Below are 57,671 nucleotides of genomic sequence, written 5' to 3'. Positions count from 1 at the left end.
AGAAAACAGCCTGGCCAGGGAAATTTATGGTGAAGAGACCATAATGGAACGACACAGGCACCGGTATGAATTTAACGATAAGTATAAAGAACAGATAGAAGCTGCCGGATTGAAAGCTACCGGGTACAATCCGGATACCGGACTGGTGGAAATCGTGGAATTACCAGGGCATCCGTGGTTTATAGGAGTGCAGTATCATCCGGAATATAAAAGCACCGTAGCCAGTCCGCATCCGCTTTTTGTAGCGTTTGTAAAAGCGGCGTTGAAGTACAAAAAAGAAAAAAACAGTGCCACTTTGGCATAACAATGCTATTTGGGGGTATTTTTGCATCCGTACCGGGAAGCCGGCCCGAACCTGTTGAAAGGCATTGTTTTATGAGGGCTGCTGTGTAATATTAATTTATAAAAGAGTAAATGGAAGAGAAGAAATTGGATACCAGTTCCATTATCGGTTTTGTTCTGATAGGAGCTATTTTAATCTGGGTAATGTATAACAACCGTCCTTCGGAAGAAGAGATAGAAGCCCAGAAAGCCCGGAAGGAACAGGTCCAAAAGGCGAAACAGAAAGAACAGGAAGATACGCTTGCCGACTACGGAACAGAAGCACAAAAACTTACGGACTCTACGGCACTGGCCAATTATACCAAAACTCTTGGTGCTTTCGGATATTCCGCTACCCTGCCATCTGCAAAAGACGGGGTAACGGTACTGGAAAATGACCTGGCTTACTTTGAGATCAGTAACAGAGGAGGACAGATAGTAGAGGCCAGACTGAAAGATTTTCACACTTACGATTCGGTTCCGGTCTATCTGGTAAAGGATGGTAATGCAGCCTTTAACCTTGCGTTGAGTACATCAGATAACAGGACACTGAATACAAAAGATATGTATTTTGAACCTTCCCTCTCTGCAGACGGGAAGATCCTGTCCATGAAACTGAAGGCTTCGGCCAATCAGTTCCTGGAATATCGATACGAACTGAAACCGGAAGATTACATGGTGGATTTCACCATACGTTCGCAGGGACTGAACGGGGTGCTCAACGGTACGCAGCCTGTAAAACTGGACTGGAAACTCAAGGGGATACGTCATTCTAAAAGTATTACCTATGAAAACAGGTATACCAGGCTTACCTATCAGTACAATAACGGGGATAAAATTTCCAAACTGAGCCCGGGAAGCGATGATAGCGATGTGGAGGAAAATGTGACCTGGGTATCCTTCCGGCAACATTTTTTCAGTTCCATACTCATTGCTGATAAACCTTTTGAAAAAGCAGACCTTTCTTCCAAAGATCTTGTAGAAGAGGAAAGTAAGGAAGCCAGATGGACAAAAGCATATGAAATGACTGCCGATCTGCAACTGGCCGGGGGGGAGATCAACCGGAACATGTCGTGGTATTTCGGGCCGACCGATGTTAAGATACTGAGCCAATATGAAGGGCTGAACCTGGACGACTCCATTCCTTTCGGGTGGGGGATATTCGGATGGATAAACAAATATGTTTTTACGCCGCTGTATACTTTCCTGAGTTCTTTCCTGCCTTATGGAGTGGCTATTATTGTAATGACTATCTTGGTAAGGCTGTTGCTCTCGCCGGTAACCTATAAATCCTATTTATCTCAGGCCAAAATGAAGGTGCTTCGTCCGGAAATCAGCGAAGTGAACGAGAAGTACAAGGACGATGCCATGAAAAAACAACAGGAGACGATGAAGATATACAACAAGGCCGGCGTGAGTCCGCTTAGCGGATGTATACCGGCATTGTTGCAGTTACCTATTTTTTACGCATTGTTTATGTTCTTCCCCACGGCTTTTGCACTGCGGCAGAAAAGTTTCCTCTGGGCGGACGACCTTTCGTCATACGACACCATAGCGGAACTTCCTTTCAAGATCCCTTTTTACGGAGATCACGTAAGTTTGTTCCCTATACTGGCATCCATAGCCATACTTATCTATATGATGATGACCACAGGGCAGAGCATGCAGATGCAACAGCAGCCGGGCATGCCCAACATGAAATTTATTATGTACCTGTCGCCTTTGTTCATGTTGATCTTCTTTAATAACTATGCGAGCGGATTGAGTTTATATTATTTTGTATCCAATCTCATCACCATATTCATTATGCTGGCTATTAAGCACTTTATTATAGATGAGCAGAAGATTCACGCTAAAATACAGGAGCAGAAGAAAAAGCCGAAAAAGATGAACCGTTTCCAGCGTAAGATGCAGGAAATGATGGATGAAGCGCAGGCGCAGCAAAAAGGTAAAGGGAAATAACAGTAATAGATTCCTGATTTTTAACCGGAGAGGCGCAGCATCAACTGCGTCTCTTTGTTTTTTGTAATTTTGCAGGGTAAAATAAATGCTCTGCCAAGAGAGAAAGGAGTAAAGACAGATGAAACGAGTAGTCGTAGGCCTATCCGGGGGAGTAGATTCCAGCGTGGCCGCATACCTGCTTAAAGAACAGGGATATGAGGTAATAGGCCTTTTCATGAAGAACTGGCACGATGATTCCGTGACCATTTCCAGGGAATGCGAATGGGTGGAAGACAGTAATGATGCCATGATGGTGGCGGAGAAACTGGGCATACCCTTTCAGACCGTAGACCTTAGTGCCGAATACAAAGAACGTATTGTCGATTACATGTTCGGGGAGTATGAAAGAGGACGTACGCCCAACCCGGATGTACTGTGTAACCGTGAAATAAAGTTTGATGTATTTCTGAAGATCGCTCTCGGTCTCGGGGCGGATTATGTTGCTACGGGACATTATTGCCGTAAAGATGTGATAGCCCGTGAAGAAAAGGAAACATACCGTTTACTGGCCGGAAAAGACAGTAACAAAGACCAGTCTTATTTTCTCTGCCAGCTTTCCCAGGACCAGCTTTCCAGGATATTGTTCCCTATCGGAGAACTTACCAAACCGGAAGTCCGTGAGATAGCGGCAAGGGAAGAGCTGGTCACTGCCGGGAAAAAGGACTCGCAGGGCCTCTGTTTTGTGGGAAAGGTCCGCCTGCCCGAATTTTTACAGCAAAAATTAAAGCCCAAAGACGGGGTCATCGTAGAAGTACCTGCTTCCAGTGAGAGTTATAAAAAAGAAGTACGGCACTTTGAAAATAAAGAAGAGGAGCTGGCTTACCACGCCCGTAAGGTCCGTTATGAAAAAACGGACGGTAAAGTTGTGGGGAAACACCAGGGGGCACATTATTTTACCAAAGGACAGCGGAAAGGACTTAATGTGGGGGGAACCGCAGAGCCTTTGTTTGTTATTGATACCGATGTGGAGGAAAATATCATATATACCGGACAGGGTAAAGATCACCCCGGGCTTTTCCGCAGGACACTTTTTGTTACGAATGATGAAGCACACTGGGTCCGCGAAGATCTTGCACTGCCATTGGACGGAAGCATGAAGGTGAAGGCAAGGATACGTTACAGGCAACCCCTTCAGGAAGCGACCCTTTACCGGGTAGACGGCGGATTGTATGTAGATTTCGAAACCCCGCAGAGTGCCATTACGGAAGGCCAGTTCGTCGCGTGGTACATCAATGACGAACTCGTAGGTTCCGGCGTTATATCATAATTTAAAAATACGGTGGTTTACTGTCCCGTGCCGCTACCGGTCTTATAATGCATTAGCTTTTCGTATATATGGAAAACAGGATTACGCAACTGTTCAATATAAAATACCCTGTCATACAGGCCGGGATGGTGTGGGCCAGTGGATGGAGACTGGCTTCTGCATCCAGTAATGCCGGTATCCTGGGCCTTCTCGGAGCCGGATCTATGTACCCCGAAGTATTACGGGAGCACATCAGAAAATGTAAGAAGGCCACTGATAATCCTTTCGGTGTCAATGTACCTATGTTGTATCCGGATATCGAAAAGATTATGGATATTATAGTGGAAGAAGGGGTGAAGATCGTATTTACTTCTGCAGGAAATCCCAAAACCTGGACCCCGTTTTTAAAAAATCACGGGATCACTGTTGTCCATGTAGTGAGTAGTGTAAAATTTGCCCTGAAGGCACAGGAGGCGGGAGTAGACGCCGTGGTTGCCGAAGGTTTTGAGGCCGGAGGGCATAATGGCAGGGAAGAAAGCACCACTTTTACGCTTATTCCTATGGTCCGGGAAAAGATCTCCGTTCCGCTTATAGCAGCCGGTGGTATTGCCACCGGAAGAGGAATGCTGGCCGCCATGGTGCTGGGGGCAGATGGTGTACAGATTGGCAGCCGTTTTGTTGCCAGTGAAGAGGCTTCTTCCCATGCGAATTTCAAGCAGAAGGTAGTGGAAGCCCGGGAAGGTGATACCCACCTCACCCTGAAAGAACTCGCCCCGGTAAGATTGCTGAAAAACAAGTTTTATACGGATGTGCAGGAGCTCTACAGCAGATCCCCTTCTGTGGAGGAACTGAAAGGACTTTTAGGCAGGGGCCGCGCCAAAAAAGGAATGTTTGAAGGGGACCTGGACGAAGGAGAACTGGAAATAGGGCAGGTATCAGGACTGATCCATGATATAAAATCGGTATCGGAAATAGTAGAGGATATCATACGGGAATTCCGGAAAGTCAAACAAGAACTGACCAGCACCTGAGAACAACCTGACATAAGATTTAAAAAAAAGCGATCCTCCTTAGGGTCGCTTTTTTGTTTTAGAGATATTCCGGACTTGAATATTGGTATTTTTTTAACATTCAGGATGAGTGAATATATTTTTATCCGGAGATAATCTGATTTTTTAGATATCTCATTTTTCCTTAAAGTTTTCGTGCACAAATAGGATTATGATAATTGTTTAGGCTTTTTATTGCATAAAATCTTCCGGAATCGATTGTATGGATGAAATATTTCTGTATATTTACATCATATATTCATATTGACTATAAGTAAAAGAGTGTTAAAAGCACTTCTCGTGTACGTTACTTTTTAAAACCAAATCATTTCATTATGTACTTACAAATTTTACAAAATCAGCGTAAAGTGTGGCAGGCGGTGTTTTGCTGTATACTGTTCCTTTCGGGGGGCATTATGATGTACGGGCAGAACATCACCGTGTCAGGAACGGTCTCTGATATCAATGGTCCTTTGCCCGGGGCAAGTATCATAGTACGGGGAACTTCAAACGGAACTACTACAGATTTCGACGGAAACTATTCGCTTGGCAATGTGCCCCCGGATGCCGTCCTGGAAGTTAGTTTTATCGGATATAAGAAAGCAGAAGTGGCCGTTAACAACCGCAGCACTATTAATGTTACTCTTGAAGAAGATCTGGCCCAGCTGGATGAGGTAGTTGTAGTAGGATACGGTACACAGTCCAGACGGGTTGTTACCGGGGCCATCGAGTCCATAGATGCCGAGGCCATGGCTAGCGTACCCGTCACTACATCAGAACAGGCCCTGCAGGGAAGGGCTTCCGGGGTTTCGGTGATAAACAGCGGTTCTCCCGGCCAGCCGCCGGTAGTGCGGATACGGGGACTGGGGACAATGAACAATAACGATCCCCTGTATGTGATAGACGGGGTTATCGGAGGGCGACTGGCAGATGTGGACCCCCAGGATATCGAGTCCATAGAAGTGTTGAAAGATGCATCTACCACGGCTATTTACGGATCCAAAGGATCTAACGGAGTTGTGATGATAACCACAAAAAAAGGAAGACCCGGAAAGATATCCCTTTCACTCGATAGCTATGTAGGTACCCAGTTCGTTACAAAAAAGCTCGATCTTATGAATACGAACGAGTACATTCAGTTTGCCGAAGCTTTCGGTCTTCCGCAGCGGCTTACAGATCCCCAATATGCGGATATGTTGAACAGGAACACCGACTGGCAGGATGCCATATTCCAATCAGGTCTTATGCAAAAGCACAATTTTGCCATTTCCGGAGGGAATGAGAACAGCGATTTCCGTGTATCCGGAGGGCTTATCGATCAGGAAGGTATTCTGCGCAATACCGGTTTCAAAAGGCATAATTTCAGGGCTAACAGTAATTTTACTTTCGGAAAGTTTAAAATAGGTGAAACAGCCCAGATCGTGTTCAATAACCAGAACCCGGAAAGCGACAGCGGCGGACGCTCCGTTATTCGTCATGCCATACGTATGGCACCGTATCTCCCTATATATAACCCGGATAATCCCGGGGGATTTCAGGGACCCAATTCGTCAGTGGACGGACAGGATGCGGAAAATCCGGTGAGAGTACTGGAATTACCGCAACGGCGTAACAGGTCCGTTAATATTATCGGAGGGCTGTATGCACAGTATGAGATACTGGACGGATTGGTATTCAAAACACAGGCAGGTCTCGATTACAGGACCTTTAACAATAATACCTTCGTACCTTCTTTTAATGACGACAGCATGGGAGCTACTCACACCCAGATTTTTGCTTCCATCGAAAAAAATTCGGGAACATTCAAATCCCTGATCTATACCAATAGTCTGAATTATACAGCCACTTTTGCCGAGAAACACAATCTCGAGGTACTGGTACTGGCGGAAAAACAGAAGATGAAGTCTACAAATACCAATGCCTATAGCAGGAACTATATCAGTAACGACGTCAATGAACTGACAAATACGGAGTCCAATCTCAGGTCCACTTCTTCCGAATATACACGGATAGGGTATCTGGGGCGTGTCAACTATAACTACGATGAAAAGTACATCCTTGCCGCTTCTATCCGTCGTGACGGGTCTTCCCGTTTCGGGCCGAATAACCGATGGGGGAATTTCTACTCCCTTGCGGGGGGATGGTTGATCAGTGAAGAGAACTTCTTCGATATTCCCGCCGTCAATAACCTTAAATTACGGGGAAGCTGGGGTACTACCGGAAATGATAACATAGCCGACTATGTTTATAATTTCACCATAATAGACAATTTTATTTATCCCATAAACGGTTCGGCAGGTATAGGGGCTTCCCCTTCCGGAGTGGCCAATCCCGATGTAAAATGGGAAGAGACAACAATGACCAACATAGGTATCGACCTGGGGCTGTGGGAGAATAAAGTTACCCTTTCCGCCGAATATTACAAGAACAAGAGTGATGACCTGTTAATGGACAGGCCGCTTCCTCCTTCATTCGGTACACATTCCGGGATTATTACGGAGAATGTAGGTTCTGTGGAAACCAAAGGTTTCGAATTTAATCTCGGTTATAACGATTATGATGGCGACTTTACTTGGTCAGCAAATCTCAATCTCGGGACCAACACCAATAAAGCCCTTTCTCTCGGGACTGTCGGGGAAATTACCGGTGCCAGTTTCGTGGCGGGAGTGGAAGATAACCTGACACGTGTAGCCCCGGGAGAATCATTATTCCACTTTTACGGTTTTGAGACGGACGGAATCTTTCAGAATGCGGCAGAAGTTGATGCCCATGCCACACAGGTAGGAGCCCAGCCCGGTGATATCCGGGTGGTAGATCAGAATGGTGACGGTATCATTAATGATGAAGACAGGGTGAAAATAGGGAACCCGTTTCCGGATGTTACCTTTGGTTTAAACATGAATGCGGCCTACAAAAACTTTGATTTTAATGTTTTTATCAGTGGAACGGCAGGCAATGATGTCTTTAACACGCTTCTTTTTGATACCGAAGGTATGCAGAGACTTTTTAATGCGGGTACCGGGGTATTGGACCGCTGGACGGGAGAAGGTACTTCCAACAGTATTCCGCGTGCCCAGGGAGCTACCTTGAATACAAGGGCGTCCGATCGTTTTATCGAAGACGGATCATATGCGAGGCTGAGAAATTTAACCGTAGGGTATACGTTGCCGGAGGAGGTATTCAACGGTACTTTTTCCAGGTTCAGGGTGTACCTGAGCGGACAAAACCTGATAACCCTTGCCGGCTATTCCGGTTATGACCCCGAAGTCGGTGCTTATACGGTAACCAATGAAGTTTCCAATTTTGAAGTGGGAATAGACCGCGGTAACTATCCGCAGCCTAAATCCCTTTTCCTTGGTTTACAAGTATCCTTTTAACAGAAAAAGAAAAGTATCATGGAAATTGTGAAAAAATATAAAAATTATACAGTAGTCCTCTTTTACACCGTAATCACGGTTCTGGTAGCAGCGGGGTGTAATACGGACGACCTGGAATTAAGTGATCCTAACGGGGCTAATCCGGAAACTTTCCTGGAGAGCGAAACCCAGGTAATATCGGCAGTAAATGCTATTTATGCAAATCTGCAGACCCAGGGCCTGTGGGGGCGGCATATGTTCTTTATGATGGATAACCTCTCGCATGAGAACAGCGGGAACCCGCAGTTAGAAGCAGATAAACAACAATATCTCGCTTTCAGTTTCGATGCCAGCCACGGAGCCATCCGGGCCTATTGGGAAAGTTGTTTCCGCGGTATAAACAAAGCAAATTATATAATCTCTAATGAGCAGAAGATTCAGGATATTCTGGGAATGTCCCAGGAAGCCAAAAACAAGTCTATCGGCGAAGCAAGGTTCCTCAGGGCATACTATTATTTCCTCCTGGTAACCCGGTATGGCGATGTTCCTATGATAACGGATGTCATTGTGGAAGACCAGGAAGGTTTTCCGAGGACATCCCTAGACCAGATATACGATGAGGTGATTATACCCGACCTGGAATACGCTGCAGCAAATCTTTACAGCAACTTCAGCGAAAGGCATGAGTGGGGAAGAGCCACTTACGAATCGGCTTATGCCCTTTTGGGAAAAGTACATCTGTACAGAGAAGATTATGGGCTTGCCCGTGATGCATTCAGCGAAATTATAAATGATTTCTCGCTGTCGGAAAATTTCGCAGATAACTTTCTCGAAGAGACGGAACATAATGAAGAGTCCATATTTGAAATTGAATATGACGAAAGCCTTGGAGCGGGCAACCTGTGGGATTCTGATGTTACCGGTGCCGGACAGAACGAAGCTACACTGCGCGGACAGGAATACGGATGGAACGACTGGTTTAACGTCTATCCCTCCGACGATCTCCTGGAAGAGTATGAAGACGGTGATCCCCGCTATACCGCCAGCTTTTATTTTAATGGCGACTCGTTCAATAACGGGGAAGGGGTGGTTAACATACCCCTGGAAAGAAAGGCAGCGTGGAAAAAATACCAGAATTACTACAAGCGGGCAAATGAGAATATCAATTCCAGTATTAATTTCAGGGTGATACGCTATGCCGATGTTCTGCTGATGATGGCCGAAGCCGAAAACGCCCTCGGTAATTCGGATGCAGCGATTGATTACCTGAACCAGGTGCGGGACAGGGTAGATATGCCGAATTACGGTACTCCCGAAATGGATGCCCTCTACCCCGTATCTACACCCGGAGAGGTATTTGCCGCAATAGTACATGAACGAAAAGTGGAACTGGCCGGAGAACAGGTGCGTTTCCCGGATCTTGTAAGATGGGGAATGGGTGGCCAGATACCTAATTTTGTCGTAGGGAAAAACGAGGTGTTTCCCATACCACTGGCGGAGATAGCAGCCAATAACAGCATATCCCAGGCCGATCAGAATAACGGGTATTAAATTTCAGCCCCGTTCGTACAATTGCCCTGAAAGCAGATATCTGTTGCCTTCGGGGCATTGTATTTTACAAAGAAGTGTGTTGCATGGCGTAGTTTTGGAACGAAAACTACATATTTCCATAAAAAACTTAGGTTTTGTTGATATACAAAATGAGTGCTATCATGTTTGAGAATAATAATCCTTTTTAACAAAAAACAAAATGCAACCGATTGCGAAAAAGAATATTTATGTATATTTACAACATATATTCTTTTTGACTATAAGATAGGGGGTATTTGATCACTACTACACAGAAAAGTTTTAAAAAATGAATAACAGGCATTTTTTTCTTCTGATAACACTTTTAATTCAGACGGATAAGCCGGAAGAAGAAAATATAGGGAAAAGTTATGCAATTCTGGAACAGTTATCTCCCCTGACCCTGGAAAATGCGGGAAGTGAGAACATGAAAGGAGTGTGGCTCGACAAAAAAAATACGACCGATACCCTGCATGTTGAAGGATATACATTGGTGGTAAAACACGACCATACCCTTGGATGGTCCTCCGGGGCTGAAGAAGAAGTATGGCCGGAAAGCGGAGCATTATGTATCGAAACCGCTACGGGCGAGTTTACTGTTGCCGGTACCGGGGTAGTGATCACTTTTTTCTCGGATGACAAGAGAAACCCGAAGGCGGGGATAGCAAGGATAGAGGAAGGGAGGTACGAAAACGGGGAATGGAAACCCGGCAGAAGGATGAACGGCGACCAAAGCCACCAGGGAAGACATTTACGGATTCCGGCGGACAGATACGGTATTCAAAAAGTAAAGTTGTATACCTATAAATAAACTCTGGGAAAATTCTAAAACAAACCAGCCAGTATAACCATGTATGACAATAATAACCAAAAACCGGATAAAGGCAGTAGAATGCGAGTTGTTTTTACGGTGAGCATTTACCTGCTGCTAAGCAGTCTCCTATATGCACAACCCCTTGTTTCCGGAGAAAAAGATAGTGAAAGATTTCCTCTGGTAGACGGAAAAGCTGTGCCTATCTACCTGGGAGAAGGGGAATATGCCGGTGTAGTGAGGGCAGCCGGGAATTTTGCGAAAGATGTAAGAGAAGTATCGGGAAAGTTCCTGGAAGTGATTACAGGTGAAAAGCCGTTATCTCCCTATGTTGTCCTTGCCGGAACTCTTGGAAGAAATCCCTGGATCGACAAGTTGGTCAACGAAGGGAAACTTCGGGTAAATGATATCGCGGGAAAATGGGAAACTTCCTTTATACAAGTAGTAGACCACCCTTTCGAAGGCGTAGAACAGGCGCTGGTAATTGTCGGAAGTGATAAAAGAGGGACAATTTTTGGTATCTACGAGCTCTCTGAACAAATAGGAGTGTCTCCCTGGTACTGGTGGGCCGATGTCCCGGTTAAACGCAAAGAAAAATTATACATACGGAAAGGAAGGTACAGCACAGGGACCCCCGCAGTCAGATACAGGGGGATCTTTATCAATGATGAAGCTCCGGCACTGTCCGGCTGGGCCCACGAAAAATTCGGCGGATTTAATCATAAGTTTTACGAAAATGTCTTTGAGCTCATTCTCCGGCTCAAAGGAAATTTCCTTTGGCCTGCCATGTGGGGAAGGGCTTTTTATGATGATGATCCTTTAAATGCTTCCCTGGCAGATGAATACGGTGTGGTGATCAGCACCTCGCACCATGAACCCCTGATGCGGGCCCATGTGGAATGGAGCAGGTATGGCGAGGGAGCATGGAACTACGAAACCAACAAAGAAGAACTGCGGGATTTCTGGAGGAAAGGTATAGAAAGAATGGGAAACAATGAAAGTATAGTTACCCTGGGCATGCGTGGAGACGGTGATGAGCCCATGAGTGAAGAGAATAACATAGCCCTTCTTGAAAGGATCATAAAAGACCAGCGGAATATTATCAGTGAAGTGACCGGCAAACCTGCAGAAGAAACATTGCAGGTGTGGACCCTGTACAAAGAAGTACAGGAGTATTACGATAAGGGGATGCGTGTACCGGACGATGTTACGCTTTTTTTATGTGATGATAACTGGGGTAACGTGCGAAAGCTCCCGGAACCCTATGCCCCGCCGCGTAAAGGCGGGTACGGAATGTACTATCATTTCGATTATGTGGGAGGCCCGAGGAACTATAAATGGTTAAACACCAACCCGCTTCCCAGGATATGGGAACAGATGCACCTTACATATCGTCACGGGGTAGATCGCATATGGGTAGTGAATGTAGGAGATATCAAACCCATGGAACTCCCCATCTCCTTTTTTCTCGACTATGCCTGGTCTCCTGAAAAATGGCCTGCAGACCGGATTTCCGGATATGTAGAAGAATGGAGTGCAAAACAATTCGGGACAACGTATGCACGGGAAATAGCAGAGTTACTCTCCCTCTATACCAAGTACAACGGCAGGAGGAAACCGGAACTGCTCGATGCGGATACCTACAGTCTCGTCCATTACCGGGAAGCGGAAAGAGTAGTGAAGGATTATAATGAGCTGGTTGAAAAAGCGGAAGATATTTATAACAAAATACCGGGAGAACACAGGGATGCTTTCTACCAGGTGGTACTTTTTCCGATAAAAGCCTGTGCCAACCTCAATGCGTTGTATGTAACAGTTGCCAAAAACCGTCTTTATGCCGTACAGGGCAGGGCCAGTACCAATAAAATGGCTGAAAGAGCAAGGGAATTATACCGGAAAGATGCAGAGCTCACGGCCTGTTACCACGATAGCCTTGCAGGAGGGAAATGGAACCATATGATGAGCCAGACTCACATAGGATATACCTACTGGCAGCAGCCCGAAGAACAAACCATGCCGGAGGTAATAGAGATCGAGGTGCCGGATAAAGCCGCTTTGGGAGTAGCAATAGAAGGTTCCGCAGCATGGTGGCCGCATGCCGGGGAAAAACCGGTGCTCCCGGAAATAACCCCTTATCAGACAAGTAAGAGATATATAGAGGTGTTTAACAGGGGACAGAGCTCTTTACACTACAAAATCAGCAGTCCGGCTCCCTGGTTATTGTTTTCCTCAGTCGGGGGAGAGATCAGCGAAGAAGACAGGATATGGATAGACATTGACTGGGCCAGGGTACCGGCCGGAGTTGAGGAAGTGCCCGTAACCATACGTGCGGGTGAAGATGAGGTTGTAGTTTATGCCAGGGTGAATATGTTCTCCGGAAAAGAAGTAAAAGGCTTTACAGAACAAAACGGTTACGTAGCTATGGAAGCAACGAATTTTTCGGATAAAAAGGAACTTACGGGGATTAAATACGGTATCATACCCGATCTGGGCAGGACCGGTTCGGCAGTAACGCTTTTCCCGGTTACTTTGGATAAAAACGTATTGAAGAACGAAGAACATTATCTGGAATACAAAATATACCTGGATACACCCGGTGAAATAAAGGTACACACCCTCGTTTCCCCGACCTTGAATTATGAAAATTCGCAGGAAGGGAAACGCCTTGCAGTTTCCATAGATGGCAATACTCCCGAAATTGTCCGTATGCACTCCGGGGAAGATAAGAAGTCGTGGGGAAAATGGGTGGAAAACAATATCAATGACCTGGTGAGTACACATCAGGTGGATGGGCCGGGAGAACACCTGCTTCATATACGCATGCTGGACCCGGGGATTGTTTTGCAAAAGATCATTATAGATACCGGGGGACTTCAACCTAGTTATCTGGGCCCGGAAGAAAGTAAATATATAACAGGCAACACACAGAAATAAGTCATGGAAGTGCTTTGATTATAAGAGAATGCAGTAATTAAACATAACAATATCAGTAGAAAAACACAGGTGAAATGCCCGTAACCGGTTTTCCCGAGACCAACCGGTGTAATCGGGCCATTAAACAACACTTGTATTGAACTAAGTCGAAATGATAAAAACAAACACATGAAAAACGGGTATAGAAAAAAAACAGCATCAGTATTATTCGCCGGTCTGTTATTCGCTTCCTGCGGCGAAGGAAACAAAAAGCAACAGCATGGAGAAACTTTGCAGGTTAAGGAGGAAAAAGAGGGGAAAAAAACGAAGTTCCGCAATCAGCCTCTTGTGACGGATATATATACGGCGGACCCTTCCGCACATGTTTTTGAAGAAAAATTGTACATCTACCCGTCCCATGATATTGATGCGGGGAAGGAAGAAGATGATTTCGGGGGGCATTTTGATATGCGGGATTATCACGTGTTTTCTATGGACTCCGCAGGGGGAAAGATAACAGATCATGGCGTCGCCCTGAGTGTAGAAGATGTGCCCTGGGCGGAAAGGCAATTATGGGCCCCGGATGCTGCCAGGAAAGGAGATTCCTATTACCTGTATTTTCCCGCAAAGGATAAAGAAGGGGTGTTCCGTATCGGTGTTGCGGTTTCTGATTCTCCTTCCGGACCTTTTAAAGCTGAAAACGAACCGATGAAAGGAAGCCTGAGTATTGATCCGGCCGTATTTCGGGATGATGACGGTGAATACTATATGTACATCGGAGGAATATGGGGAGGTCAATTGCAAAACTGGAGAACCGGAAAGTACGATCACGACACAAAAACTCCCTATGACAATGAACCTGCCGATGACGAACCGGCCATTGGCCCGAGAGTCGCCCGCCTGAGCAATGATATGCTGCAATTCGGGGAGGAACTGAAAGAGATCGAAATTGTGGACAAAAAGGGAGATCCTATTTTAGCCGGGGATCACGACAGGCGGTTTTTTGAGGCGGCATGGGTACACAAGTACAACGGTAAGTATTATTTCTCCTATTCTACGGGAGACACACACTTTATAGCTTATGCAACAGGAGACAGTCCATACGGACCTTTCGTGTACCAGGGGAATATCCTTAACCCGGTTGAAGGGTGGACCAATCATCATTCCATTGTGGAATTCAAAGGGCAGTGGTATATTTTTTATCACGACACCGAGTTGTCCGGAAAAACGCATCTGCGCAATATAAAGGTCAGTAAACTCAGGCACCGTGAAGACGGTACAATAGAGACTATAAATACGGTGACGGAATAGTCTTTCTGAAAACAGGGACATAAAAATACGCCCCGGTTTGTTTTGAGAACAGGCCGGGGCGTATTTGATTATAGTCATGGGACCGGTCAGATCTTATTGCTCATGGCATATACCATCCCGTGTTCCAGTCCGCGTATTTCTGCCAGTCCTTTAAGCCGGCCTATCAGGGAATACCCGGAGTAATGCTCTCTTCTTTCTTCGAGGGAAAAAAGAGCGCCGTGGTCCGGTCGCATGGGCAGGGAAATATTCCTTTTGTTCATCAGTTGGAGTATTTTGTACACAATGGTTTCCATAGGTGCATCTCCACCCAGGTGTTCGGCCTCTTTAAATACGCCGTTCCTTTCCTTTTCCACACTTCGCAGATGGAGAAAATGAATACGATCTCCGTGCTTTTCCAGGATACTTACCAGGTCGTTGTCCGGGTTGGCCCCTAAAGACCCGGTGCAGTAACACAAGCCGTTGGCATTGAGCGGAACAGCTTCCAGTATTTTATCTATGTCCTCCCCGGAACATACGATGCGCGGGAGTCCGAGTACGGAAAAGGGCGGATCGTCCGGGTGTATGGCCAGTTTCAGGTCAAGTTTTTCAGCTATCGGGGCAACTTCATTTAAAAAATAACGGAGGTTTTCCCTTAATTTACGCTCATCGATACCCTCATATTGTTTGAGCAGGTCCAGAACTTTTTGCGGGGTGAAATTCTCTTTACTGCCGGGAAGCCCCAGTAAAACCGTATTGAAAAGAGATTGTTTTTCTTCATCGGACAATTGGTTTCCATAAGCTGTGGCACTTTCCCTTTCTTCATCCGTATAGTCGTTTTCCGCGCCGGGTCTTTGCAGGAGAAAAAGATCGAAAAATACGAAAGCATCCTTCTCGAACCGGAGGGTCTTCGTACCGTCCCGGTTGACAAACATGGTATTGGTCCTTACCCAGTCCAGTACGGGCATAAAATTATAGGTGATAACCTTAAGCCCGCAGGTAGCAATATTTTTCAGGCTCTTTTTATAGTTGTCAATATACAGATCGTATTTGCCGCTTCGTCTCTTGATATCTTCATGGACGGGAAGACTTTCTATAACCGTCCATTCCAGCCCCTCGGCATGTATTGCGGAAAGTCTTTCTTTTATGGCCTCTACGGTCCATACATCCCCAACGGGAATTTCATGCAATGCAGTTACGACTCCACTGGCACCTGCCTGTTTTATCTCCTGCAGGCTAACACCGTCGTGTGGCCCGTACCATCGCATGGTTTGCTGCATTCGTATCATATATTGTAGCTTGATATTATCTGAGTGGAATCCGGATTGGTGGTAATATCCCCGGTTCGGTATCCCTTTAATTTTTCTTTATCCTGTTATTTATGTACCGGCCGGTTCTTAAAAACCTATGCTGTTTCCGCCGTCTACCGGTAATATGGTTCCCGTAGTGAATTTGGATTCGGAAGTGGCGTAATAGAAAACGGCATCGGCAATATCCGAAGGCTCGCCCAGTTTTCCCATGGGCGTGCGGGACAGCACTTTGTTTTTTCGTTCCGGGTCATTGTCCAGGGCTTTGGAAGACATTTTGGTTTTTATGAAGCCGGGGGCTACACAATTAACCCGAACACCAAATGGTGCCAGTTCTACGGCCATAGCCCTGGTCATACCCTCTATGGCGGATTTACTGGCGGAATAGGCTATTACTTTCGGTATACCGTATTGGGAGGTCATGGAACTGATGTTCACAATACTTCCCCCTCCGTTTTCCTTCATTACTTTTACAACTTCCCGGCTTACGGAAAAAACACTGAACACATTTGTGTGAATAATGGACTGAAAATCCTCATCGGTAACATCGAGAAATTCCTTTTTCATGTTAATTCCCGCATTGTTCACCAATATATCTATGGGAGAATCTTTGGCGATGTCCCTTATAAGTTCCGGAAGCCCTTCCAGGTTATTCAGGTCAAATATGACCGGTACGGCAAGTTCCCCGATCTCTTTGCAGGCCGCTTCGGTTTTTTCACGGCTTCTGCCAATGATATATGTCTTGATGCCGTTGTCGCATAATTTTTTTGCCGTAGCATAACCCAACCCGGAATTTCCCCCGGTTACAATAGCAGTTTTACTCATATTTTCCGATATTTTTTATGGTTTATCCGGCATTTCCGGTGGCTGTTTTACGTAAAAAAGGCCTTGTTTAGAGGCTTTTACAGTATTCCGGAATGCATTGGAATTGTAAAATAAACGAAAAAAAGTACCTTTTCAAAATATTTTATGCAATCGGTTGCGTTTTTATCCGGAAAAGACCGGGATATTAACAAATAAAGGCTCTGCGGTAAAAAGATGAAACAGGGTAAATCACCGTTTTTCGCATCTTTTCCGGGCAGAACCGATTTTAATATGGTTGTTTTTCTATGCCTTCTTTTTAGAGGAATCCCGGATGAGAAGTTCCGTGGGAAGTACGGTGACCTCCGGGCTATTGTTTTCATCTTCTTCCGCCGCGTGTTGCAAAATTCGTTGTGCCGAGATCTGTCCCATTTTAATAGCGGGATGGATTACGGTAGAAAGGGCGGGTTCTACTATAGAAGCTATGGGGTCGTCGTTGAAGCCGATAACCGCCAGCTCTTCCGGGATTTTTATCCCTCTTTTTTTGGCGTACATAATGGCGCTGACCGCAGCCGTGTCGTTGGCAGAGAAAATGGCATCGGGAGGTTGGGGGAGGTCCAGCAGGTTACGTGTTGCCTTTTCTCCTTCACCGAAACTCAGGGATTTGAAACTTACGATGAGGTCATTGTCTACCGGGAGGTGATGGTCCTTCAGGGCATCCAGATATCCTTTTTTCCGTTCCCGGTACACGTTCCGGTGCTGTGCTCCCGCAAAATGGGCAATACGGCTGCATCCCTGCTCTATAAGATGTTGTGTTGCCTTGTACCCTGCGGTGTAATTATCTATAATGACCTTGTGTATATCCAGTTCATCAGGAACGCGATCTACAAACACAATAGGTATCCCCTGGTCCATGAACCGGCGCAGGTGTTCCAGTTTGCGTGTTTCCATCGAAAGAGAGACAATAAGGCCGCTGATCCTGCTGTTGTATAGAGTTTCCGCATTTATGACTTCATTTTCATACTTGTCGTTGGACTGGCTTATGATAACGTTGTACCCGGCCTTTCTTGCCGTTTCTTCAATGCCGCTTATCAGTGACGAAACAAAAGGCCTGTTTATGCGGGATATCATAATGCCAATAGTCTTGCTTTTGTTATTCCTAAGGCTTGCGGCCAGGGAATTGGGACGGTATCCCATTTCTTTGGCCACTTTCTTGATTAACAGGGTGGTGTTTTTGCTGATACTTTCATGGTCGTTCAAAGCCCGCGATATAGTAGAAGGAGAATACTTAAGTTTTTTGGCTATGTCGTAAATGGTGATTTCCTTTTTCGCTTTCATGTTTGTTGTTTAATCTGTAGTGTCAACCGGTTTCCGTTTACCGGTTTTACCTGTTTTCCGGATAGGATCACCTGAAAAGAAGTGGGTTCAAAGCCATCAAATATACGGAATTACACCTAATTGTATAATAAAAACGGATAAAGCGGAAAGGGCGTGGTGTTATGTAACCGGCGAATGGTACGGCTTTGGAAATCGGGCGGGTTCCTTTTAGCACGAAGATATATTTATTTTTTTAGCGGAAAAATGTATATTTGAGCCGCAACCGGTTGCAAAAAACGATTTTGTAATAAAAAATTTGCTACATCAAAACTTATGGTTATTTTTACCATATCTTATAGTTAAATAAACTATAAGTCTTTTTTGCAGATTTACAATGCTAATAATACAATAATATACAGTAAACCCGTCTTAAATATGTATTGGATAGGATATGATGTGGGAAGTTCTTCGATAAAGGCTTCTCTCGTCGAGGCCGGGAGCGGCAGGGTGGTTGGAATAACACAACAGCCCGATAAGGAAATGCCCATAACTTCTATTGAACCGGGCTGGGGAGAGCAAAATCCGGAAATGTGGTGGGATAATTTGTGCAAGGCCACTGCAAAGCTGATAAAGCAGACCAAAACAGATCCGTTAAAGATTGCGGGGATAGGTATATCTTATCAGATGCACGGACTGGTCCTTGTAGATAAAGAATTAGAAGTTCTTCGTGATTCCATAATCTGGTGCGATAGCCGGGCGGTAGATGCAGGAAACCGGCTTCTGGAAAAAGCGGGTGAAGATAAATGCCTGGACCGGTTGTTGAATTCCCCGGGAAATTTTACCCTGTCCAAACTGAAATGGGTGAAAGAAAACGAACCGCACATATATGAAAAAATATACAAGTTCCTGCTTCCGGGAGATTATATAGCCCTGAAAATTACGGGAAAATGTACTACAACACCTTCGGGGCTTTCCGAAGGGATCACCTGGGATTTCAAAGACAATAAACCGGCCCTGTGGCTGCTCGAGGAAGCGGGAATAGACACTTCCGTGTTACCCGAAGTAGTACCCACTTTTTCCGAACAGGGAAGGCTTACCGGGCAGGCTTCGGAAGAACTGGGGTTGAAAACCGGAATCCCTTTGTTATACCGGGCAGGCGACCAGCCGAATAACGCATTGTCTCTCAATGTTTTTAATCCCGGGGAAATAGCAGCTACCGGGGGGACATCCGGGGTAGTGTATGCCATAAGCGATGTAACCCATACTACAGAAGGGACCCGCATCAATAACTTTGCACATGTCAACCATAAACCGGAGCTTCCGCGCATCGGTAAACTACTGAACATTAACGGAGCCGGGATACTGTACCGCTGGATGAAAGAACAGATATCCGGCGGAACACTTTCCTATAACGAAATGAACCAAATGGCGGCAACGGTCCCTGTCGGGGCTGCCGGGCTCCGGATATTGCCTTTCGGGAACGGTTCCGAACGGATGCTGAACAATGCAAACATAGGAGCGGGGATACAAAACCTGAACTTTAATATCCACGGACAGCACCATCTGTATCGTGCAGCCCTGGAAGGGATTGCTTTTTCCTTTGTCTACGGTATAGGAGTACTGGAGAATGACGGAGTAGAACTGACTGCCATTAAAGCCGGGGGGGATAACCTGTTCCGGTCCGGACTGTTTTCACGAACCATAGCTACATTGACAGACAGGGAGATACATATTGTAGACACCACCGGGGCCGTAGGCGCCGCACGTGCAGCGGGCTATAGTTATGGCGACTTTGATAGTTTCGGAGATACTTTCTCGGGCGATGAATATATAGCAACCCATACTCCTCTTAAAGATAAGGGGGCCTACCGGCAAGCTTATGAGAGCTGGAAAGAAGCCTTGTTAAAGGCTCAGCAACAGTTCCGGGCATGAATAGCGTAAACAGCACAAAATTACTAACACCTGACACCGAAGTATAACATAATTAATGCAAGAAAAAAATGATCACATTAGGAGAGAAAGAGTATTTTAAGGGAATAGGGCAGATAAAGTTCGAAGGAGCTTCTTCCCGGAATCCACTGGCATTCAAATACTATGATGAGAATAAACTCGTGGGGGGAAAGACCATGAAAGAACATTTCCGTTTTGCCGTAGCCTACTGGCATACCTTTACCGGAACCGGGGGAGACCCCTTCGGGATGCCCACCAAAAAATTTCCGTGGCTGGAGGCGTCGGATGTGAAACAACAGGCTAAAGATAAAATGGATGCCGCCTTTGAATTTATAACTAAACTCGGAGTACCTTACTATTGTTTTCACGATTTTGACCTGATTGAAGAAGGAAGCAGCCTGGCAGAATCCGAAAAGAGACTGCAGTTCATATCCGACTACGCACTGGAAAAGCAGAAAGCATCAGGTGTAAAGTTGCTCTGGGGTACCGCAAACTGCTTCAGTCACCCGAAGTATATGAACGGGGCGATAACCAATCCGGATTTCAATGTGCTGGCACAAGCCGGGGCCCAGGTTAAAAACGCTTTGGATATAACCATTAAGCTCGGAGGTGAAAATTACGTCTTCTGGGGGGGCAGAGAAGGGTATATGTCCCTTCTGAATACCGATATGAAGCGGGAGCAGGAACATTTTGCCACTTTTCTGCATATGGCCAGGGATTACGCCCGTAAACAAGGGTTTAAAGGTAAGTTCTTCATCGAGCCCAAACCCATGGAGCCCACCAAACATCAATACGATTTTGATGCGGCTACCGTACTCGGTTTCCTCACCAAATACGACCTGCTCGACGATTTTAAACTGAACGTGGAAGTAAACCACGCTACCCTGGCACAACACACTTTTGAGCACGAATTACAGGTTGCGGCAGATAACAATCTTCTCGGCAGCATAGACGCTAACCGCGGAGACTATCAGAACGGCTGGGATACCGATCAGTTCCCGGTAGATGTATTTGAGCTTACCCAGGCTATGCTGGTTATCCTGCAGGCCGGAGGTTTCCAGGGCGGAGGCGTTAATTTCGATGCCAAGACCAGGAGGAATTCTACGGATCTCGAAGATATCTTCTATGCACACATCGGGGGAATGGATACGTTTGCACGTGCCCTGGTTGCAGCGCAGAGAATCCTCGACGAGTCGGAATACCTGGCATTGCGCAAAGAACGCTACAGCTCTTTTGACTCGGGCGACGGTAAGGTCTTTGCCGACGGAATGACTTCTCTGGAAGAATTATACCGGTATGCCGAAGACAACCAGGATGTTAAGCAAAAAAGCGGGAAACAGGAATTATTTGAGAATCTGATCAATCAATATATTTAAGTCAGTATATCCGGTACGGGGACAAACCCACTGCCCCGTACCGGAATGACTAACCAAAAACCGGAATTATGGAACAACTGGACTGGATTGTCATAGGGATGTACTTTGTACTCCTCCTGGGTATTGCTGCCTGGGTGATGAGCAAAAAGCAAAAAGACACAAAAGATTATTTTCTGGCCGGCCGGAATGTAGGATGGTTCGTCGTCGGGGCGTCTATTTTTGCGTCCAATATAGGCTCGGAACACCTGGTGGGCCTTGCCGGGGCGGGTGCCGATAGCGGTATGCCCCTGGCGCATTACGAATTACACGCCTGGATCGTATTGCTCCTCGGTTGGGTATTTTTACCCTTTTATGCCAGGAGCGGGGTATTTACCATGCCCGAATTCCTGGAACGGAGATATAGCCCCAAAGCGAGGTGGTTTTTATCCATACTCTCCCTGGTAGGGTACATACTTACCAAGGTTTCCGTATCGATTTATGCAGGAGGGATCGTATTCCAGTCTTTGCTGGGAATAGATTTCTGGACGGGAGCCATACTTACCCTTGTCATCACCGGGGTATATACCGTTGTGGGGGGAATGAGTGCCGTGGTCTATACGGAAACTCTCCAGACTTTTATCCTTATAGGCGGAGCGCTGGCCGTAACCTTTATAGGGCTTAATCACGAAGCCATCGGAGGATGGTCCGGACTTAAGGAGATCGTCGGGAGTGAACACTTCAACATGTGGCGCCCTGCCGATGACCCGCGGTACCCGTGGACAGGAATGGTATTCGGAGGTGCCATCGTAGGGATATGGTATTGGTGCACGGACCAGTATATTGTGCAACGGGTATTGACCGCAAAAAATGTCAAAGAAGGCAGAAGAGGTGCCATATGGGGCGGGTTTTTAAAAATTCTTCCCGTTTTCCTTTTCCTGGTTCCGGGAATGGTGGCTTTTGCACTCAGCAAACAGGGAGTATTACAGTATAACGATGCCAACGAAGTACTGCCGACAATGGTAAAAACCCTGCTCCCGGCAGGAATACGGGGGCTTGTCGCTGCAGGATTACTGGCAGCACTTATGAGTTCCCTGGCTTCGGTATTTAATTCCTGCTCTACATTGTTTACCATAGACATTTACAAAAAATTAAGGCCGAATGAAAGCGAGACCAAGTTGCTCCGCATAGGAAAAATAGCAACAGGCGTTATTGTTATCCTCGGATTTGCCTGGATACCCGTAATGAAAAATGCCCCGGGAACATTATATGATTACCTGCAATCCGTTCAGTCTTATATCGCACCGCCGATTACGGCAGTGTTCCTTCTCGGGATACTTTCCAAAAGGATTAATGCAAAAGGAGCTATGGCAACCCTTTACATAGGGTTCGGGATCGGGCTTTTCCGGTTAATCCTGGATACCATAGTGACCTTTAATCCCGGATACGAATTTTCCGGTGTATTGGGCGATATCATAGCTATCCCGTTTTCTCATTTCGCTATCGTCATATTCGTGATCTCCCTTTGTATCCTCGTGGGGGTAAGCCTATCTTCGGCAAAACCTTCTGCCCAACAGGTCGAAGGGCTCGCCCTGGGCACATTGACGGCAGAGCAGAAAGCAGAAGTGAAAAACAGTTACAGCTGGGTGGATATAGTTACTTCCGTACTTATCGTAGTGATTATTACAGCGATTATGCTGTATTTTACGGGGTAATGATTTAACCTTATATAATTTATAAAAGAGGCCTATGACCTCTTTTCCGGTTGAGCCCCACGCCCGTGGGGCTCTTCTTTTATTCTATAATTTCCACCTTCATCCTTACGCTTTCATAAGGCCATTCGCGGTCGTCCGTGGGCAGGTCGCATATCTTGTCCACTACGTCCATACCCTGAATCACCCGGCCGAAGGCGGTGTAATTTCCGTCCAGGTGATACGCCCCGGGACTTTGTACCACAATGAAAAACTCGAAAGGTGAGGCCAGTTTGTGCGGGTTGTCCACCTCGTCACTGCTGGGCATGGATACCACACCACGGTGGTGCTTGAACCCTTTTCTCGTATCGGGAGGGAGAAGGTACCTCCCTATATCCGTGCGCTTTCTCGCCGTGATACGGCTATCGGAATTCCCTCCCTGGATGATGAAATTTTTCACCACCCGGTGAAAATAGGTACCGTCAAAATATCCTTTTTTGGTCAGATAAATAAAATTGGAACGGTGATAGGGAGTTTCCCGGAAAAGTTCTATGATAATATCGCCGTATTTTGTTGATATTTTTACTTTGTTCTCCTTGTGTTTTTTGTTGTATTCAAAAAAGAAGGGGATGGCATTGTCATCATTGAGAACGATGGTATCTTCCGTTTTGATATTTCGGGGGATGCTGTCTTTTTTGGGAACAGTGTCCGTCCCGGCCTCCCGGTCTGCCACAGTGTCCGCTTCATTTTGTTCCGTAGCCGGGGGGAGTTCTCCGGCAGATTTTTTAGCTTTTTCTTGGCATCCGGTTAAAAATATAAGTAGTATTATTGTAAAAAGACTCAGAGTATTGCGTAACATGAATTTTGATGAATTTTTAGAGTTAGTTCCAAAAATAAAAAATCTGCCATTACCGGGGCAGGAATCCCAGTATAAAATGGCTTCCGTTCCGGCAAAAGAATTACGTGAAGTGGATCTTTCCCTGAAAAATCCCCGGAAAGCCGGAGTTATGGCCCTGTTTTATCCCGATAACAGTTACAAAACGAATATTGTCCTGCTGTTGCGCAAGAAATACGAGGGCATACATTCTAACCAAGTAGGTTTTCCCGGGGGGAAAATGGAGAGGGAAGACGCCGATATCCGGATAACGGCCCTCAGGGAAACACAGGAGGAGGTGGGGATTCCGCCGGAAAAAATAAAGATTGTCCGGGCGCTGACAACACTGTATGTGCCGCCGAGTAATTTCCTGGTACATCCTTTTCTGGGTATATCGGAAGAAACCCCGTCATTTCTGCCCCAGGAAGAAGAAGTGGAGTTACTTATAGAGGTGCCGCTGGAGAATGTACTGGATGATAACCTGGTAGCGCGGAAAACCATTGTAACCTCGTATTCCGCAAATGCGGATGTACCGTATTTTAATTTTAATGGATATACCGTTTGGGGTGCTACTGCCGCCATGTTGAGTGAAGTAAAGGACCTTTTGGGCATGGCACTTATTTAAGTGCAGCTACTGCCCCGGGAAGAGCTAATGATATAAATTATATATTTTTGTAGGCCCGGCTGTTGTCGTGCCCTTTAAAACCTAATGACCTGTAAATGGGATTCTTCAAAAAAAATCCTTTCGGACATATTCTGTTCCTGAAAAAATGGCTGATCAGGATATTCGGTGTGCTTACGCATCGCAGGTACCGCGGATTTAATGAACTCCAGATCGAAGGATCGGAGATCATTAAAGAACTGCCGGGTACCGGTGTGTTGTTCGTATCCAATCACCAGACCTATTTTGCCGATGTCGTAGCCATGTTCCATGTATTTAACGCAAGCCTTACCCACAGGGTGGATTCCATAAAAAATGTAGGATATATCTGGAGGCCAAAGCTGAATATCTATTATGTAGCTGCGAAGGAAACCATGCGCGCCGGGCTCCTGGCCAGGATCATGGCCTATGCGGGGGCCATTACCGTAGAACGTACATGGAGAGAGAAAGGGAAGGAAATACAGCGCGGTGTAAATCCGCAGGATACGGAAAATATAGGCAAAGCACTGGAAGACGGTTGGGTAATTACCTTCCCCCAGGGAACCACAAAACCCTGGAAACCCATACGAAAAGGGACAGCACATATTATTAAACAATACAAACCTATAGTGATCCCCGTGGTTATAGATGGTTTCCGAAGGTCTTTTGACAAAAAGGGCATATGGGTGAAAAAGAAAGGGATATTACAGTCTATGGTTATAAAGGAACCGCTGGAAATAGACTACGAAAATGATAGTGTGGAGCAAATTGTGGAGCAACTGGAATATGCCATTGAGCAGCATCCGTCTTTCCTTAAAGTGATACCGGAAGAAGCACTGGAAATAGAAGAGGCCCTGAACCAAAAGCGCCGGTGGAGTTATAAAGAGGAGGATTAAGCATAGTGTGCGGACGGAATAATTGAAAAAAGAAAAAGAAATATAATGGCCGTAAGTCTGGCTGACTAACTCAATTCCGTAAAATTAAACACGAACTAACATGAAGCGAAAACTACGTGTCTCTGTGTTCCTGCTCTTCTCGGCAGGAATACTTTTTGCACAGAAAAAATCTCTTTCTACAGACGATTTCGACAATTGGAAATCTATTGAAAAAAAACAATTGTCCAATAACGGGAACTATCTCGTCTATGAATACAACGCAGGTAACGGGGACGGGGCCCTTGTTATAACCCATACCGGTACCGGTGTATCCGATACTATTACCAGGGGGGCGGATGCCCATATCAGCAGCAACAGTTCATTCGTCTCTTTCAGTATAAAACCGCCGATAGCCCTTCGAAGAAAGGCAGAAACCGCAAAGTGGAAAAAATATAAACTCCCGGTAGATTCCCTTGGCGTTTATATTTTAAAGACCGGGGAAATACGAAAATACCCGAACGTGAAGAGTTTTAGCATCCCGGCGGAAGGAGGGGACTGGCTGGCTTATAAAACTATAGCGGTATCCGCGGACAGGAAAGAAGGCGATACGGCTACAACTTCCAAAAAGAAAGAAAAAGACACGCTGCTGATTGTTCGGAACCCGTTCAAAAAGGACAGTATGGTATTTCACCATGTCAAATCCTTTGCCTGGGCCCTTAAGGAGAATAAATTATTATTGGGAACAGAAGAAAAAGACAGTACGGTGACCAGGGCAACCGTGGTATATTTTGATGCGGAGGCCCGCAGGGCCGATACCCTGTTCCATAAGGAAGGCTCGGTAGAGAAAATCACCCTCGGGCCCGTGGGAGAGAAAGTAGGGTTCCTGTATTCGCCGGACACGACCAAAATCAAGACATACAGCCTTTATACGGGGAACAAGAAAAAGATTTCCGCAATTGAAACCGGAAATATCCGTAACATCCCGGCCAACTGGGTTCCCTCACAAAACGGAAATGTATTTTTCTCGAAAAACGGGAAACGACTGTTTTTCGGGACTGCTTTCCGGGAAGATGAGAACCGGAAAGATACCCTCCTTAATAACGAGCGGTCTTCCGTGGATATCTGGTCGTGGACGGATAAACGGCTGCAACCGCAACAAAAAGTAAACCTGGCAAAAGACAGAAAGAAAAATTATCTCGCGGTATACGATTTTGATTCCGGAAAGGCGATGCAATTGTCCGACAGTACGCTGGCCGATGTCACTGTGCTGGACCATGGTGACGGAAAATATGTGCTGGCCGAAGACGGAGACTCTTACCAGAGAGCTTTGTCCTGGACAGGATTATGGGTCAGGGACTTTTATACGATAGATTTGCGAACGGGAGCAAAAAAGCTTTTGGTAAAAGAACAGGGCCACATGTGGGTTGGGCCTTCGCAGAAATATGCAGTGTATTACAACAGGAAGGACAGCATTTATTATTCCGTAAACCTTGAGAACAACGCCACCGTAGCACTTACCCAGGGGATTGATACTCCTTTTTACGACGAAAGGCACGATACCCCGAGTGAGCCTCGCCCGTATGGAGTAGCAGGCTGGTCCGAAGGCGACAAAGCTGTTTTCGTATACGATCGTTATGATATCTGGAAGCTGGACCCGGCGGGAAAAGGCAGGCCTGTAAGAGTTACCAAAAACGGCAGGGAGAACAAAACGGTATACAGGTACCTGCAACTGGACCCGGAAGAAAAGTTTATAAATACCGGGAAAGAAGTATGGTTGTCCTCTTTTGAAGAAGTGACAAAAAAAGCCGGGTATGCCCTTGCCGATATAAACCGAGAAAAAGCTCCCCGTAAGGCCCTGGAAGGAGATTATATGTTCGGAACTCCCCGAAAAGCCAAAGATGCCGATAAAGTATTTTTTACAAGGCAAAGCTTTACGGATTATCCCGATACCTGGATAACAACAACAACGTTAGATACCCCGAAGAAGCTTACCGAAGCCAATCCGCAGCAAAAAGAGTTTAAATGGGGGAGTGTTTCGCTGGTAGAATGGGAAAATTATGACAATGTGCCGCTGCAGGGCTTGCTGTACAAACCCGAAAACATGCAGCCCGGCAAAAAATATCCCATGGTGGTATACTTTTACGAACTGAGCTCGGATACATATCACAGGCATTATATTCCGGCCCCCAGCAGGTCCACGATAAACAAAACCTTTTATACCAGTAACGATTACCTGGTGTTTGTACCGGACATCGTGTATAAAGAAGGATATCCCGGGCAAAGTGCCTATGACTGTATCGTAAGCGGAGTGGAAAAACTTATAGCGGACCATCCTTATATAGATGCTTCTCATATCGCCCTTCAGGGACAAAGCTGGGGAGGGTACCAGACTGCTTACCTCATCACCAGGACCAATATGTTTGCTGCTGCCATGGCAGGGGCCCCGGTGAGTAACATGACCAGCGCCTATGGAGGCATTCGCTGGCAGACCGGTATGAGCAGGATGTTTCAGTACGAGCATACACAAAGCCGTATAGGCGGAACGCTGTGGGACAAACTGGATCTCTACATGGAAAATTCCCCCCTGTTTTATGCCGATAAGATAAACACGCCGTTGCTGATGATGCATAATGATAATGATGGCGCTGTGCCGTGGTACCAGGGGATAGAGTTTTTTGTGGCTTTACGGAGACTGGACAAACCGGTATGGATGCTTACCTATAACGGAGAACCCCATAACCTAAAGGGGAGTAGCTGGGGTAACCGCAAAGATCTTTCCATTCGTATGATGCAGTTTTTCGACCACTATCTGAAAGGTGAAAAAATACCGCAATGGATGGAAAAAGGACGCCCTGCCCTGCAAAAGGAATCTGATAAGGCGTATTAATATTCCTGAATAATGTATTATTGGATTATTGAATGCGGAGCTACTGGTTCTGTAAGCAATAGCCATTATTTTTTCGGGACCATTCCCCTTAAACTTCCAGTTGTCTGAGTTCCCTGTAGTTCCGGTTAAGGCGCCGGAGTAAAAAGCCGTAAAGAAGCAGGTAAATGCCAAGGCATATTCCTATGATAAGCACAGTGACGAGTATAACAAAGAAGATCAGAATAAGATGGTCGCTGAGCTGGGAATTCTGTTTGTAAACATCCCATCCCCCATGTCCTTTGACATAAGCCAGGATGGAAGTACTTATAGAGCTTACGGAAATGACAGCAAGGTTAAAAATAATGTAATGCTTGACTGTCTTTCTCGCTTTCAGGATAGAGTCCATGAGTCCTTTTACGGAAGAAGTAGCGGATATTTTTTTGTAATTCATGTAAAACCGGTATACAAAGAAAATGATAACCGGGTAAGTCATGTACAACAGGACATCTATGAAAACATAATTCATCTCTTCCATATAGGAAGGGGTATAAAACAGGAATATGAGCCCGAACGAGAGTTCCAGCATACTTATGATGAATATCCATTTCACATTCGAAGAGGACCTTTTCCAGATCATTTTGTAAATATCTTCATAAGATAACTTCGGGAATGAGGCCTCTTTCTTTTTCCAATCCTTTTTTAACAGCTCTAACTCATCCATAACTACGGGTTCAAAATAGTTCGTAACTTCGACTTTATCCGGTTCATTTTTACCCTGGCATTTATTTCCGTTATACCGAGGGTCTCGGATATTTCCTTGTAATTTTTATCCTCCAGGTATAGAAATATCAAGGCTTTTTCCACATCACTCAATTGTTTTATAGCATCGTACATTAATTTTAGTTGTTGTTCCTCGTCATCATTATATTCGCTTGCCTTAAGGTTAATGAGTATGTTCTCATAACTTTGTGTAGGCACTTTTCTCTTTGATTTCCGATACAGGGTAATAGCAGTGTTCAGGGCAACCCGGTACATCCAGGTGCTGAATTTTGCTTCTCCTCTGAATTTGGGATAGGCTTTCCAGAGTTGTATGGTTATTTCCTGGAACAAATCATTGTGTTCATCCGGCATGGAGGTATATAACCTGCATACCTTGTGTACTATATTTTGGTTTCTTTCCAGCTCAGTAACGAAACTATGTTCCAGTTCTTTGTCCACTAATTAAAATTGTTTTATGATTAGTAGTACATTTATAAAGATTGTTACAAAAATAGAAGGAATAATATGAATTCCGCATACCGGGGGAATACAGTAATCACAGGCGACCGGAATTGGGGAGATATAACTAACGGCCGGCACAGGCCCTCTTGCTATCGATATAAAGACAATATGTTTGGAATTACCGCCTCTTTTGCAGAAATATTAATATAGTGGTGCCCGGTATTTTTTCAGAGGTGATCTTTGATGTGAATTTAATATGAAAAACAGCATTCTCAAGAGAGGTATCACGCATTTTTAAAAATATGTTGATTCTGTAATCTTTTTGACGGAATAAATCAGCTCTCTTCAATAGTAAAAAGATAGATAACACTTACCTTTGTATTATAAATCTCAATTCTTCATAATGAATATTCCAAAGACCAGTTCTCCCAGGATAGTAATCATAGGCGGAGGTTTTGCCGGCCTTGAATTGGCAAAGCGCTTAGGAAAACAGGACGTCCAGGTGGTCATGCTTGATAAACACAATTACCACACATTTCAGCCGTTGTTGTACCAGGTAACTACCGGAGGCCTTGAGCCCGATTCCATAGCTTATCCCATCCGGAAAGTGTTGAAAAATTACCCGAATTCTTATTTCAGGCTGGCCCATGTAGAGTGTATAGAGCCGGAGAAGAAAACCATCCGAACGGATATAGGCGTTATAACGTATGATTACCTGGTTATTGCCACGGGTTCCAGGACCAATTATTTTGGGAATAACAATATAAAGGAAAACGGAATGGCCATGAAGACCATCCCACAGTCATTGAACCTTCGCAGCCTTATTCTCGAAAATTTTGAGCAGGCGCTGCTTACCAACAACCTTGACAAGCGAAATGCCCTGATGAACTTTGTCATAGTAGGGGCAGGCCCTACCGGTGTAGAACTGGCCGGTGCGCTGGCAGAGATCAAGAAAGGAATTCTGCCTAAAGATTATCCAGACCTGGATATACGACAGATGCAAATAAACCTTATCCAGGGAACGGACCGGGTCCTGGACGCCATGAGCCCGAAAGCTTCCAAAAAAGCCGAAGAATTTCTGGAAAAACTTGGGGTTAATATTTGGAAAAGTGCCTTTGTTACGGACTATGATGGCTATACGGTAGCTACCAATACCGGGCTGTCCTTTGAAACGGAAACCCTGATATGGACTGCAGGTGTGGAGGGGGCAACACTGAAAGGTGTGGACGGAAAGGAATTAATTGCCCGGGGCAATCGTATAATGGTGAACGAATTCAGCCAGGTACAGGGATATGAAGATGTTTTTGCTATCGGAGATGTGGCTTATATGCCTACCGAGAAATATCCGCAGGGACATCCCATGATGGCCCAGCCTGCGATACAGCAGGGAAAATTACTGGGAAGTAACCTGGTTAAATACATACTGGGCAAGCCCATGAAGCCTTTTCGTTATTTCGATAAAGGTTCCATGGCTACCGTGGGCAGGAATAAAGCGGTTGTGGATCTTCCGCGATGGAAATTCCAGGGTGTTTTTGCCTGGTTCGTATGGATATTTGTGCACCTCTTTGCACTGATAGGTTTTAAAAATAAAATGGTCGTATTTGTAAACTGGTTATACAACTACATCCGTTTTGACCGGGAAGCAAGGCTTATTATCCGGCCCTATAAAAAGAAGGGAAGGGAAGCGGCAATCAAGTAACCGTTATTTCCGTGTTACTGTTTCTCCGGATTCCTGGGATGGTATTTATGAACTATTTCTGCCAGTTGGGACCTGTCTACATGCATATACACTTCGGTAGTGGTAATGCTTTCATGCCCCAGCATCTGCTGAATGGCCCGGAGGTCGGCCCCGTTTTGCAGTAAATGGGTAGCAAAGGAATGCCGGAAGGTATGGGGACTGATATTTTTCTTCAGGCCGGTTGTTTCCGCCAGGCGCTTGATGATGGTAAATATCATGGCACGTGTAAGTTGTTTTCCCCTTCGGTTCAGGAATAAGATATCCTCATGTCCCTTTTGCGCCTTGATATGCACCCTTATTTCCTTCCTGTATATGTTGATGAGTTTTTGTGTTACCGGGGCTATAGGCACAAAACGCTGCTTGTCCCCTTTACCGGTGACTTTTATAAAACCTTCCTCAAAGAACAGGTCGGATATTTTTAATGCGGTCAGCTCCGATACCCGGAGACCACAGCTGTACAGCGTTTCCACCATGGCCCGGTTACGTTCCCCTTCCGGAGTGCTGAGGTCTATGGCAGCGATGAGATGGTCTATGTCTTCCTGTGAAAGAGTATCGGGTAATTTCCGGCCGATCTTTGGCGATTCTATAAGCTCCATCGGGTTGTCCTTGCGGTAATCTTCAAAGATGAGGTAATTGAAAAATCCGCGCAGTCCCGAAAGTATCCTCGCCTGGGACCGTGCATTGACATCTTTGGCTATCTCGTAGACGAATTGCTGAACGATTTCTGCCGTAATGGTGAGGGGAGATTGTTTTATATCGTGGGAGTCCAGGAAGAGGATAAGCTTCTTTACGTCCAGCGAATAGTTTTCCAGGGAGTTGGCCGACAGCCCCCTTTCGATGCGCAGGTAATGACCGTAATCTTTCAGTGCTTGTTCCCAGTTCACTTTGTAAATATAGCGGTTTTTGGAATATGGGGACATGGTTGAGGAAGTATGCGGGGCAGCACTTTAAAATTCGAACCTTCTATACCCCCCCCCAACCCCTCTTAAAAGGGGCGCTGTAACGGTTTTTAAATAAAAGATGAATAACTTTTCCCTTGAGGGGCAAGGGAGATGTAAAACTTAACGAAGTAATCAGAAACCGAAAAAACGGACTAAGCCTAACATCGGTTGCCTTTTTTTACAAAGCTATCAGTCATGAACAAAGGTCAAAACCATCGGGAGTTTGATTTAGATCTTAAATTGCAATTGGTAAGGCAGATAGAGCAAGGGGAACTTCGCGTTAGCGATGTTAACCGGCCTTTTTACCTGACTTTGGTGTTAGATGTCTATAGTCGCAAAATCAAAGGGTGGAGTCTGATTGAAAAAAAAATCTATAACTTATTGAACATTTATTGGGCGCCTTAGAAAACTAAAGGATTGTTTTCATTTGCACAATTAAACGGGATTTGTTCACTTATAGTTATTGGATAATAAATACATCAGAATTTCAATGATAATCCCAATCCGTATTATCTTCCATTATAAAGAGGCATAACAATTCCGGTTGTTTTTTCCTTGTCTTTGAAAAATGTTTTCTTAATTAATGAATCCAATAAGCAATTTTGGTACTTAAAATTCCGATCCCCGCACCTATAGCAACATCGGTAAGCCAATGCTTTTTGTTGTATATTCTAAAAAGACCTGTGCCAGCAGCGACCACATAACCGGTAGGTAATGCCATACCAAACTGATACATCCTTATATTCTTGATATAAAAATTCGGCACCCATAAAAGCCGTAGCCGTATGCCCCGAAGGAAACGAGTTTGTGGATGAGCCATCTGCCAATAAAGGATAGGCTAGGCAGTGGCTTGATTGATGGCAATTAACCAAGCTAGGGAGTGATTTTGCACATACATTTTAAGTGGTCTCGTCTAAATCAGTTCTTTACCCAACACTGCTCAAAAAATTCCAAATAAAAGTTTCCTCCAGATATTGTTTCACAGATAGGGGCTTTCGACCCAATAGTTTTTCCATTTGTAAACTGTCACTTTCCAATTCTCCCTGTCCTATAGCTGCGGAGAACCCACCAATCATTTTGGCACATCTTTTAGACATCCCTTGATCAATCACGGTATTGAGAAAAGCATCTAGACTAGGGCTTAAATAAGTGATGTTTTTACCTGTGATTTGAGAAATATACTCTGCGATTTCTGAAAATGAATAACTATCTCCAGATATACTATACGTCTTATTTTTATGCCCCGTTGAAATTAAAACCTTGGCCGCCGTTTCCGCCATTTCACTTCGTAATGCAAATCCTATTTTCCCATTACCGGCTGGCAGGTAAATACCATATTTAAAAATGTTCTCACCCAAAAATGAAGGCAATATGTCCATATATAGCCCATTTCGCAATATGGTATAATTCATCCCACTTCCTTTAATGGCATTTTCTGTTGCTAGATGTGAACTTAATATAAACTCGATAAGGGAAAAATTAACTTCTTTATGCTCTTGGCTCGTGTAAAGAATATACTTAACCCCAGATTTTACAGCCGCATTCACTACTTGAATATGCTGCTCACTACGGTTTTCCAGTTCATTACTTGAAACAAAAAGAAGTTTGTCAATACCAGAAAATGCCTTCAACATTGAATCGTAATTATTATAATCGCCGAATACAATATTTACATTCAAAGACTTTAATTTCTCTACTTTTGTATAATCCCTTACCATGGCATAAATCAACCTTTCATTCACCCCATTTTCGATCAATGATTCAATAACTGAATACCCATAATGACCAGTAGCTCCCGTCACTATTATTTTATCTTTTTTTGTCATTTGTTTATTCATTTTTTAAGTAATTTTTCTCAATGGACATTAAAATTTGTAGGTTAAACCTATTGTAGGGGTGTTTTCAATAAAGCCTGAAGAAATTCCCAACTTCTTTTTATCATCATACCGTTTGGTGAACAAATAACTCATTCCAATACCTATCGCAGCACCTGCTAGCACATCCACACCATCGTGCTTGTTTGCTTCGATTCTTGTATACCCAACATATCCTGCCAAGAGGTAGGCAGGAATACCATATTCCCAACCGTATCTCTTTTGCACAAATGCAGCACTGGCAAATGCAACAGAAGTATGGCCAGATGGAAAACTATTGTTGTTTTCTCTATTCGGCCGCTCTTTATTTATAGCTAGTTTTAAACCATACGTTAATGCAATAGTGCCAGTTAAGGCTTTGGAAAATTGATAGGTTCCTTTTTGACCATCTTTCCAAATGAATGTAGAACTCAAAGCCAAAGCTGGCATTGCACCAAGCAAAACATCTCCTGCAATCTTATGGGTCTTTTGGGATGAGGTCAGAGGCTCCACCTGCCCATACGTTAGTGACGAACTCAAAAATAAAAGCGCAACTAGAGCTTTAAAACCGTACATACTTCTTTGTACAATTGTGATGTTACTCATAAGTTTCAAGCTGAAGTATTTAGATCTGGGTAGAGAGCATTTTCAACAAGTACTATCAACTCATCGATTTCCACCTCATTGGTTTTTATGGCAACTCTACCCTCGTATCCTGTTGCTATTCAATCGTATATGGTGTAGTGTCAAATTCGCCTAGCCTAAAATATCCCAATACTTCTTCGTTGGAATCATTGACATTAGTAACGTTTCCTTTTAACTGTACCGGGGTAGTTGGAAAAGGCCCTTCTTCATCACTTCCAGATTGTTGGATCAATATGTTCAAATAGTCATAATATCGTTGTGAAATGCCATACACATTAATATCTACAGTTACTCCTGCAACATAGTTTTCATTATCGTTCTCAATAAAATTTTCGTTGCCATCTGTAAATTCATCGCTGATAACTGCAAGGGACGGCAGTGGTAAATTGGACGGAATAAATTCGCCCAAATAATAATTTTTAACATCTACGGGGTCGTCAAAAAATACTTGAAGCTGAATTTCGTCATCATCAAAATCTTCTTCAATGGTTTGCTCAATTCGATTAATAACAGGTGCTGCAATTAAGGTTTCTGTTGCTGTGTAGGAGTTGCCGTTGTAAAAGATTTCCAAAGTGTACGATGCGTTTAATTCCGGAACAAAATCGGTTGCCGTGTAACTGCCATCATTCTGGTCGGCAAACACAAATATTGACCCGTCGTTTTCTTTGGTTACTGTTACTGAAGCACCCGTAACAGGGACATCTGGATTGTTATCAAAAAAACCGGTTGATTCTCTTAGATGAATGGTTTGTATTTCTCCCAAAGTACCTTTTTGCCACTTAACGGACGCATCAACCACCAATCGTTCGCCGCCGTTTGGGACATTAACATCTATGACATCTGTACACGAGTTTAATAATCCTATTAGTATGAGGAGTACCCCTAATTTGTTAGATATATTTATATTTTTCATTGTTCTAAAATTTAAAGTTGTAGGTTACTGAAGGAACAATACCAAATATAGCAGTACGAGTGGCCTCAGTTACGCCTGTCTCTTGATTTTGACCAAAAGAAATAGAGGCTGCATTACTTCTGCTATAAGCGTTGTAAATGCCAAATACCCATTCGCCTTGCCATTTTCTATTTTTATTTTTTCGAGGTGTTAAGGTTGCAGAAAGGTCTAGTCTGTGGTAGGCCGGCAATCGGTCTGCATTCCTTTCAGAATAAGTCGCTACGGATAATCCGTTGTATATAAACTGTCCGTTAGGATAGGTAACAGGTCGTCCTGTTTGGAATACCATACTAGCCCCAAATCGCCATTTTTCGTTGAGTTTGTAACTTCCGGTAAACGAAAAGTCGTGGGTTCTGTCCCAGTTAGAGTTATACCATTTCCCGTTGTTAATGCCCAATCCGCCTGCTGCTCCGCCGGGTGTGCGCTGTTGCGATTTTGACAATGTATACGACACCCAACCTGTAAAATCGCCTTTGTTTTTTCGCAGTAAAAATTCTAATCCATATGCACGGGCCTCACCAATTAAAATTTCGGTTTCAATGGTGTTTTGTGCTACAAGTTCTGCGCCATTGATATAATCTACCCTATTATCGATTGTTTTGTAATAGGCTTCGGTTTCAATAGAAAACATATTTTCCCTGAAATTTCTGAAGTAGCCTACAGCATATTGGTCTGCAATTTGTGGTTTAATAAACTTTCCGCTAGGTGCCCAAACATCTAATGGCGTGGCTGATGTGGTGTTGGAAATTAAATGCAGGTATTGAGCCATTCGGTTATAACTTGCTTTAAAAGAAGACTTCTCGTTAAGCTGATATGAAAGTGCAAACCGAGGTTCTAAATTATTGAAGGTAGCTATGCTTTTTCCCTTACCGTAATTTGTATCGGAAATAGGGTCTGCACGCTCATAAATGCCTAATTCTTCGTTGTAAACTACTGGTAACTTATTGGTGTAATTGTTTAAGGTTTGCTCTCCTAGTCGATTGAAGTAACTAAAACGCAAGCCATATTGAGCGGTGAGCTTATCAGAAATTTTATGCTCTAAACCTGCATATACTCCAGCTTCTAAAGCAAATTTGTCATCTAATTTCTCTGGATTAACGCCCGAATTTGCATCTAAAGGGTTGAGTTTGCCTGGATTAAAGTTGTAGTAAATACCATTTACTCCAAAATCAAATTTTAATTTATCGCTTGCATAATACCCTACGTCATAGCGTATATTGTAATTGCTGATATCTGAGGTCCAATCAATTCCTTCAGTAGGAATTTCCAGGTTGTAATTATATCGACTGTATATTAAGGATACATTGGAGAATAACTTGTTATTAAAAATATGATTCCATCGTAAGTTTCCTGAGAGGTTTCCGTATGAATTGGTGAAAAGTCCTCCCAGGTTAAAGTTATCATTGCCTAAATAACCAGATAGATATAGTTTGTTCTTTCCATCAATTTCATAATTTGTTTTCAGATTCAAATCGTAAAATCCGGCTCTACTGCTTTCGTCAGCTAAGGCTAAAAATATATCTACATAAGAAGCCCTGCCAGCAATCAGAAACGAACCTTTGTCTTTAAACATTGGCCCTTCTGCCGCCAAACGACTGGAAATGGCACCAATACCGCCAGTGAGTCCAAATTCTTTACTATTTCCGTCTTTTTGACGTATATCCAGTACCGAAGAAGCTCGCCCTCCAAAACGTGCAGGAATGCCTCCTTTGTAAAGTTTAACATCCTTAATGGCATCGGCATTGAATATTGAGAAGAAACCAAACAAATGGGAAGCGTTGTAAATAATTGCTTCATCCAAAAGAATTAGGTTTTGGTCTTCTGCACCACCGCGTACATTGAAGCCCGATGCACCTTCGCCGGCGTTGGTAACACCTGGCAGTAATTGAATGGACTTGATCAAATCTACCTCACCCAAAACAACAGGTATCTGTTTGATATCCTTAGTTGAAAGTTTTGCCACACTCATTTGTGGTGTGCTAAGGTCAACTTTCTTTGATTCTTCAGCTGTGATGACTACTTCATCTAATTGAGCGGCATCCTCTTTGAGCTCAATGTCTAACCTTTGATCAGAGCTAAGGTTTATAGCCCTTTCAAAAGTTGTAAATCCTAAATAGGAAATGATTAAGGTATAATTACCTTCAGGTGCTGTGATAGAATAAAAACCATATTCGTTGGTCGTGCTTCCAATGGAAGTGCCTTTTAAAAGGACAGTTGCCCCCAAGAGTGTTTCACCATTGGCAACATCCTTGACTACACCACTAATTGTATATTTTGCATTCTGATTTTTAGCCTTGGAAAGAACTATATATTTATTCTTAATGGTATATGTAATATGAGTAGAGTGAAAAAGTAATTTCAATGTTCTATCAATGTTTTCGTCTATTACGTTGATATCAAACTTATCTTTAATGTTTAACTCATCATTATTGAATACAAAGTTGTATGGTGTCTGTCCTTCAATATTTGACATGATGGACTCCAGTGAACCCTTCTGGATATTTAAGGTTACTTTATTTTGGGAAAAACTATTGATAGCAAAGAGATGAAAGCTACTGAAAACAAAAAAAAAGAAAGATAGTTTCATTAAAAAAGATGGTTTGGATAAACTTTTTGGCCATAATATGCCTGTGAAATGTTTTGATTTCATAAATTTGATGTGTTAATTAATACTGATTTTTGCGATTAGAATTCTTTAACATTTTATAGTGGGAAAACTGGAATTTTCCCACTTTTTTTATTTTATCACCCACTCATCAGTCGCTGTAATTAGATGATAATCGAACTCTTTGGAGGTTTTAAGGATTTCTAAAATTTCCCTTATTGGTGTATTTTTATCAAATACACCAGTGAATTTTGAATTTGCTACTTCATCATTTTTAAATACCAGCTTTACTTGATATTGTACATATAGGTCATTGGCAATTTCCCTAAATGACTGATTTTCAAATTCAATTTTTCCTTCTCTCCAGGCGATTCTCCCTTCTCTTTTAACCATATCCTGCTTAAAAAACTGTTTACTATTTCTATCAAAAATCACCTTTTCATCAGGTGCCAGTAAAACCCTTTCTTTCAAATATTTATCAGAAGTAATTGCAACTTTGCCTGTAAGTAATTTTGTTTCTACAATGGAGGTATTTGAATATGATTTGACATTGAAGCTTGTTCCCAGGGCTTCTATTTTCAAGCCATCGGAAGTGGTTACAGTGAATGGATGTGCTGTATCTTTGGCCACTTCAAAAAATGCTTCTCCTTCCAAACTTATGGTGCGAGGTGTGTTGCCCTTGTAGGTGAGCAGAGTGGAAGCGTTTAACCAGACTACTGAGCCATCGGGGAGTTTAAGCTGTTTGTTTTCTCCAAAAGAAGTTTCCTCTGAAATTAATTGACTAGTGCTCTCTGAAAACTGTTGGTAGGTATATGCGGCTGTAACAATTATAGCGATCATTGCAGCATATTTTAATAGCTTATAAACTTTGGATACTGTTTTTTGTTTAGTATTTCTTGGGTAACGTAGAAAGCGATTTTTCGCATCTTCAACAGATACAGGATATTCCTTGGTATTTAGATAGATTGCGGTGATTTGGGAAAACAACTCTTTGTCGTATTCTGAAGAGTCCTTCCATAATTCTACTTTCCGAATAGTGTCTGGATCAGCAGTTTTGGAAATGTATGCCCAAAGCTCTGCTTTTGAAATATGAGATTTATCCATCATTAAGGGGTTTACTGCTTTTACTACTTATATGACGTATACCAAGTAGCGACACCCTATTTTAAATTGGATTTTCTTTATAAATAATTCTTTAAACCTTTTCGGAAAGCTATTAGGGCCGTCGAAATATGAAGCTCTACGGTCTTTATGGAAATATTTTTTTTTATGGAAATCTCTTTATAAGTCAATCCTTCATTTCTGGATAGTTGAAAAATATCTCTTGTTTTTTGTTCAAGATTCTCATAGATAATATCAATTTGTTGTAACAAATCCCATTGTGTATTAATTTCTGAGAGCATATCTGAATATAAACTATATAAATTATTATGCTTTTCTCTAGTTTGATCTTTTCGAAAATGGTCAATTATCTTATTTTTGAGTGTTACAATTAAAAACGATTCGATAGCACGATGTGATTTATCTATTTTATGGTAATGTTCCCAAAGCTTTATAAATGTTTCTTGAACAAGTTCCTCAGAAGTAAAGATGTCATTTAATAGTTTATACGCATAGTTGTATAACCTTTGATAGTGCTTATCAAACAGAATGGAGAACTGCGCCTCTTGATCTAAACTGAATGTGGGTTTTTTATTCAAGTTTTTAGAGGTGAACGCTTAGACTCCTATTTAATATTTTGAATATATAACTTGTCTTCATTCACCATCCGATTTTGTCATAATTACTAGAAATTCTTAATTGTTTCATTCAACCGGGGTAAAATTAGACTTGCCTCCATTGAGATCAGAATGAAGTAGGTTTCAAATCCGCTTTCAGTACCTGTTTGTTGCAAGAGTGATTTTAATATTCTGAATATTAGATCGTTAAATTATATTGATTGTATAGTTTTCAAAGGTTCTAAATGCGCTTCTCGCACTTAGAATGCATATTCCGCTGAAAACGGAACACCTGTCCGTTTTCAGCGGAATATGCAACTTAGAAAGCCGCCAACTGTAGAATTTGTGGCTTTTTTTTCGTTTTTAGAGGTGTGAGGATTTGTCAGTTTAAGCTTAAAAACTCTGGTAATCCAAAAAAACCGTTGCAGATTGGGCAATACTATTTGAGGCTATCGATTCCAAATAGCCCTAATAAATACTGCCATAATATCAATATTTGGCAATTGTATTTAAGGAAATAATCCGGTTTTCATCAGAAAAGTGAAGGCTTCCTTAATTTCTAAGAGGTTTTCTGAAAGCGGATTTGGAACGTAATTCTTCTATGAAGAATAAGGAGAAAAGGTCATTTCTAAACTACTGAAGGTAAGCCTTTTTAAACTCACTAGGGGTAACCCCGTATATTTTTTTAAAGGTAGTGTTGAAAGAGGACTTGGATTTGAAACCAACTTCGTTGGCAATGCCCATAATAGAATAATTCTTGAACTTGTCATCCTTGAGACATTCTACAAATTCTTCAGCCCTGTACTTGTTCATGTAGTCCTGAAAATTGGATTTTAAGTACACATTCAAGACTTCAGATAAGTACTGTCTTGGAATACCCATCTTTTGAGCTACTTGGTTAACCGTTATATTGCTATTAGTAAAAAGCTTCTCTTTATCCATGAGCCTTAAAAACTCCCTTTTATATACCTCTGCTTTGGATTTACTAAGACTTGAAGTTTTATAAGCCTTGGTATCAGCCTTTGGTAGTATAGATTTTGGTGATACAACAAGCTTAAATAAAATTATGTAGAGAAGTATTGCTGATAATCCAATAATGCCATAGGTTTCCAGGAAGGGGAAATAATCATGGTTATTTGTTATAATAAATGAAATTTCGTCTATTAAGTTCAATAAAGCATAAGGCACTATAAAAAACAGCATCCATCTTTCCTTTTTGTTTTTGATGATATCATAGATGGTATAACCTAAATAAACCAATAGCGTTACGCCTGTCAGAACTTCTCCTGTTATTAACCATATGTTCTCCACTAAGCCGTTAACGTCTTCTACGATTTGAAGCGTAATAAAAAACAAATACGGAATAAAATAAAGAAGATCTCTAAATTGAAATTTATCTTGTTTAGAATTGTGATACTTTATAAGTAAAAAGAACAGTGTAATGATTAATGGAGATTGGAAAAAATACCAATTAGCATTAGAAAAAAACAGGTTAAAATCATCATCTCCGACAATGTTCAAAAGCAATGCAATAATTGACCCTAGAAGCAGTAAGAAATTTACCCGCTTGTAACTTTCTTGTTTAACGAGCAGAACACTTAAAAGAAACAAGCCCTGAATAAGGGCGATTATTTGAATTATTTGTAACATAAATAACGGAACACTTTCTCTAAAGTGGCTAAAATAATTCAAAGAGAAACTAAAATCGATTGAATTTTTTTTAAAAATCAAAATTTAACATTCCATCACAAGCCTAATCGCCAATCCATTTTCCTGAACTATTATACACATTTTTCAGATTCATTTTTGGATTAGATAACGAAAATTTTGACGAATGATTATTCTTGGCCTTCAATATTTTTTGCAACTTGAACTTTGTTTTTTCCATCTGCAAAAGCAATAAACTCATCTTGTCTTAGTTTGAAGAATATATTTACTCTTCGCTTTGAGACTTCCTTTTCTACTCTTGAACTTACCGTTTTTATCAGTTACGGCTGCCCGATTGGTATTCTCAACCTGGACAGTAGTAGTAATCACAGGTGACCACCGGCATCAATAATTTTCCCGGCAAGTTGTTGAGCTAATAAAGAATGAAAGCTTAGAAAAGACAGTGCAATAAAAATAAAACGTATCACCATATTTTTTTGGTGCAAATTGACGAATACTGGGGGTTATGAAGTTGACTGGATTACGGTAATAATGGCACAAATCACATTTTAACCCCGAACCCCGGACTCTGAACCCTGAACTCTGAACCCCTCAATTCCCCAACTTTTCATCCGCCTTGAGGGAGCAGGAAATAAAAAGGGCGATAATAAATACGTATTTTTATCCTATGGACCAGAAACTGTATTTCATCGCTATGGTTCCCTCATCGGATATCCGTGAGCGTGTCAGGGACCTGAAAGAAGAACTGAAGGAGAGGTTCGGAGTGAAGCACGCATTGAAATCTCCTGCGCATATTACACTACAGATGCCATTTCGCAGAGATCAGGCCGAAGAAACGGCCATATCGGAGGTCCTGGAAGAATTCGCCCGGGAACAATTATCTTTCCAGGTGGATTTGTCTGGATTTGACAGCTTTCCGCCAAGGGTTATTTTTGTAAAGGTGAATAACCATGAACCGATAAAGCAGCTTTGCGAAAGCTTACGGATTGTACTGTCGGACAGACTGAAATTTACGGAGAAGGAACTATCGCATAAATTCCATCCGCATATGACCATTGCCACACGCGACCTTTCCGAGGATCTGTATGACCGGATATGGCCCGAATATGAGTCGCGTGAACTTAAAGCTTCTTTTACTGCCTCGGGCATATGCCTGTTAAAGCACAATGGCAGGTTCTGGGATATCTATAAGGAATTTGGCTTTACTCAAAAGTAAGGTTGATAAATATGGCGCGGCTGTACATATTGTTAATATTTCCTGTCCAGGGGCTTGCCGGGTTGTCGTCAGGTTTCAGTTCATCACTAAGGGCGAAAACACCGCGAATGGAAGGGGAGAATTTAAAGTAATACAGGTAAAAATCAACCCCGAACCCTATTTCATAGTAATATGCCTGCTTTTTCATCCGGAACTTGCCCTCCCGGTTATCTTCCCTGCTGCTTTCATTGCTCCCCAGGTTCATGGAAGAGGAAAACCCACCGACGATATAAGGCTTGATGTTCCCCATACGTTTGGTACCCACTTTCAGGAGTAAAGGGACATGGATATACGTGGATTTTACCTCCCGGAGGCCGTCTGCTTCATTAAAAGTGCCGTCTGTGTTATAAAACCCGGGAAAATAAAGGTCCCTCTGGGTGTAGTACAATCCGGGTTCCAGGCGGAGGTTCATATAGTCATTTATACGAAGGTCTCCTATGAGCCCTACATTGAAACCTATGGTCTTGTTCACCTGTACGTCCCTGAGATCCTGCTGTGAGTCGTACCGGTTATAATCGAATTTAAAATCGTATTGATTAACACCCAGGAAATATCCCCAGTGGAGTGGTTGTTTATCGAAATTCTCCAGGTTTATGATCGGGTTTTCGTTAAACTGGGAAAAAGCACTATAGCTGCACAGGGTCAGCGCCAGGGCACAAAGTAGAGTCTTGTTCATACGGTTAAAGTTTCCGGGTTGCTATGGTATAACATGACTTTTTATTTAGATGCTACGTATATGGTAGCTACCCCAAGCGTTTGGGGATGGTGTTTTACCTTTATAAACCCGATTTTTGCCAAAATATTGTTCAGTTTTTCTCCATGAGGGAAAACCGAGGCAGATTCGGACAGGTAAGCATAGGCGGAGCGGTCCTTGGAAAAGATCTTCCCGATAAGCGGCAGAATGTGCCTGGTGTAGAGGTTATAGCCCTGTTTATAAGGAGTTTTTGTAGGGACGGAGGTTTCGAGGATCACAAAACAACCACCCGGCCTCAGCACCCTTAAAATTTCAGCAAGGCCTTTTTCCAGGGTTTCGAAATTCCTTACGCCAAAGGCTACGGTTACGGCATCAAATGAATTATCTTCAAACGGAAGGTTTTCGCTGTCGCCAAGAACCATTTCAATGGTGTCGTCAAGTTTTTTTTCCGCAACTTTTCGTTTCCCTACTTCCAGCATGCCCGAAGATATATCCAGGCCCACGATCTTCCCGGCCCCCGTCTGTGCAAGGTTAATGGCAAGGTCTCCCGTTCCTGTCGCTATATCCAGAACAGTTTCCGGCCGGATATCTTTAACGATCTGCACTACTTTTTTTCGCCATTTTATATCAATACCGAAAGAAATAACCCTGTTCAGTCCGTCATATTTCCCGGAAATAGTATCGAACATTTTAGTAACCTGCTCCTTTTTTCCCAGTTTGGAATCTTTATAGGGGGTAACATTTTCTGACATCAAAAAAAATTTTTGACAAAGATACGATTCAAAGTTAGAAGTACGAAGTTAGAAGTACGAAGTTGGAAGTGTGGCCCGGAGTTAGGATGGATATGAAGCAGAAGCGCAATTTTTCGCCTGAAATATCATATCGGGTTGCAGGCGGAAAATAAAAAAGCCACGAATCTAACGATTGATCCGTGGCTTTTTTATAAAAATGTCAGGTCCCGGGAGTTATACCAGGGCCTCTTTTATTCTCTTCAGTGCTTCTTTGAGTTCCTCTTCGGAAGCTGCGTAGGATATACGGATGCAGTTGGGGTTTCCGAAAGCTTCGCCCGTTACGGTGGCAACATTAGCTTCTTCCAGCAGGTAGAGGGAGAAGTCGGAAGCATTTTCTATCTTTTTTCCCTTCAAGGTTTTTCCGAAGAAGGCGGAAATGTTAGGGAAAACATAGAAGGCTCCTTCGGGTACGTTAACCTGGAATCCGTCAATCTCGCTGAGAAGTTGCAGTACAAGGTCCCTTCTCTTATGGAATTCATCGATCATGTACTGTATCTTGCTTACCGGTGCTTCCAGTGCGGTAATGGTGGCTCTCTGTGCTATACAGTTGGCACCGCTGGTTATCTGTCCCTGCATTTTGTTGCAGGCACGGGCAATCCACGAAGGTGCCCCGATATACCCGATACGCCACCCGGTCATGGCGAAAGCTTTGGATACACCGTTCACGGTAACCGTCCTGTCGTACATACCCTCTATGGCTGCCATGCTTATGTGGCCACCTGCAAAATTGATGTGCTCGTATATCTCATCAGATACCACATATATCTGCGGGTGCTTTCTCAGAACTTCCGCCAGTGCCTCCAGTTCTTCCCGGCTGTACACGGAACCACTAGGGTTACATGGAGAGCTGTACCACAACATTTTGGTTTTCGGTGTAATGGCGGCTTCCAGCTGTTCCGGGGTCATTTTAAAATCGTTCTCTATGGAAGTAGGAACTTCAACCGGAACACCTTCTGCGATCTTTACGATATCGGAATAACTCACCCAGTAAGGAGCAGGAAGTATAACTTCGTCGCCCGGGTCGATCATTACCAGTGCTATATTGGCCAGCGATTGTTTTGCCCCGGTAGAAACTACGATCTGGTCGGGTTTATACGTAAGATTATTATCGCGTTTGAATTTAGTAATAATCGCATCCTTCAGATCGGCATAGCCGTCCACCGGCGAATAACTGTTGTAGTTATCGTTAATGGCCTGTATTGCGGCTTCCTTTATAAAATCGGGAGTATTGAAGTCGGGTTCCCCCAGGCTCAGTCCGATGATATCCTTTCCTTCTGCTCTGAGTTCCCGGGCTTTAGCTGCCATGGCCAGTGTCGCGGAAGTAGACATGTTCAGGATCCTTTCAGATAGCTTTTGTTCCATAAGTTGTTGTTCCATCTGTTGTATGAGTTCTTAATTGTAAATATATGCGGGTTTTTCACCCAATGCTTTCAGGTGTTTAAAATGCGAAATTATAGCTTTTCTGGTAGATTCGTACTCATAATAAGGCAAATTAAATTCCCTGGCAGTCTGTTTAACAATTTTGGCAATATTTGTGTAATGTATATGGCTGATACTGGGAAAAATATGATGTTCGACCTGGTGGTTGAGCCCCCCGGTAAACCAGTTGACGATCTTGTTCTTCGTAGAGAAGTTTGCGGTAGTAAACAACTGGTGAATGGCCCAGGTGTTTTTCATGGTACCCGTTTCGTCCGGCATCAGGGTCTCCGTATCTTCGACAATATGGGCCAGTTGAAATACGATACTCAAAATAAGTCCGGCTGTGTAATGCATGGTAAAAAAGCCGAGGAGGATCTTCCACCAGGCAATATCCAGTACAAGCATGGGGAGTACGATCCACAACGAAATGTAAATGAGTTTGCTGATAATGAGCGCACTCCACTGTTTTACAGGGCTCTGGAGCTTTCCGTAAGACAGTTTCCGTTTTAAATACCGCCGCATTTGCCGTACATCGGTGGTTATTGCCCAGTTGATGGTAAGCAGTCCGTACAGAAATATGGAATAATAGTGCTGGAACCTGTGAAACCTGCGCCATTTGGCATGTTCGGAAAACCGGATGATCCTGCCGGCATCCAGGTCCTCATCATGCCCGTGAATATTTGTATAGGTATGGTGCAGCACATTATGCTGTACCCTCCAGTTGTACACATTGCCTGCCAGGATATAGATGCTGGCCCCCATAAGGTTGTTTATCCAGGGCTTGGACGAGTAAGAACCGTGGTTGCCATCGTGCATTACATTCATTCCTACTCCTGCCATTCCAATACCTATAATCACGGTTAGTAATAACTGCAACCATTGGTTGATGTCGAGGGTAAGGATAAGGAAATAGGGAGTGAGAAAGATGGAGAACATAATAATGGTCTTCAGGTAAAGCTTCCAGTTTCCCGTTCTTTTTATGTTGTTTTCTTTAAAATAGGTATTAACCCGTTTGTTCAGTGTCCTGAAAAAATTCTGGGTATCCTTTCTTGAAAATCTAAGCGTCTCGTTTTCCATTAAAATAATCTGTGCTTAATAGTGTTCTTCGGAGCTGCCTTCTGAGAATGTTTATCATTTTCATTTTTTGATGGTGTTATCCTACATTTCATTGAAGGTATTCTCCTCTTTTAAGAATTGTCCTGACCATTCATCCCGGTTAAAAACAATCCGTTACAAAGTTTCAAAAATAACCAATTCGTCAGAGATGATGCAAATGTGTAGGCTATAAATTTTAGTTTTGCTTATTTTTGCGCAAAATACAATCCATGTCTTTCGAACTCATCCTTAAATATTTTCCCGCCCTTTCGGAAGAACAGGCGGACCGGTTTAAACAGCTGGGACCGTTATACAGCGAGTGGAATGCCAGAATAAATGTGATCTCCAGGAAGGATATCGGAGCGTTATACACCCGGCATGTATTGCATTCCCTGGGGATTGCCAGGATACAACCCTTCAATCCGGGGAGCAGGATACTGGATGTGGGTACGGGAGGAGGTTTTCCCGGTATACCGCTGGCCATACTCTTTCCGGAAACCGAATTTTACATGGTGGATGCAATCGGCAAAAAAATAAAAGTGGTACAGGCTGTTGCGGAAGCTTTGGAACTGGATAATGTAACGGCCGGGCACACCCGCGCGGAAAAGGTCAAGGAGCAGTTTGATTTTGTGGTAAGCCGTGCGGTGACCAATATGCCCGATTTCGTCAAATGGGTGAACAATAAAACTTCCCGCGAACACCGGCACGATCTTAAAAACGGCATTTTATACCTGAAGGGCGGTGATCTCAGTGAAGAATTAAAACCATTCCCGAAAGCGACGGAATACCGGCTTTCTGACTACTTCAGGGAAGATTTTTTCGACACAAAAAAGGTGGTCCATTTACCTTTGTAGACAGGGAGTGATCTGCAAACGGATTTTTCAATATCTCATGGTAGTCAGATTCCCAGCTTTTTCCGAATGCCCCGCCACCGGTGATTACGGATAAATTTTCCTTCTTCTTCCGTGACCAGGAAAGGTTTTTTTTGCCTTTTACCTTTCAAGTATCCCTGCAGGTTATGTTTCAAAACAGTTATGTTTTTCTGCCGCCATGCCGTTTTGGCCGATGCTATAAAAGTTATAAGAAAGCCATAGCGCATGGTATACATGGCCTGGCCCTGTAAGAGCCTGGCTTTTTTGGTATAAGAACCCCCGGTAGGACGGAGATGCCTTATTTTCAGGTTTGGGATGGTGTGTATTTTAAAACCGTGAAACCGGGCAAGAAGGGTATCGACAGTGTCCCATCCGATAGCCGGTTTTAACCCGCCTATTTTCTCAAAACAGGTTCTGGAATACGCTTTTACCGGGCCGCGAACGTGATTTTTGTCGGCAATGGCTTCATAGACCCACCTGTTGTCCTGCGCGATGTAAATTAGACCGCCGGCGATGCCTACGGAATTATCTTTCCGGAATACATCGGCGATGGTGGCAAAATAATCGGGGGGAAGTATAACGTCAGCATCCATTTTTACGATAAAGTCATAATTGTTGTCTAGGGTTTCCAGGCCTTTATAAAAGGCGCGTACCACTTTACCTCCCGGCAGATGCTCCGGCAATGCAGCGGTATTTGTTATCATCTTCGCCCAGGAATGCTTTGCGGTAAATTCGGAGACGATAACAGGAGTGTCGTCTGAGGAATTATCATTGACGACAATAAGCTTCTTGGGTAAAAGTGTCTGTCCCGCTATTGACCGGAGGGTGCGGTATATAAACTGAGCTTCGTTATGGGCAGGTATGACGATATAATAGTTCATTATTTATTCTCACATGACCTTCATACAACAGAACGAGCAGAAGAAATGTTGTTTGTTTTAAAAAGCTAAGGAGAGTATACTAATCACTATCTCTTCCGTTCCGCATAAACCGCATAATATCTTGGCGTGAAATAGCGCAATAAAGGGCGAAGGCCTATTTTTTTCACAGGATTGGTCCATTTTTTCCTAGCTTTTATTTCCCACCCGGCTTTTTCCAGGAGCCAGTCGAACTGCCAGTCTTCAAATTCGTGGTAATGCCTGTCCCACATATCTGTTTTGCTTCGGTAAGCGGGGGCAAACCATAACCGGAGCGGAACGGAGGCCACAAGTTTATCCGTTTTTATGGCTTTTATTACGTTATACGGTGCAACGAGATGCTCAAAAATCTCGAAGGCGGTAACTACATCATATCCTTCTCCGGTTACGGCCCTGACATCCGTGTCCAGGTCTTCCCCTTGGGTATTGGTCACCCTGAAACCCTCTTTTTCCATGACTTGTGAAAAAGGATTGGGAGTGCCGAGGTCCAGTATCCTGGCATTGGCAGGAACGTGTTCCCTGAGGAAATCCAATGTTATGTTGTACCTTTTCTGTGGAAAGTTGTTTTCGTACATATTCAGCATTTATACACGACGGCATTGATATTCATACCGGCGCCGACGCTTGCAAATATAACAACATCTCCTTTATGTATGGACTGCCGTTCGATCTCTCCTTTTTTTACCATATCCAGTAAGGTAGGAATAGTGGCTACGGAACTGTTTCCCATCTTCTGGATATTCATGGGCATGATGTCTTCGGGAACAGGTTTTTTGTAGAGCCGGAAGAAACGCTTTACAATGGCCTGGTCCATTTTTTCATTGGCCTGATGGATAAATATTTTTTTAACGTCATCTATGGATACCCCGCTTTTGTCCAGGCAGTCTTTCATAGCCTGGGGGACATGGACACAGGCAAATTCATATATCTTTCTCCCGTGCATTTTTATGTAGCGGGTGTTCGGGCAGAGACTTTTGTTAAAAGAGCTGCCGAAATACAGGTAATAGGCCTCGTCATGAGTGTAGCTGGCGGACTCAAAGGCCAGCATACCTTCGTCTTTTTCTGAAGTTTCGATGACCGTGGCCCCGGCGCCATCGGAGAATATCATGGAATCCCTGTCGTGTTTATCAATAACCCTGGACAAGGTCTCTGCCCCGATAACCAGGCATTTTTTGGCCATACCTGCTTTGATGAAAGCTTGTGCCTGTATAAGCCCCTCTACCCAACCCGGACAACCGAAAAGAAGGTCATAGGCAACGCATTTCGGGTTTTTGATCTGAAGCGAGTGTTTTACCCTGGAGGCAAGGCAGGGAACCGTATCGCCCTGGATAGAACCGTACTTTACATCACCGAAATTATGGGCAACAATAATATAATCCAGTGTTTCCGGGTCGATGCCGGAATCCTCAATAGCTTTCTCCGCTGCAAAAAAGGCGAGGTCTGAGGTATTGAGATGTTCTTTGGCATAACGCCTTTCCGCAATACCGGTTATAGCTTTGAACTTATCTATAATAACCTCATTGGGAGGATCGAGCCTTACACCATTGGCATCTAGGAATTCGCGTTCGGAAAAACCGGAATTCAGTTCTACTTCGGAGGGAATATAGCATCCCGTACCGGTGATTTTGATATTCATTATACGAACGATTTTTTCTAAAGGTAGGAAATTGCTTTTATTTTTGTTATGCGCGCATAGGAAAAAATACGATGTCCAACAGTAACAATAATTCAGAGAAAACTGTCAGGCACAGGTGAAAAATAAAAAAGGCTTTCGGGAAAATTTTCCCGAAAGCCTTGTAAATCATATATTTTATAAGTTCTATTCTGCGTCTGCATATGCTTCCATCGGGGCACAGGTACACATCAGATTACGATCGCCATAGGCATCATCTACCCGTCTGACGGAAGGCCAGAACTTGTTTTCAGCGATGTAATCGAGCGGATAAGCTGCCTCCTTTCTGGTGTATGGCAGGTGCCAATCGTCTGCTGTGAGCATCTCCAGGGTATGGGGGGCATTTTTCAGTACATTGTTTACATCCCCGGCCGTGGCTTTATCTATTTCCGTACGGATGGAGATCATGGCATCACAAAAACGGTCGAGTTCCTCCAGGTTTTCACTTTCGGTAGGTTCGATCATTAATGTGCCTGCTACCGGGAACGACACGGTAGGCGAGTGGAACCCGTAATCTATCAGACGTTTGGCTATATCGGTTACTTCAATACCGTTTTTCTTGAAAGGCCTGCAATCCACGATCATCTCATGGGCCGCCCTGCCTTTTTCCCCGGTGTAGAGCACATCAAAGTGCCCGCTAAGCCGGTTCTTTATATAGTTTGCATTGAGGAGGGCATGTCTGGTAGCATTGGTCAGGCCGTTAACGCCAAGCATTTTAATGTAGCCATAGGAGATCAGGCATACGAGGGCGCTTCCCCAGGGCGCTGCGGAAATCGCGGTAATGGCATTGTCGCCTCCTGTTTTTATTACCGGACTGGACGGTAAGAATTTCACAAGATGTTCTGCCACACATATAGGGCCTACTCCGGGGCCGCCACCGCCATGGGGAATGGCAAAGGTCTTATGGAGGTTCAGGTGACATACGTCTGCTCCGATGGTGGCCGGATTGGTAAGGCCTACCTGGGCGTTCATATTGGCGCCGTCCATATATACCTGTCCGCCATTGTCGTGGATGATCCTGGTGATTTCCTTAATGGAGGATTCGAATACCCCATGTGTAGAAGGATAGGTTACCATAAGGGCAGCCAGGTTATCTTTATGTTTCTCTGCTTTTTCACGCAGATCGTCAACATCAATATTTCCTTTTTCGTCGGTTTTGGTCACTACCACCTTCATCCCCGCCATTACCGCCGAAGCGGGATTGGTACCGTGGGCAGAGGCCGGAATGAGGCATATGTTCCTGTTCGTCTCCCCGTTGGCTTCGTGATAGGCACGGATAACCATGAGTCCGGCGAACTCTCCCTGGGCCCCGGAATTCGGTTGCAGGGATGTTCCGGCAAAGCCGGTAATAATATTGAGTTGCTGTTCGAGTTCGCGAAGTACTTCCTGGTAACCTTCTACCTGCTCTACGGGAACAAACGGGTGAATGTTAGCCCATTGCGCCATACTTACCGGCAACATCTCGGAAGCTGCATTCAGTTTCATGGTACAGGAACCCAGAGAGATCATGGAGTGGTTAAGGGAAAGATCCTTTCGCTCCAGTTTCCTCAGGTAACGCATCAATGCGGTTTCGGAATGATAGGCATTAAACACTTCGTTTTCGAGGAAAGCGGAAGTCCTTTGCAGCGCTTCGGGGATCACTGTCGTTTCTTCTAGAGCATCGAGAAGAATAGTCTCTTTTCCGGCGGCTTCCGCAAAAACAGCAATGATATCGTTAAGGTCGTCTGTGGAGGTAGCTTCATTTATAGCTACGGAGACGGTATTGTCATCTATGTAGAGGAAATTGATCTCCCGGCTTTCGGCTACTTCACGGAGCCTGGAGGCATCTGCTTTAATCACAAGGGTATCGAAATACGAAGCGTTGGTCTGTTCGTAACCGAGCTGCTCCAGTATGCCAGAAAGTGTAATAGTGGAACGGTGTACTTTATTGCCAATATATTTCAGGCCTTCCGGTCCGTGGTAAACGGCGTACATTCCGGCCATGACGGCCAGGAGTACCTGTGCGGTACAGATGTTGGAAGTAGCCTTGTCCCTTTTTATGTGTTGTTCCCGGGTTTGTAGCGCCATTCGCAGTGCACGATTGCCGTTAACGTCTTTCGTAACGCCGATAATCCTTCCGGGGACGTTTCTTTTGTATTCTTCTTTTGTGGCAAAATAGGCTGCGTGGGGACCTCCGTATCCCATCGGTATCCCGAAACGCTGGGTGGTCCCTACCACTACATCCGCTCCGAACTCACCGGGAGGGGTAAGCAGTACGAGACTCAGGATATCGGCAGCCACGGCTACTTTAATGCTATTTTCTTTAGCCCTCGTAACAAATTCCCCGTAATCGTAAACCTCTCCGTATTTTCCGGGATATTGAAGAATTGCACCGAAAAAATCCGTAGTAAAACCAAAAGACCTGTGGTCTCCGGTTACAAGTTCCACGCCAAGGGGAGTTGCCCTGGTTTTCAGGATAGAAAGAGTCTGTGGCAATATTTCTTCCGACACGAAAAATTTAACAACGTCATCTTTTTTCTGATCTCTGGAACGGAGTTCGAAGAGCATGGCCATTGCTTCGGCGGCGGCGGTACCTTCGTCCAGAAGAGAGGCATTGGCAAGCGGCATGCCGGTAAGATCACAGACCATGGTCTGGAAATTCAGTAATGCTTCCAGCCTTCCCTGTGCGATTTCTGCCTGATAGGGAGTATAAGCCGTGTACCAGCCCGGGCTTTCCAGCACGTTTCTCTTAATAACGGAGGGGGTAAAGGTTTCATGATATCCCAGCCCTATATATGATTTGAACATTTTATTTTTGGCAGCGAGTTTCTGGATGTGGTAAAGAAACTCGTTTTCACTGAGGGCCCGGGGAAGATCCAGGCTTTCTTTTAATCGGATGTCATCCGGAATGGTTTCATAGATCAGTTGATCCAGGCTTTCCACTCCTATGACACCCAGCATTTTATTAAGGTCGCCCTCTCGCGGGCCAATGTGGCGTACTGCAAAAGAATCTGTTCTCATTCTCTAAAATTAAGTGTATGTGTAAATTAGTCGTGTTTGCGGCGCAAAAGTACATATTATATTTGTTAAAAATAACCTTTTATATGTTCTTGTACACAAAGTTTTTAACGGCCGGATCGAGGAATATTTTGAGCGTGTTGTAAGGAAATAAAGCGTATTCTTTATTTTTGTCTGATGAACGTTTTAACAAAGGTATTTAACTTCTATCTTGAGGCAAGTATACATGTTGCCCTGGCAGTTTATTCACTGACGGTTATTACCTTGCTGAACTTTGATGTTCCGTATGATGAGGATGTTTGCTATGCTGTTTTTTACGGAACGATCGTAGGGTATAATTTTATAAAGTACGGCAGTGAGGCCAGGCATTTTTACATTGTAAAAACACAATATGTAAAGAGTATACAGTATTTCAGTTTTATCTGTTTTGCTTTATGCGGATATTATCTGTTTCAACTGAGCCCTTATGCCCTCCTGCTACTCGGGGTCCTTATGGTGCTTTCCTTTTTTTATGCGGTACCTTTTTATACGTCTTTCCGCAATATCCGCAATTCCCCGGGGATAAAGATCTTTATTGTGGCCCTGGTGTGGAGCAGTACAACGGTTTTGCTGCCCCTGATAAATAATTCCGGGATAATATCCGCAAGAGACGGATTGGTGTGGGATGTTGCCCTGGAATGGCTGCAACGCTTTCTGTTTGTGGTAGTGCTGACCATCCCTTTTGAAATCCGGGATATGGCGGTGGATGACCTTTCTCTTGGGACTATACCACAAAAAATAGGTATCCGTAATGCCAAATTGCTCGGTATATCACTGTTGCTGCTGGTTTTGGTGCTGGAATTGTTAAAGCGGAATACATTGTGGCCGGACGGGTTGTCTTTGCTGGTCATAGCTACACTGGTGGGTATAGCCCTTCTTTACTCGGGAGTAAAGCAGAATAAATATTACAGTAGTTTCTGGGTGGAGGGCATACCGGTTTTATGGGGCGCATTGTTACTGTTCTTGAAAGGAATATGAATAATTCATTAATTTTATCTCGAATTAAATTTTGTAGGTCATGAAGTATTTTCTGGTAATTTTTTGTTGCCTTTCGGGGATGTTTGCCCAGGGGCAGGTCAAGGATGTGGATATCACAAAAATGGATGAAAAAGAATTGGCAGGGAAGTTCCTGGTGGATGTACGCACTCCGGAAGAGTACGGAGAGGGGCATATTCAGGGAGCGTTAAACCTGGATTATTCCAATCCGGATTTTATCGGGCAATGGGAAGGGATCGATAAGGAAACCCCGGTTTATCTCTATTGCAGGACGGGAAAGCGAAGTGCCAAGGCTTCAAAGACATTAGATTCGCTTGGATTTAAAGAGGTCTATAACCTCAAAGGAGGGTACCAGGCCTTGGAAAAAGCAAGGAAAAAATAAAAAAGAAGGTGTCTAAAAAGGCTTCAATTTCTTCTATTAAAACCACAAAGAAATAAAAAGGTTAGACACCTTGTAATAAAGTACCTGTTCCTTTGTGAACTTTGCGTATTTTTTGCTGACTTTGTGGTTAAAAATCTTTTCAGACACCTTACTTCTTTTATTCGGTTTTTAAGGAAACTTCTTCCAGTAAACCGGCCCTGCGAAGCAGTGCATCAGGTTTGGGTTCCTGTCCCCTGAAGCGTTTATAGAGGATCATCGGGTTTTCCGTTCCGCCTCTGGAAAGTACATTGTCTTTGAATTTGTTTGCAACTTCTTTATTAAAAATCCCTTTTTCTTTGAATAATTCAAAGGTGTCGGCATCGAGCACTTCTGCCCATTTATAGCTGTAATACCCGGATGAATATCCACCCTGGAATATATGAGAAAATGCCGTGCTCATACAGGTTTCGGGAGTTTCGGGATAGAGGTTGGTGGCGGCAAAAGCCTTTGCTTCGTAGGCTTTTACATCGGTTACCGGGGTTGGGTCCGTACCGTGCCAACTCATGTCCAGGAGACCGAAACTGAGTTGCCTCATGGTCTGTATGCCTTCCATAAAGTTCGAAGAGTCTTTGATCTTTTTGATATACTCAATAGGAAGGTTTTCCCCGGTTTCGTAATGCCTGGCAAAAAGTTGTAAGGCCTCTTCTTCGTAACACCAGTTCTCCAGAACCTGGCTGGGAAGTTCCACAAAATCCCAGTATACGCTGGTCCCGCTCAAAGACGGATATGTGGTATTTGCCAGCATGCCGTGCAGGGCATGGCCGAATTCATGGAAAAGGGTCGTAACCTCGTTAAAAGCGAGTAGCGAAGGTTTCGTTTTTGTAGGCTTGGTGAAATTGCATACGATGGATATGTGCGGACGATCGTTCGTTCCGTTTTTAATGCATTGCGATTTATAGGAAGTCATCCATGCACCGTTTCGTTTTCCCGGCCTGGGGAAAAAGTCGGCATATAAAAGGGAAATGAATTTGTCATTGTTGTCGGTTACCCTGTACGTTTTGACATCCTCATGATATTTATCTACGTCATGAACCTCTTCGAAGTTGAGGTCGTATAGCTTGTTGGCCACGGTAAATACACCGTGAATCACGTTTTCCAGTTTAAAATACGGCTTCAGCTTTTCGTCATCGAGATCAAATAATTTTTGTTTGAGCTTCTCCGTATAATAAGCGCCGTCCCATTTCTGCAATTGCTCAATACCGTCCTGCTCGCGGGCGAATGCCTGTAATTGTCCGAACTCCTTTTGCGCGGCGGGTTTTGCCTTTTCCAGGAGCTCATTAAGGAAATCATTTACCTTCTCGGGCGTCTCGGCCATACGTTCCTCCAGAACATAATGGGCGTGCGTTTTGTACCCGAGCAGATTGGCGCGTTCAAACCGAAGGCGTGCGATTTTAAGGATAATTTCCCGGTTGTCCAGTTCGTCACCGTGAAATCCCTTACTACCAGAAGCGAGGAACATTTTTTTGCGAAGTTCCCGGTTGTCCGCGTAGGTCATGAAGGGTATGAAACTGGGATAGTTAAGATTAAATATCCATCCCTCTTTACCCTTGCTTTCCGCAAGATTTCCGGCAGCTTCCAGAGCTCCTTCGGGAATCCCGGAGATATCCTTTTCTTCAGTTAGATGAAGTTCGAACGTGTTGGTTTCCGCGAGGACATTTTCTCCGAACTTCAGGCTGAGCGAAGAGAGTTCCTTGTCGATGTCCCTAAGTTGCTTTTTTTTAGCTTCGGAAAGCCCTGCACCATTCCGGGCAAAACTTTTATACCGTTTTTCAAGCAATGTTTGTTGTTCTGTATTCAGTTCCAGGTTCTCTCTTTGGAGATAGACGGCTTCAATGCGCTTAAAAAGCTCCTGGTTGAGCCGGATGTCATTGCCGAATTCTGCCAGTAGGGGGGAGATTTTTTGTGCCAGTTTTTGTATTTCATCATTGGTCTCGGCACTATTGAGGTTGAAGAACATACTGGTGATCCTGTCCAGATATTCCCCGGAATACTCCATGGCCTCTATGGTGTTTTTAAAATCCGGGATATCAGGATTTGAAGTGATTTCATCTATTTCCCGTTTGGCATTCTCTATTTCCCTTTCTATCAAGGGGAGATAATCTGCCGGTTGTATTTTACCGAATGGTGCGAAACCATATGCGTTATCAAATAATTCTTTGGTGTTGTACATGGATATCTTTTTTTCTGTTTACGAATATAGGATATCCACAGGAGAAGAAAAAGTTTAGCATGCGTCCGGAGAGGATATGTTGGGGATAAAAAAAAAGAAGCTGCCTTTTTACAGACAGCTTCTTGGAATTACTGTGCTTATTAAATTAACATTTACATGTTAAACTACCCCAAAAATAAACAACAGTAAAAATCTAAACCAACCATGAATCTTAAAACAACTAACTAATCCGAAACTTTATATAACCTAAAGTATAATCTGTTTTATTGGTCATCCTGACCAGTGTCAGAGAATCACGGTTCAAATATCCGACAAGTTTGGTTTTTCGGGATTTTAAAAATTATCTCATTTAAAGAAATCGATAAAGTGTATGATTTTATCGATAAAGTGTAAAAATGTGCTCGTTATTATTATATGATTGTGCTTTTATGTGTTGTGTGGTGGCCCGGATTTAGATCGGGAAGGTTATAGAAGCAAGTTCAATAACGATTGTTTAATCCTCTGCCGGCGTTCGTTTGAGCCCCGTGCCCTCGATGCGCGCAATGGCAAAGGAGTAATCATGAACGCGCTACTAAAGCTATTCATACTATGAGCCGGTTTAGGTATCTTCCTGGTTCGGACTTTATAGGGCAAGCCGAAAAGGTTGATCGCTGTAGCGATCCCGGTCTTTATCGTCCTCACTCTGGTGATCCGGAAGCATTCCGGGTGGCAGAAACCGCTGAGATTTTTATTCCGGGGCAAGCCCAGATAGGGCCATTTAAGGGAA

The 57,671-nt window shown here is 43.8% G+C and carries 44 protein-coding genes and 1 pseudogene (1 of these 45 running past the window's edge); 21 read left to right on the top strand and 24 right to left on the bottom strand.

All coding sequences use genetic code 11. From position 1 onward, the window contains the following. The 9 genes from ED312_RS13220 to ED312_RS13180 form a co-directional block, all read left to right on the top strand. Positions 1-304: the final stretch of a CTP synthase gene (locus tag ED312_RS13220; RefSeq protein ID WP_123216485.1), read on the top strand. It extends 1,331 nt beyond the left edge of the window; 304 of the gene's 1,635 nt are visible here — the last part of the coding sequence; its start codon lies off the left edge, out of view; the stop codon is at positions 302-304. Positions 305-414: 110 nt separating this feature from the next. After that, complete coding sequence (gene yidC, locus ED312_RS13215; RefSeq protein ID WP_123216484.1) at positions 415-2,283, top strand: membrane protein insertase YidC; 1,869 nt, start codon at positions 415-417, stop codon at positions 2,281-2,283. Positions 2,284-2,401: 118 nt separating this feature from the next. Then, positions 2,402-3,589, top strand: a complete 1,188-nt coding sequence (mnmA, locus tag ED312_RS13210) for a tRNA 2-thiouridine(34) synthase MnmA (RefSeq protein WP_123216483.1) — start codon at positions 2,402-2,404, stop codon at positions 3,587-3,589. Positions 3,590-3,657: 68 nt separating this feature from the next. Beyond that, positions 3,658-4,599 (top strand): NAD(P)H-dependent flavin oxidoreductase, encoded by a 942-nt coding sequence (locus tag ED312_RS13205; RefSeq protein WP_123216482.1) that lies wholly within the window; start codon positions 3,658-3,660, stop codon positions 4,597-4,599. Positions 4,600-4,952: 353 nt separating this feature from the next. Further along, positions 4,953-7,994 (top strand): SusC/RagA family TonB-linked outer membrane protein, encoded by a 3,042-nt coding sequence (locus ED312_RS13200; RefSeq protein ID WP_240643098.1) that lies wholly within the window; start codon positions 4,953-4,955, stop codon positions 7,992-7,994. An 18-nt stretch (positions 7,995-8,012) separates the two neighbouring features. After that, positions 8,013-9,524 carry a RagB/SusD family nutrient uptake outer membrane protein gene (locus tag ED312_RS13195; RefSeq protein WP_123216481.1) on the top strand — a complete coding sequence of 504 codons (1,512 nt, stop codon included), beginning with the start codon at positions 8,013-8,015 and terminating at the stop codon, positions 9,522-9,524. Between the two features lie 307 nt (positions 9,525-9,831). Continuing rightward, on the top strand, positions 9,832-10,353 hold the full coding sequence (locus ED312_RS13190; protein WP_123216480.1) for a DUF5597 domain-containing protein: 522 nt from the start codon (positions 9,832-9,834) through the stop codon (positions 10,351-10,353). Positions 10,354-10,392: 39 nt separating this feature from the next. Further along, entirely contained in the window at positions 10,393-13,287 is a 2,895-nt protein-coding gene (locus tag ED312_RS13185) for a glycosyl hydrolase 115 family protein (protein ID WP_240643097.1), read from the top strand. 168 nt (positions 13,288-13,455) lie between these two features. Continuing rightward, positions 13,456-14,577 carry a glycoside hydrolase family 43 protein gene (locus ED312_RS13180; protein ID WP_123216479.1) on the top strand — a complete coding sequence of 374 codons (1,122 nt, stop codon included), beginning with the start codon at positions 13,456-13,458 and terminating at the stop codon, positions 14,575-14,577. An 86-nt stretch (positions 14,578-14,663) separates the two neighbouring features. On the opposite strand, the gene uxuA is transcribed toward ED312_RS13180, so the two are convergent. The 3 genes from uxuA to ED312_RS13165 form a co-directional block, all read right to left on the bottom strand. Then, the gene (gene uxuA, locus ED312_RS13175; protein ID WP_123216478.1) at positions 14,664-15,833 is read right to left on the bottom strand and encodes a mannonate dehydratase; all 1,170 of its coding nucleotides are present in this window, start codon (positions 15,831-15,833) and stop codon (positions 14,664-14,666) included. A 117-nt stretch (positions 15,834-15,950) separates the two neighbouring features. After that, positions 15,951-16,685, bottom strand: a complete 735-nt coding sequence (locus tag ED312_RS13170) for an SDR family NAD(P)-dependent oxidoreductase (protein ID WP_123216477.1) — start codon at positions 16,683-16,685, stop codon at positions 15,951-15,953. A 282-nt stretch (positions 16,686-16,967) separates the two neighbouring features. Continuing rightward, positions 16,968-17,999 carry a LacI family DNA-binding transcriptional regulator gene (locus ED312_RS13165; protein ID WP_123216476.1) on the bottom strand — a complete coding sequence of 344 codons (1,032 nt, stop codon included), beginning with the start codon at positions 17,997-17,999 and terminating at the stop codon, positions 16,968-16,970. Positions 18,000-18,413: 414 nt separating this feature from the next. On the opposite strand from ED312_RS13165, the gene ED312_RS13160 reads away from it, so the two are divergent. The 3 genes from ED312_RS13160 to ED312_RS13150 all read left to right on the top strand — a co-directional run bounded on the left by ED312_RS13160 (position 18,414) and on the right by ED312_RS13150 (position 22,995). Further along, a complete protein-coding gene (locus ED312_RS13160; protein ID WP_123216475.1) occupies positions 18,414-19,910 on the top strand; it encodes a xylulokinase in 1,497 nt (498 codons plus the stop codon). A 68-nt stretch (positions 19,911-19,978) separates the two neighbouring features. Next, entirely contained in the window at positions 19,979-21,304 is a 1,326-nt protein-coding gene (xylA, locus tag ED312_RS13155; RefSeq protein WP_123216474.1) for a xylose isomerase, read from the top strand. 68 nt (positions 21,305-21,372) lie between these two features. Then, positions 21,373-22,995, top strand: a complete 1,623-nt coding sequence (locus ED312_RS13150) for a sodium:solute symporter (protein WP_123216473.1) — start codon at positions 21,373-21,375, stop codon at positions 22,993-22,995. A gap of 79 nt (positions 22,996-23,074) precedes the next feature. On the opposite strand, the gene ED312_RS13145 is transcribed toward ED312_RS13150, so the two are convergent. After that, a complete protein-coding gene (locus ED312_RS13145) occupies positions 23,075-23,830 on the bottom strand; it encodes a peptidylprolyl isomerase (RefSeq protein ID WP_123216472.1) in 756 nt (251 codons plus the stop codon). A gap of 76 nt (positions 23,831-23,906) precedes the next feature. Between ED312_RS13145 and ED312_RS13140 the strand changes: the two genes are divergently transcribed. The 3 genes from ED312_RS13140 (at position 23,907) to ED312_RS13130 (ending at position 28,247) form a co-directional block, all read left to right on the top strand. Next, the gene (locus ED312_RS13140) at positions 23,907-24,470 is read left to right on the top strand and encodes an NUDIX hydrolase (RefSeq protein ID WP_317125679.1); all 564 of its coding nucleotides are present in this window, start codon (positions 23,907-23,909) and stop codon (positions 24,468-24,470) included. A gap of 95 nt (positions 24,471-24,565) precedes the next feature. Further along, positions 24,566-25,381: a lysophospholipid acyltransferase family protein gene (locus ED312_RS13135; RefSeq protein WP_123216470.1), complete on the top strand. Its 816-nt coding sequence runs from the start codon at positions 24,566-24,568 to the stop codon at positions 25,379-25,381. Positions 25,382-25,481: 100 nt separating this feature from the next. Next, the gene (locus ED312_RS13130) at positions 25,482-28,247 is read left to right on the top strand and encodes an alpha/beta hydrolase family protein (RefSeq protein ID WP_123216469.1); all 2,766 of its coding nucleotides are present in this window, start codon (positions 25,482-25,484) and stop codon (positions 28,245-28,247) included. An 88-nt stretch (positions 28,248-28,335) separates the two neighbouring features. On the opposite strand, the gene ED312_RS13125 is transcribed toward ED312_RS13130, so the two are convergent. Beyond that, a complete protein-coding gene (locus tag ED312_RS13125; protein ID WP_123216468.1) occupies positions 28,336-28,947 on the bottom strand; it encodes a hypothetical protein in 612 nt (203 codons plus the stop codon). A gap of 2 nt (positions 28,948-28,949) precedes the next feature. Beyond that, positions 28,950-29,444 carry an RNA polymerase sigma factor gene (locus ED312_RS13120; protein ID WP_123216467.1) on the bottom strand — a complete coding sequence of 165 codons (495 nt, stop codon included), beginning with the start codon at positions 29,442-29,444 and terminating at the stop codon, positions 28,950-28,952. A 406-nt stretch (positions 29,445-29,850) separates the two neighbouring features. On the opposite strand from ED312_RS13120, the gene ED312_RS13115 reads away from it, so the two are divergent. Next, positions 29,851-31,146 (top strand): NAD(P)/FAD-dependent oxidoreductase, encoded by a 1,296-nt coding sequence (locus tag ED312_RS13115; RefSeq protein WP_123216466.1) that lies wholly within the window; start codon positions 29,851-29,853, stop codon positions 31,144-31,146. A 14-nt stretch (positions 31,147-31,160) separates the two neighbouring features. On the opposite strand, the gene xerD is transcribed toward ED312_RS13115, so the two are convergent. The 9 genes and pseudogenes from xerD to ED312_RS13065 form a co-directional block, all read right to left on the bottom strand. Beyond that, positions 31,161-32,069 carry a site-specific tyrosine recombinase XerD gene (gene xerD, locus ED312_RS13110; RefSeq protein WP_123216514.1) on the bottom strand — a complete coding sequence of 303 codons (909 nt, stop codon included), beginning with the start codon at positions 32,067-32,069 and terminating at the stop codon, positions 31,161-31,163. A 566-nt stretch (positions 32,070-32,635) separates the two neighbouring features. Beyond that, positions 32,636-32,947: pseudogene (locus ED312_RS13100) on the bottom strand (phosphatase PAP2 family protein); the annotation flags it as partial. A gap of 105 nt (positions 32,948-33,052) precedes the next feature. Continuing rightward, positions 33,053-33,952 (bottom strand): SDR family oxidoreductase, encoded by a 900-nt coding sequence (locus tag ED312_RS13095; protein WP_170164511.1) that lies wholly within the window; start codon positions 33,950-33,952, stop codon positions 33,053-33,055. A gap of 39 nt (positions 33,953-33,991) precedes the next feature. Further along, positions 33,992-34,585, bottom strand: coding sequence for a phosphatase PAP2 family protein (locus ED312_RS13090; protein ID WP_148044287.1), 594 nt, complete (start codon positions 34,583-34,585; stop codon positions 33,992-33,994). 115 nt (positions 34,586-34,700) lie between these two features. After that, a complete protein-coding gene (locus tag ED312_RS13085) occupies positions 34,701-35,537 on the bottom strand; it encodes a DUF4249 domain-containing protein (RefSeq protein WP_123216462.1) in 837 nt (278 codons plus the stop codon). A gap of 4 nt (positions 35,538-35,541) precedes the next feature. Continuing rightward, the gene (locus ED312_RS13080) at positions 35,542-38,226 is read right to left on the bottom strand and encodes a TonB-dependent receptor (RefSeq protein WP_240643096.1); all 2,685 of its coding nucleotides are present in this window, start codon (positions 38,224-38,226) and stop codon (positions 35,542-35,544) included. 87 nt (positions 38,227-38,313) lie between these two features. Further along, positions 38,314-39,288: a FecR family protein gene (locus ED312_RS13075; RefSeq protein WP_123216461.1), complete on the bottom strand. Its 975-nt coding sequence runs from the start codon at positions 39,286-39,288 to the stop codon at positions 38,314-38,316. Positions 39,289-39,362: 74 nt separating this feature from the next. Next, the gene (locus ED312_RS13070) at positions 39,363-39,881 is read right to left on the bottom strand and encodes a sigma-70 family RNA polymerase sigma factor (protein ID WP_123216460.1); all 519 of its coding nucleotides are present in this window, start codon (positions 39,879-39,881) and stop codon (positions 39,363-39,365) included. Positions 39,882-40,532: 651 nt separating this feature from the next. After that, complete coding sequence (locus ED312_RS13065) at positions 40,533-41,630, bottom strand: helix-turn-helix domain-containing protein (RefSeq protein ID WP_148044286.1); 1,098 nt, start codon at positions 41,628-41,630, stop codon at positions 40,533-40,535. Positions 41,631-41,819: 189 nt separating this feature from the next. Between ED312_RS13065 and ED312_RS24375 the strand changes: the two genes are divergently transcribed. Together ED312_RS24375 and ED312_RS13060 are read left to right on the top strand one after the other, a co-directional pair. Further along, positions 41,820-41,942, top strand: a complete 123-nt coding sequence (locus tag ED312_RS24375; RefSeq protein ID WP_262707135.1) for a hypothetical protein — start codon at positions 41,820-41,822, stop codon at positions 41,940-41,942. Between the two features lie 292 nt (positions 41,943-42,234). Continuing rightward, a complete protein-coding gene (locus tag ED312_RS13060) occupies positions 42,235-42,783 on the top strand; it encodes a 2'-5' RNA ligase family protein (RefSeq protein ID WP_123216458.1) in 549 nt (182 codons plus the stop codon). Here ED312_RS13060 and porT read toward each other — a convergent pair. The 4 genes from porT to ED312_RS13040 all read right to left on the bottom strand — a co-directional run bounded on the left by porT (position 42,770) and on the right by ED312_RS13040 (position 46,803). Next, the gene (gene porT / locus ED312_RS13055; protein WP_123216457.1) at positions 42,770-43,498 is read right to left on the bottom strand and encodes a type IX secretion/gliding motility protein PorT/SprT; all 729 of its coding nucleotides are present in this window, start codon (positions 43,496-43,498) and stop codon (positions 42,770-42,772) included. The two genes, ED312_RS13060 and porT, sit on opposite strands and share 14 nt — an antisense overlap. 41 nt (positions 43,499-43,539) lie before the next feature. Next, entirely contained in the window at positions 43,540-44,268 is a 729-nt protein-coding gene (gene ubiE, locus ED312_RS13050; protein ID WP_123216456.1) for a bifunctional demethylmenaquinone methyltransferase/2-methoxy-6-polyprenyl-1,4-benzoquinol methylase UbiE, read from the bottom strand. Between the two features lie 213 nt (positions 44,269-44,481). Then, positions 44,482-45,669: a pyridoxal phosphate-dependent aminotransferase gene (locus tag ED312_RS13045; protein ID WP_123216512.1), complete on the bottom strand. Its 1,188-nt coding sequence runs from the start codon at positions 45,667-45,669 to the stop codon at positions 44,482-44,484. Positions 45,670-45,699: 30 nt separating this feature from the next. Next, positions 45,700-46,803, bottom strand: a complete 1,104-nt coding sequence (locus tag ED312_RS13040) for a fatty acid desaturase family protein (RefSeq protein ID WP_123216455.1) — start codon at positions 46,801-46,803, stop codon at positions 45,700-45,702. Between the two features lie 248 nt (positions 46,804-47,051). Here ED312_RS13040 and rsmG point away from each other — a divergent pair, with 248 nt between their 5' ends. After that, positions 47,052-47,675: a 16S rRNA (guanine(527)-N(7))-methyltransferase RsmG gene (rsmG, locus tag ED312_RS13035; protein WP_123216454.1), complete on the top strand. Its 624-nt coding sequence runs from the start codon at positions 47,052-47,054 to the stop codon at positions 47,673-47,675. A 44-nt stretch (positions 47,676-47,719) separates the two neighbouring features. On the opposite strand, the gene ED312_RS13030 is transcribed toward rsmG, so the two are convergent. From ED312_RS13030 to gcvP, 4 genes are all read right to left on the bottom strand, one after another. Next, a complete protein-coding gene (locus ED312_RS13030) occupies positions 47,720-48,574 on the bottom strand; it encodes a glycosyltransferase (protein WP_123216453.1) in 855 nt (284 codons plus the stop codon). Positions 48,575-48,660: 86 nt separating this feature from the next. Further along, positions 48,661-49,185 carry a class I SAM-dependent methyltransferase gene (locus ED312_RS13025; RefSeq protein ID WP_123216511.1) on the bottom strand — a complete coding sequence of 175 codons (525 nt, stop codon included), beginning with the start codon at positions 49,183-49,185 and terminating at the stop codon, positions 48,661-48,663. 2 nt (positions 49,186-49,187) lie between these two features. Then, on the bottom strand, positions 49,188-50,246 hold the full coding sequence (locus tag ED312_RS13020; protein WP_123216452.1) for a 3-oxoacyl-ACP synthase III family protein: 1,059 nt from the start codon (positions 50,244-50,246) through the stop codon (positions 49,188-49,190). Between the two features lie 183 nt (positions 50,247-50,429). Beyond that, positions 50,430-53,282: an aminomethyl-transferring glycine dehydrogenase gene (gene gcvP / locus ED312_RS13015; RefSeq protein WP_123216451.1), complete on the bottom strand. Its 2,853-nt coding sequence runs from the start codon at positions 53,280-53,282 to the stop codon at positions 50,430-50,432. A 174-nt stretch (positions 53,283-53,456) separates the two neighbouring features. Between gcvP and ED312_RS13010 the strand changes: the two genes are divergently transcribed. Both ED312_RS13010 and ED312_RS13005 read left to right on the top strand, forming a co-directional pair. Next, a complete protein-coding gene (locus ED312_RS13010) occupies positions 53,457-54,296 on the top strand; it encodes a UbiA prenyltransferase family protein (protein WP_123216450.1) in 840 nt (279 codons plus the stop codon). 40 nt (positions 54,297-54,336) lie between these two features. After that, positions 54,337-54,696, top strand: a complete 360-nt coding sequence (locus ED312_RS13005; RefSeq protein ID WP_123216449.1) for a rhodanese-like domain-containing protein — start codon at positions 54,337-54,339, stop codon at positions 54,694-54,696. A 157-nt stretch (positions 54,697-54,853) separates the two neighbouring features. Here ED312_RS13005 and ED312_RS13000 read toward each other — a convergent pair whose 3' ends face one another. Continuing rightward, complete coding sequence (locus tag ED312_RS13000) at positions 54,854-56,905, bottom strand: M3 family metallopeptidase (protein ID WP_123216448.1); 2,052 nt, start codon at positions 56,903-56,905, stop codon at positions 54,854-54,856. Between the last annotated feature and the right edge of the window lie 766 nt (positions 56,906-57,671).

Origin of the sequence: Sinomicrobium pectinilyticum (assembly GCF_003725735.1) — a bacterium.
GTDB lineage: Bacteria > Bacteroidota > Bacteroidia > Flavobacteriales > Flavobacteriaceae > Sinomicrobium > Sinomicrobium pectinilyticum.
The sequence above is the reverse complement of the archived record's forward strand: the minus strand, read 5'-3'. Positions and strand labels throughout refer to the sequence as shown.

Bases quoted from the DNA above. Each gene is read 5' to 3' on its own strand.
- yidC (WP_123216484.1), top strand. From the start codon at position 415: ATGGAAGAGAAGAAATTGGATACCAGTTCCATTATCGGTTTTGTTCTG.
- mnmA (WP_123216483.1), top strand. From the start codon at position 2,402: ATGAAACGAGTAGTCGTAGGCCTATCCGGGGGAGTAGATTCCAGCGTG.
- ED312_RS13205 (WP_123216482.1), top strand. From the start codon at position 3,658: ATGGAAAACAGGATTACGCAACTGTTCAATATAAAATACCCTGTCATA.
- ED312_RS13200 (WP_240643098.1), top strand. From the start codon at position 4,953: ATGTACTTACAAATTTTACAAAATCAGCGTAAAGTGTGGCAGGCGGTG.
- ED312_RS13195 (WP_123216481.1), top strand. From the start codon at position 8,013: ATGGAAATTGTGAAAAAATATAAAAATTATACAGTAGTCCTCTTTTAC.
- ED312_RS13190 (WP_123216480.1), top strand. From the start codon at position 9,832: ATGAATAACAGGCATTTTTTTCTTCTGATAACACTTTTAATTCAGACG.
- ED312_RS13185 (WP_240643097.1), top strand. From the start codon at position 10,393: ATGTATGACAATAATAACCAAAAACCGGATAAAGGCAGTAGAATGCGA.
- ED312_RS13180 (WP_123216479.1), top strand. From the start codon at position 13,456: ATGAAAAACGGGTATAGAAAAAAAACAGCATCAGTATTATTCGCCGGT.
- uxuA (WP_123216478.1), bottom strand. From the start codon at position 15,833: ATGCAGCAAACCATGCGATGGTACGGGCCACACGACGGTGTTAGCCTG.
- ED312_RS13170 (WP_123216477.1), bottom strand. From the start codon at position 16,685: ATGAGTAAAACTGCTATTGTAACCGGGGGAAATTCCGGGTTGGGTTAT.
- ED312_RS13165 (WP_123216476.1), bottom strand. From the start codon at position 17,999: ATGAAAGCGAAAAAGGAAATCACCATTTACGACATAGCCAAAAAACTT.
- ED312_RS13160 (WP_123216475.1), top strand. From the start codon at position 18,414: ATGTATTGGATAGGATATGATGTGGGAAGTTCTTCGATAAAGGCTTCT.
- xylA (WP_123216474.1), top strand. From the start codon at position 19,979: ATGATCACATTAGGAGAGAAAGAGTATTTTAAGGGAATAGGGCAGATA.
- ED312_RS13150 (WP_123216473.1), top strand. From the start codon at position 21,373: ATGGAACAACTGGACTGGATTGTCATAGGGATGTACTTTGTACTCCTC.
- ED312_RS13145 (WP_123216472.1), bottom strand. From the start codon at position 23,830: ATGTTACGCAATACTCTGAGTCTTTTTACAATAATACTACTTATATTT.
- ED312_RS13140 (WP_317125679.1), top strand. From the start codon at position 23,907: ATGGCTTCCGTTCCGGCAAAAGAATTACGTGAAGTGGATCTTTCCCTG.
- ED312_RS13135 (WP_123216470.1), top strand. From the start codon at position 24,566: ATGGGATTCTTCAAAAAAAATCCTTTCGGACATATTCTGTTCCTGAAA.
- ED312_RS13130 (WP_123216469.1), top strand. From the start codon at position 25,482: ATGAAGCGAAAACTACGTGTCTCTGTGTTCCTGCTCTTCTCGGCAGGA.
- ED312_RS13125 (WP_123216468.1), bottom strand. From the start codon at position 28,947: ATGGATGAGTTAGAGCTGTTAAAAAAGGATTGGAAAAAGAAAGAGGCC.
- ED312_RS13115 (WP_123216466.1), top strand. From the start codon at position 29,851: ATGAATATTCCAAAGACCAGTTCTCCCAGGATAGTAATCATAGGCGGA.
- ED312_RS13095 (WP_170164511.1), bottom strand. From the start codon at position 33,952: ATGACAAAAAAAGATAAAATAATAGTGACGGGAGCTACTGGTCATTAT.
- ED312_RS13090 (WP_148044287.1), bottom strand. From the start codon at position 34,585: ATGAGTAACATCACAATTGTACAAAGAAGTATGTACGGTTTTAAAGCT.
- ED312_RS13085 (WP_123216462.1), bottom strand. From the start codon at position 35,537: ATGAAAAATATAAATATATCTAACAAATTAGGGGTACTCCTCATACTA.
- ED312_RS13080 (WP_240643096.1), bottom strand. From the start codon at position 38,226: ATGAAATCAAAACATTTCACAGGCATATTATGGCCAAAAAGTTTATCC.
- ED312_RS13075 (WP_123216461.1), bottom strand. From the start codon at position 39,288: ATGATGGATAAATCTCATATTTCAAAAGCAGAGCTTTGGGCATACATT.
- ED312_RS13060 (WP_123216458.1), top strand. From the start codon at position 42,235: ATGGACCAGAAACTGTATTTCATCGCTATGGTTCCCTCATCGGATATC.
- porT (WP_123216457.1), bottom strand. From the start codon at position 43,498: ATGAACAAGACTCTACTTTGTGCCCTGGCGCTGACCCTGTGCAGCTAT.
- ubiE (WP_123216456.1), bottom strand. From the start codon at position 44,268: ATGTCAGAAAATGTTACCCCCTATAAAGATTCCAAACTGGGAAAAAAG.
- ED312_RS13045 (WP_123216512.1), bottom strand. From the start codon at position 45,669: ATGGAACAAAAGCTATCTGAAAGGATCCTGAACATGTCTACTTCCGCG.
- ED312_RS13040 (WP_123216455.1), bottom strand. From the start codon at position 46,803: ATGGAAAACGAGACGCTTAGATTTTCAAGAAAGGATACCCAGAATTTT.
- rsmG (WP_123216454.1), top strand. From the start codon at position 47,052: ATGTCTTTCGAACTCATCCTTAAATATTTTCCCGCCCTTTCGGAAGAA.
- ED312_RS13030 (WP_123216453.1), bottom strand. From the start codon at position 48,574: ATGAACTATTATATCGTCATACCTGCCCATAACGAAGCTCAGTTTATA.
- ED312_RS13025 (WP_123216511.1), bottom strand. From the start codon at position 49,185: ATGTACGAAAACAACTTTCCACAGAAAAGGTACAACATAACATTGGAT.
- ED312_RS13020 (WP_123216452.1), bottom strand. From the start codon at position 50,246: ATGAATATCAAAATCACCGGTACGGGATGCTATATTCCCTCCGAAGTA.
- gcvP (WP_123216451.1), bottom strand. From the start codon at position 53,282: ATGAGAACAGATTCTTTTGCAGTACGCCACATTGGCCCGCGAGAGGGC.
- ED312_RS13010 (WP_123216450.1), top strand. From the start codon at position 53,457: ATGAACGTTTTAACAAAGGTATTTAACTTCTATCTTGAGGCAAGTATA.
- ED312_RS13005 (WP_123216449.1), top strand. From the start codon at position 54,337: ATGAAGTATTTTCTGGTAATTTTTTGTTGCCTTTCGGGGATGTTTGCC.
- ED312_RS13000 (WP_123216448.1), bottom strand. From the start codon at position 56,905: ATGTACAACACCAAAGAATTATTTGATAACGCATATGGTTTCGCACCA.